Origin of the sequence: Actinoplanes sp. NBRC 101535 (assembly GCF_030269225.1) — a bacterium.
Taxonomy (GTDB): domain Bacteria; phylum Actinomycetota; class Actinomycetes; order Mycobacteriales; family Micromonosporaceae; genus Actinoplanes; species Actinoplanes rectilineatus.
Genome location: NZ_BSSY01000013.1, coordinates 112,872 through 169,902, shown reverse-complemented (window position 1 = coordinate 169,902; position 57,031 = coordinate 112,872). Strand labels below are relative to the sequence as shown.

Sequence of the window (57,031 nt, the reverse complement as noted above, 5' to 3'; positions counted from 1 at the left end):
TGCGCCGCGATCCTCGCCATACCGGAGATCTACGCCCTGCTCGGCTGGCAGGGCCAGCGCTCGCTCAACACCGGCCCGGTCAGTTTCACACTGACCGACCTGGGCATCCGTATCACCGCGGCCGGCAGCGACACCCACCTCGGCTGGACCGCCCTCACCTCGATCACCGCGCGCCGCAGCGTGTGGGTGCTGCGGCACGGTCCCGTCCGCAACCTGCTCCCCCGGGCCGCTTTCACCCCGGACGAGCAGGCCGCCATCGATACTTTCCTGGCCGCCCGGGCCTGACCCGCTCGACGACGCAGCGGTGCGCCGCTGAGCGTGCGCGCACCACACTCCGTCCTCGTCCCGTTCGACGACGATGATCGGCACGGTCAGCTCGCGTACCTTGCGGCCAGGTAGATCACGGCGAAGACCAGGAAGATGACGTTGAAGATCTGGAGGGGACGGTAGCCGGTCGAGACCTGCTCGCCGCGCGGGCCGAGTTTCCCCTTCGCGAAGGTGATCGTCGGCGCCATGTACTCCAGTTGCAGGCCCTCGTCAGGGAGCACCACGTCACGGGTGACCCGGCCGGCCCTACGCGGCAGCACGTACGGCACGAAGACCTCGACGCGGTGCGTTCCCGGGCCCAGGTTGACGTTGCGCGGTCCCCAGCCGCTCACCGGGTGTTCCACGCCGTCGACGAGCAGGCGCGGCGCGGTCATCTTGAACGCCCAGGCGCCCGGTGCGTGCCGGAAGTCGATCAGGAGTGCGGGCATGGTCAGCGCCTCCAGGTCCGGGTGGTCGTCGTGGTCACGTTGCCTGCTTTGTCGTACGCCCGCAGTTGGACCTTGATCGTCTTGCCGTATTTGGCGGTGTTCAGCGTGAACTTGTACGCCGCCTTGGTGTCGGTCGCGACGACCTTGCCGTTGACCAGCAGCTGGACCTTGGCGATGCCGTTCTTGTCACTGGCCGACGCGGTGATCGCGACCTTGCCCTTGATTTTCGCCTTGTTCTTGGGGGCCTTGGCGAACGCCAGCTTCGCCTTCGTGTTGTCCACGATCACGGTCCGGGTGACCATGGTCGAGTTGATCAGGCCGTCCCAGGTGTACCAGGTCAGCTCGTTGCGGCCCTCCTGCAGCGTGTCCGTCGTCAGGGTGCACGTCGTGCAGACGAGGCGGGTGTTACCCGGCACCAGGGTGGCGGTGGTCATCGCAGTCGGGTCGGACACCCGGACCGTGCTGGTGACCTTGCGGCCGCGGATCAGAGCGTTGTTCGCCGGCGACACCCAGGTGACGACGGGACCGCTGACGTCGACGCGGACCTTCGCGGTGAGCGTCGACCGGTTGCCGAGGCGGTCCCAGGCCCGGATCTCCACGGTGGCGGTCCGGTTCTTCCTGCCCCAGCCCGGGTGGTAGTAGGTGTACGCGGTCGAGCGCAGCACCCCGTCCACCCACCATTCGATGCGCCCCGACCCGTCGGTGTCCTGCAGGGCGGCGGTGAGCTCGATCCCCTCGGCGGTGACGACGGAGGGGATGCTCGTGGTGATCCGCGGGCCGACGTTGTCGAACGTGTAGAACCGGCTCGTGGCGGTGAGGTTACCGGCCCGGTCCTTGACGCGCAGGTTCACCGTGGCGCCCGGCCGGGTGATGACGCTGGTGTCCCAGGCGAGGGTCCAGGGTGCGGCGACCGCTGTGGCGACCACCTGCCCGTCGACGCTGAGCTGAAGCTCGGCGGTGTCGCTGGAGACGTCGACCGGGGTGAGCTCGACGGGGCCGTGCAGGACGCTGTCCTGGGCCGGGAGTGTCGCCGCCGGCCTCTCGGTGTCGACGTTCACCAGGGTGGTGGCCTGCCCCTTATTCCCCGCGGCGTCGACGGCTTGGACGGTCACCTCCACCGCATGGTCGTTGTAGGAGTCCGGCGGGGTGAAGCTGATGCCGGCCCGGCCGGCATTTCCGGTGTATGAGCGCCACAGCGTCCCGTCGAGCAGGACGTTGACCTTCTCGACGGCCACATCGTCGTGATAGATCGGGTAGATCCTGCGGGCCTGCCCGACCCACTGGCCCTCGGTCAAGCCGGTGGAGGTGACGACCGGAGCCGAGGTGTCGTCGGCGAGGGCGGGTGTGCCCGCGGTGAGGATCAGAGAGGTGGAGAGCGCCGTGACCACGGCGCTGCGAAGCATGCGCAAGAGGTACTCCCCGTGAATGGCCCCTGCGGGCCCCGCAAACGATACGCCACCGGATCGACGCTGTCGATCGCCGGTCACCGATGGCCGCCCGGAGGTCCGGGCGGCCATCATGGGCTACTTCTTCTTCGTCCAGGTCCGGGTGGTCGTCTTCCGCAGGTTGCCGGCCTTGTCGTACGCCCGCAGCTGCACCTTGATCGTCTTGCCGTACTTGGCGGTGTTCAGAGTGAACTTGTACGCCGCCTTGGTGTCGGTCGCGACCGCCTTGCCGTTGACCAGCAGCTGCACCTTCGCAACGCCGTTCTTGTCGCTCGCCGAGGCGGTGATCGCCACCTTGCCCTTGACCTTCGCCTTGTTCTTCGGCGCCTTGCTGAACGCCACCTTGGGGGCGGTCCGGTCCACGGTCACCGTGCGCCGGGCGACGGTGGTGTTGCCGACCTCGTCCCAGACCGTCCAGACCACCTGCCGCTTGCCTTCCGGGCCGGCCGCGGTGCGGGACGTGAACTCGGTGCCCGGCTCGACCCGGCTGCCGCCCTTCATGCCGGCGCCGACCTCGCCGCTGACGTCGTCCACGGCGATGATCGTGCTGGTCAGGTTGCCGCCGGGGATGATCGCGCCGTTGCGCGGCGTGACCCATTCGACCTCGGGCGCCTGAGTGTCCAGCTCCATCTCGCCGGTGTACGTGGTCAGGTTGCCGACGCTGTCCCAGGCGTTGAAGAGCACGTCGACGGTCCGGCTGGCCCCGGTGAAGGTGTACCGGAAGGATGCGGCCGTCGACCGCAGCTTGCCGTCGATCCACCACTCGACCCGGTCGACGGCGGACTCGTCGGTCACCCATGCGGAGAAGTCGTAGGCCCCGCCGGGGATCAGCGGTTCCAGCTCGATCGAGACGTACGGCCCGGACGTGTCCTCGTCAGCGGCGAAGGCGGGCGAGCCGGCACCGAAGAGCAATGCGGTGGCGAGGGTCGCGGTGGCAACGGTACGCAGAATGTCCAATGTGGCTCCCCGTGAATGTGGCTGCCGGGGAACGATACGACACCGGATCGACGCTGTCGACGGCCGATGTCAATGCGGGACGGCCGGCCCGGGGCGGAACAACTCGGAGAGCAGATCGCCGTGTCCCCCGACCCGCTCCAGGACCTCGCCCGCGCCGAACTGGCGGGCCTCGGCGTCGCCGGTGGCCATCGCGGCCACCTCGTCCCAGGTCATCGGGGTCGACGCGGTGGGTGTCGCGCCCGCGCGCAGCGAGTACGGCGTGACCGTCGTCTTCGCCGCCGCGTTCTGACTCCAGTCGATGAAGATCTTTCCGGGGCGCAGCCGGCGGGCCATGTTCGCGGTGATCGAGCCGGGGACCATCCGGGACAGTTCCTCGGCGACCCGGCGGGCGTATCCGGACACCACCACCGAGTCCTGGGTGCCGGAGATCGGGCAGCACAGTTGCATGCCCTTGCGGCCGGAGGTCTTCGGGAAGGCGGCTATCCCGTCCACGTCCAGGCGGTCGCGCATCAGGACCGCCACCGCGCAGCATTCCCGCAGGCCGGCCGGTTCACCCGGGTCGAGGTCGACGACCATCAGGTCCGGGTCGGCGCCGAGACGCCACTGCGGAGTGTGCAGTTCGATCGCCGCCAGGTTGGCCAGCCAGACCAGGGTGGGCAGGTCGTCGACGACCACGAAGTCGATCGTCTCGCGTCGCCGGGTGGAGCCGGGCACCGGCAGGGTCGCCAGGTGCACCCATCCAGGCGTACCCCCCGGCCTGTTCTTCTCGAAGAAGTGTGCGCCCTCGACACCGTGCGGGAAGCGGATCCGGGTGGCGGGCCGGCCGCGCAGGTGCGGCAGCATGACCGGGGCGACCCGCGTGTAGTAGTCGATCACCTCGCCCTTGGTGAATCCGGTCGCCGGGAACATGATCTTGTCGAGGTTGGAGAGCTCGACGTCGTGGTCCTCGATCGTCACCAGCATGCGGTCACGGGGTGCCATCGCCACACTCCCGGGCCGGTTTGTCGTCGCGGAGCCGCAGGAAGCGGGGGAACCGCAGGCGGTGGTCGGGGGTCTCGTTGCCGTAGCGGATCTCGGCGACCAGTTCCGGGCGGACCCAGTGCACCCCGCGGGAGTCGTCGCGGGGCACCGCGCCCGGCACGAACGGCGACTCGCCCGCGGCGAGCGGTGCCAGCCGGGCCAGCAGGTCGCGTTCCGCGGCCGCGCCGATGCCGCCGCCGACCCGTCCCCGGAAGGCCAGGCCGGCCGGGGTGGGCACGCCGACCAGCAGGCCGCCGAGTTTGCGCGCGCCGGGTCGCCAGCCGCCGATCACGTAGTCGCCGGTGTGCTCGAACTTCACCTTGATCCAGTCGGCGGACCGGCGTCCGGGCAGGTAGACCGAGTCGGACCGCTTGGCCATCACGCCTTCGAGCTGGTTCTCCCGGGCGGCGGTCGCGGTGGCCACGCCGTCGCCGAACGACGGCGGCACCATCCAGTTCGGGCCGGCCATGCCGAGTTCCTCGAGGCGCTCGCGCCGGGCCAGGTAGGGCAGGCCGGTGTAGTCGATGCCGTCGAGATACAGCAGGTCGAAGGCCAGGTAGGTGGCCGGCACGGCGGCTGCCAGCCGGCTCGCCCGGGTGCGGTCCCGGACGTGCATCCGCTCGGCCAGCAGGGGGAACGAGGGGCGCCCGTTCTCATCGAAGACCACCATCTCGCCGTCGAGCAGGGTGCCCTCCGGCAGGTGCAGGCCGATGATCTCCGGGTAGGCGGCGGTGACCGTGGCGCCGGAGCGGGCGAACAGGTCGGGCGGTCCGCCGTCGAACAGCGCGAGGACGCGGACCCCGTCCCACTTGAACTCGTAGCTCCAGTCGGACCCGCCCGGCAGCGGGCCCGCGGTGGCGAGCATCGGGGAGAGGGGTGGTCCCGTCACCCGATCACCATAAGCAGATCCATTCACCTTACGCAGCTGTCTCAGTGATGCCATCCTGATCAGGGGTCCGGACACCGTGAGGAGTCGATCATGCGCGCAATCTGGAAGGGTGCCGTATCCTTCGGTCTCGTATCGATCGCCGTCAAGTTGTATTCAGCGACGGAGGAAAAGGACATCCGCTTCCACCAGGTGCATCGCACCGACGGCGGCCGGATCAAATACCAGCGGACCTGCTCGGTGGACGGGGCCGTGGTCAGTTATGACGATATCGCCAAGGGATATGACATCGGCGGTGGAGAAATGGTGATTTTAACGGACGACGACTTCGCCGACCTGCCGTTGAGCACCTCCCGCGCCATCGACGTTCTGGAATTCGTTCCGGCCGAACAGATCGACCCGATCCTGTTCGCCAAGTCCTACTACCTCGAGCCCGAGGGCCAGGCCGCCAAGCCCTACGTCCTGCTCCGCGACGCGCTGCGCGACGCCGACCGGGTGGCCATCGTCAAGATCGCGATCCGGCAGCGAGAGCAGCTCGCCAGCCTGCGGGTCCGCGACGACGTGCTGGTCCTCAACACGATGATGTGGCCCGACGAGGTGCGCGCCCCGGAGTTCGGCTTCCTCGACGACGACATCGAGACCCGCCCGGCCGAACTCGCGATGGCCAGCTCACTGATCGACTCGATGGCCGGCACCTTCAAGCCCGAGGACTTCACCGACGACTACCGGGCCGCGCTCCAGGAGGTCATCGACGCCAAGGTCGAGGGCCGCGAGGTGGTCCAACCGGAGGAGACCGAGGAGGCCGCGCCCGCGGCGATCGACCTCATGGCGGCGCTCAAGGCCTCCGTCGAACGCGCACGCCAGGCGCGTGGCGAAGACCCCCCATCGGGTACGCGTGACGCGCCCCCACCCGCGAAAAAGGCATCCGCGGCCGCGCCTTCGGCGGCACGGAAGAAGGCCGCTCCCGCCGCCGAGGCCACGACGAACACCACGACCGCCGCCAAGAGCACCACGGCCGCGGCGAAGAAGACGACCGCCAAGAAGACAGCCGCCAAGAAGACGACTGCCAAGAAGACCACACCCGCCGCGAAGGCCGCCAAGAAGTCGGCGTGACTAGGCTCGCCCCGTACGGAATCGTTTCTTGGAAGCGGGTGGCAGGGTGGCACTGACGTGGGCGGAGTCTTACCTCGGGCGGGTGCGGGCGAGCGTCGGCGACACCGACACGATCTTCTTCGTCGGGGCCCGGACGGTGGTCCTCGACGAGCAGGGTCGCCTGCTGCTGATCCAGCGGTCGGACAATCACCGCTGGGCGATCCCGGCCGGGGCGATGGAGCTCGGGGAGAGTCTCGAGCAGTGCGCGGTCCGCGAGCTCTGGGAGGAGACCGGTCTGCGGGCCACGTCCCTGACGCCGTACGTGTTCCACACCGCGCACACCTACACCAACGAGTACGGCCACACGTACCAGCAGATCCTGATGACCTTCGTGGTGCACAGCTGGGAGGGTGAGCTGGTCCGGGTGACCGACGAGAGTGTCGACGCCGGCTTCTTCGCGCCTGACGCCCTGCCCTCGGGGCACTCGCTGATCATCGAGGAGGCACTGGCCGACCTGGCGGCGTTCCGGGAGCACGGGCAGTTGATCCTGAAGTAAGAAGCTCAGGCAGGATGTCACCACGTGACATCTGGCAAGCGCCGTCTCGGCCTGGATCTGACTCCGCTCCGCACCTCCCGGGACTTCCGGCTCGTCTTCACCGGCGGCGTGGTGACGGCGTTCGGCTCGTTCATCAGCTACGTCACCATCCCCTTCCAGGTGGCGCAGCTGACCGACGACCCGCTGATGGTGGGCCTGATCGGGGTCTGCGAGCTGGCGCCGCTGCTGATCATGGCGTTCGTCGGTGGGGCGCTGGCCGACTACATCGACCGCCGGCTGCTGGTCCGCGGTTCGGAGGCCGCTCTCGCCGCCATCGCCGGGCTGCTGTTGTTCAACTCGCTGTCGGACACCCCCCATCTGTGGCTCCTCTACGTCGCCGCGTTCCTGACCGCCGCGGTCGCCGGTCTGCAACGGCCGGCGCTGGAGGCGATGGTCCCGCGGCTGGTGAAGCCGGAGGAGTTGCCGGCCACCATGGCCCTCCAGTCGTTGGGCATGCAGTTCGCCCAGCTCCTGGGCATGCCGCTGGCCGGTGTCCTGGTGGCCAGCTTCGACCTGGCCTGGGTGTACGCGTTCGACCTGTGCACGTACGCCGTCTCGCTGATCTGCCTGACCCTGGTGAAGGCGGTCCCGCCGCCGCCGGCCGCCGATCGCCCGTCGTTGAGCAGTGTGGTCACCGGCCTGAGGTACGCGCGGTCCCGTCCCGAGTTGCTCGGCACCTACCTGGTCGACATCAACGCGATGTTCTTCGGCATGCCGTCCGCGCTCTACCCGTTCCTGGCCACCAAGCTCGGCGGTCCGCAGGTGCTCGGCCTGTTGTACGCCGCGCCCGCGGTCGGTTCGCTGCTGGCCACGTTCGGTTCCGGCTGGACGTCCCGGGTGCACCGGCACGGCCTGATGGTGCTGATCGCGTCGGCGTTCTGGGGTGTCGGGATCATCGGTGTCGGCCTCTCCGGCACTCTCTGGCTGACCCTGCTCTGCCTGGCGTTCGCGGGCGCCGCCGACATGATCTCCGGCATCTTCCGCATGATCATTTGGAATCAGACCATTCCCGATCATCTGCGCGGGCGGCTGGCCGGCATCGAGATGCTCTCGTACACGACGGGGCCGCTGCTGGGGCAGTTGCGGTCCGGCGCGATGGCCCGGACGAGCCTGGGCATCGGCGGCTCGATCTGGGTGGGCGGCGTGCTCTGCGTGGCCGGTGCGGTGGCGCTGGCTGCGGCGCTGCCCAGTCTGGTCCGATACGACGGCAAGGACGGCATGGCCTTGAAGAAGGCCGCCGACGAGAAGTGGGCCGCCGACGCCGCCCAGCGATCCTGACCTTCGCAGAAGCGAAAAAGACGACCGCCCGGGTCGATCGGCAACCCGGGCGGTCGTGTCTTTTCAAGCTCAGTACGTCTGGCGCGGCATCGAGCCGCTTCGGAAAGTCTTCACGCGATCACTCGTCGCTCGCCAGTCCCGGGGCAGAGTATCAGCCCCGCGGACGAAGAGCATGGCCGATCGGTCAACCGAAATGGACCGAATCGCCGCTGGCTCACTCAGGCCGTTTGCTGACCTGCGACGGAATCGATCAGCGCCGCGCAGAACGCCGGCACATCGTCAGGTTTCCGACTCGTGATCAACGTGCCGTCGACGAAGACCTCCTCGTCGACCCAGGTCGCTCCCGCGTTCACCAGGTCGGTCCGCAGACTCGGCCAGCTGGTGAGCGTCCGGCCGTCGACCACGCCCGCCTCGACGAGCGTCCAGGGCGCGTGACAGATCGCGGCCACCGGCTTGCCGGCGCCGACGAAGGCCCGTACGAACCGGACCGCGTCCGCGTCCATCCGCAGGAAGTCCGGGTTCGCGACGCCGCCCGGCAGCACCAGCGCGTCGTAGTCCGCCGGATCCGCCTCCCGCACCGACCGTTCCACCCGGTACGCGTTCCCGGGGTCCATGTGGTTCATCGCCTGGATCTCGCCGTCCTTGATCGAGACGAGTTCCGCGGTGCCGCCCGCCTTCTCCACGGCCTTACGCGGCTCGATGTACTCGACCTCTTCCACCCCGTCGGTCGCCAGGAAAGCCACACGCTTCCCCTTGATCGATACGGTCATCGCCCGTGCCCCCTCCGGATCGCCGCGGCTTGCGCCGTCAGTACGTCCGGTTCCCGGTGGCGGCCCGCGCAAACGCCGGGGCGCGACCGACTGCCAGCCGCCCGATGAACCAGGCACCGAAACCGGCCATGGTCAGCGCGAGCAGTTCGACCATGAGCAGGCCCCCGCCGACCACCCGCTCGGGCGTGTGCACCCGCAGCATCGCGATCACCGCGAAGATCACCAATACGCCCATGCTCAGCAATCCACGAAGAACGCCGAGCCGGCGCTGTTCGGGCATTCGCATGAACATCACGTCGACGGCTCCGGCGAGTATCGCCATCACCCCGATGAAGAGGCCCGCGATCACATTCCAGTAGGCCAGTGCGCCAAGGATGCTAGGACCCCCCATCAAGTCGGCTATATCGAACATTGCGGCCATCGCGAAGAGGCCCAAGGGGAACATCACCAGAATCGGTTGCACCGCCTGACCCGCGATGTTCAATCGGCTCTCCATCCAGCTGCCGCCCTTCCCACCTGCTGCTATGCAGGTTCCCTCCGACATCGACGGTTGTGGCCTACCCGGCCCCGGAGACACTGAAACTCCGCGGCCCCGTCCGATGGCCGACCACAGAGCCCCTGAGCAGCTTGTACGCAATTTGCAACATGGCATTCTGAGTGGTGGCGGACTGCGGGATGGCGTGCTCTACTACCAGTAGAGCAACAAAAGGGCGGAGTTGGAGGGAGAGTCAAACAACGGCACCCGGCGGCAAACGGGTGCCGTTGTCATCTCTGCGGCCATTGTCATCTCGACAGCTCTGCAATCTTGTTGCACAGCGAGGCGGAGATGCGTCTCCCGCGCCAATGATGGCCCGCTTCTCTCCTCCTCGCAAGGCACAGCGAAGAGGAGTTCGCCATGCGCACACGAACCTACTATCGCGGGCCCGATGCCACCGTCGTCGATGATCAATTCATCTGGCGCACGAGTTCGACGTCGATCACTTTCCTCGTTCCCGATCTCCGTCATGTCGGTCTGGTCCAGGCGCCACCGCGGGTCCGCCCGTTCGCGCCGGCTCTCGTCGTCCTCACCGTCTTCGCCGCCATCGCCGGCTGGACCCTGATCCCCGACCCCACGATGTACGTGGCCGGCTTCCTCGCCGTGACCGCGCCGGTGGTGGTCGCCGTCTGGCGCGAGCCACGCCACTGGGAGCTCCACGCGCAGTACCGCAACACGGCGGTGGTGCTGTATTCCTCCGCCGACGCGCGGGTCTTCAATCAGGTGAGCCGGGCTCTGCGCCGCGCGATGGAGGACACCGGACGCTCTCCGTGGGGCTATGGACTCGCAGCAGCTTGACCTGCGACTTTGCCGACTCTCTCGGGTGACATCCGAATTCGATCAAAACCCCGCACGGCACGCTTCGTTCTGATAGGACAGTACTAGCATTTTCCGCGACCTCGCTGACTGCCAAGTGGCATGCAGCGAGGTGGCAGCGGGAGAGCTGGACGGTACGGAACGTCGCCACCCACTTCGACGATGAAGGACTCATGGCTGAGGGTGACTCGCCTACGATCGCGCGCCGACGCGTGCGCCTCGCGCTGCGTGAAGCGCGGGAGCAGGCATCGCTGACTCAGAACCAGGTCGCCGAGGAGATGGAGTGGTCGCTCAGCAAGGTGATCAGGATCGAGAACGGCGACGTCAGCATCTCGCCGAACGATCTCAAGCCGCTGCTGACGTACCTCGGGATCAAGGACCGGGCGGTGGTGACCGCCCTGATCGCGGACGCCCGGATCGCCCGCACCCGCCAGCGTCAGGCGTGGTACCAGACGCCCGAATCACGGGAGACCCTCTCCGACCCGCTCCGCAAACTGATCGAGTACGAGCACGAGGCCCGCGAGATCCGGTCCTACTCGATCTACTACGTTCCCGGGCCGCTGCAGACGCCCGGCTACGCCACCGCACTGATGCAGCGCTACGAGGACGAGCTCAGCGTCGAGACCCGGCAGCGACGGGTCGAGGCCCGCGCACGCCGGCGCGAGGCGCTGCTGACCCGGACCGATCGGGCGCAGATCATGCTGCTGCTCGACGAATCGGTGCTCCGCCGCACGATCGGCGGCCCGGAGATCTTCGCCGAGCAGCTGCACGACCTGAAGAAGAATGTCGAGGACGGACTCATCAAGGTCCGGATGGTGCCGTTCTCGATCGACGCTCCGGTGACCAACAATGCCAGCTTCGACCTGCTCGTCATGAGCGAGGGCGAGGTGCTTTACCGGGAAACCGGGCTGGGTGACGAAATGATCGAAGACCGCGAGACGACCGCGAAACACCGCGCTCGCTACGACAAGGTCTGGCACGAGGTCTCGGATGAAAAAGACACGATCGAATTCATCCGGCGACAGATAGCAATACTCGAGGGATCCCCTCGAGAAAACACATAACCCAAGGCCGCGAGCCCTGTCACGGGCGACACGGCAAGAACCGTGGAAGGTCCACCATGGAAGAGATGAACGTGCCCGCGTGGCGCAAGAGCAGCCGCTGCGGTACGTCGACCTGTGTAGAGGTCGCCCGGGTCGACGACCGTTACCTGGTCCGCGACAGCAAGAACCCCGAGGTCGCGGCACTCTCCTTCACCCGGGATGAGTGGGAGGCGTTCGTCGAGGGCGTGACGGCGGGCGAGTTCCGCTTCTGAGTCGTCGACCACCCGCTCCGCGCTTTCGGCCGTATGCGCGGAGCGGGTTGGTACACAACACTCACAATTAAATACATTTACCACCGAACAGACGTCGCATACCTCACATATGAGGTTATAAGCGGCGTCCTTTCTTTTTCATTCATGCCCACGATCAGTCCGGTCATTTACCGTGGATTCGAACCGTCACGGAGGTGCATTCACACATGATCGGATCGACGGAGAGAGTCCGCTGGCGCCGGAGCAGACACTGTGCCAATGGCACATGCGTGGAAGTTGCACGAATCGGGGATCAATTCCTGATCCGGGATTCCAAGAACGTCGGCGGCGCACCACTGGCGTTCAGCCGGGCCGAGTGGGAGGCGTTCGTCGCGGGGGTCAAGGCCGGGGATTTCGGTTTCGAATGACACCGCTTATCCCAGAGCGTGTGGGTGTCGCGGGCCGAGCGCGGCATACTGCAGAGGTGGACGGGTACACACACGCCACCGACACCGGTTGCTTCGGCTCACTGCACGAGGCAGCCGAAACCCTGCTGGACGACCTGACCTCCCGTTACCTGGTGGAACGGCGGGAGACGAAAGAGGCGCTCGGGCTCGATGACGCGCTCGTGCGAACGGTCCGGCTCATTCCTCGTACACCCACGGCAGCGCCGGTGGCGATCCACTTCACCGACCCCGGCCTGGTCCTGCGACTCGGGCGGTGGTGGGAGGAACCCCTTCCTGCCTGCGCCTGCGACGACTGTGACGAGCAGCCCGCCCGGCTGGTGGAGCGGCTGCACGCGCACAGCGCCGCGGTGGTCGAGGGTGGTCTCTGGGAACGCGTCCGCCGCGGCGTCGGCGGCTCCTGGTTCGAGACGAAACTGATCGGCGCCGGGGTGAAGTCGAGCCGGGAAGGCCTCCTTCCCGCCGCCGACGCCCGCGATGCCCGCCGCGGCGGGTTCGCCTCCCCGATGCAGTGGGCGCCCTGGCAGGTCCGCTCCTGAACTCCACCACCGGCCGGCACGTCAGCACCGCCGGCCACCCCGTCGTGATCGGGCCCCTCAGCCGGCGGCCGGCCGCAACCCCGCCTGCGTCCGGCCGCCGAGCAGGCCCACCACCCGGCCGGCGACCCGGTGACCCGTCACCCGGGCCATGGTCAGGTCACCACGGCAGAACCCGGTGAACGCCCGCCAGCCCGGCGGGCTCGCGAACGCCGCGTGCACCAGCCCCGGATACCGGTGGAAGAGCCCCAGCAGGCGACGGCCGGCCGCCATCTCCGGAGCCAGGCCGTCCGCGACCAGACGGTCGTACTCGCTGAGGTCACCACCGCCGGCCGCGACCGTTCCGGCCCACGTCCCGGAGCGCAGGGCGAAACTGATGCCCTCCCTGGTCCACGGCTCGAGCAGACCGGCCGCGTCGCCGGCCACCAGAACCCGGCCCCGGCGCACCGGCGAATCCGGTCGGCGGCAACGGGTCAGGTGCCCCGAGTCCCGCAGCACCGGACGGTCGTCGAGACCCAGCCGGGCGAGGAACTCCCGCAGGTAACGCTTGGTCTGGTCACCACGGCCACGCTCCATGATCACGCCGACGGTGAGCTGGTCGTCCTTGGGGAACACCCAGCCGTACGAGCCGGGAACCGGCCCCCAGTCCAGCAACAGGCGGCCACGCCAGCGGGACCGGTCACCCGGGGACGCCGCAAGCTCCACCTCCAGCCCGAGATCCTGCTGCTCGAAGGCGACACCGACGTGCCGGGCGGTCACCCCGGCCGAACCGTCCGCGCCGATCACCACGGAGGCCGTCACCGCCTCACCGGTGGCCAGGCTGACGGTAGGCGTACCCCCATCCTGCGAAACGGCCCGGACCACCGCGTTCTGCCGGACGGTCGCACCCACCTCGACCACCGACCGCATCCAGGCGTGATCGAAGTCGTCCCGCCGGACCATGGTCACCACCGGATCGCCCGGTGAGCGGCGGGTGAACGCCCGGCGCCCGTCGTGGGTGAAGGTGACCGCGGTGATCACGTCCCGGGCCGGCACGGCGAGAGTCGCGGCACTCATCCGCAGCGAGACGCCGAGCAGCCCGCCGCCGCAGGTCTTGTAACGCGGATGCTCGGCGCGCTCCAGCACGATCACCCGGGCGCCCGCCGACGCCGCAGCGTGCGCCGCCGACAGGCCGGCGGGCCCGGCACCGACCACCGCCACATCCCATTCCGGCGCGTGCCGCATGTCTGAAGTTTAGTTAGGTTGAACGCGAATCGTATCCATCTCCACGGGGCTGACGCATTGAACAGCGCGACGGCGACCGCTCTGCGGGTACCCACCCGAGCGGTCTATCTGACCTTCATCTTCCTCGGCGTCGCGATGGCGAGCTTCGCCGCGCGCATCCCGCAGATCCGTGACGCCCTCGGCCTCACCCCCTCCCAGCTGGGGCTGGTACTGCTGGCCAGCGCCGCCGGCTCGGTCACCTCGCTGCCGCTGGCCGGGCCGATCGTGGGCCGGTTCGGATCCCGCCGCACGGTCATGGTGACCGCCGTGGTGCTCGGCCTCGGTCTGGGCGGCGTCGCGCTCGGCTACCGGTCCGGCGTCGTCCCGGTGGTCGTCTCCCTCTATGTGTACGGGTTCGCGACCGGTGCCTGGGACGTCGCGATGAACGTCCAGGGCACCATCGTGGAGAGGCGCATCGGCCGGGCGATCATGCCGAGGTTCCACGCCGGGTACAGCATCGGCACCGTGGCCGGTGCGCTGATCGGGGCGGGCGCCGTCGCCGCCGGGATCTCCATCGGGGTGCACGTGAGCGTCTGCGTGGCGGTCGCGGTGATCGCCGTGCTGGTCGCGGTCCGTGACTACCTGCCGGACGACTCCCCGTCGTCGTCGTCGGCCGGATCGTCACCGATGGCCGCCTGGACGGAACCCCGCACCCTGCTCATCGGGGTGTTCGTGCTGGCGTTCGCGTTCACCGAGGGCGCGGGCATCGACTGGATCAGCGTGGCGCTGATCGACGACTACGATGCGCCGGCCGCGGTGGGCACCCTCGCGTTCGCGACGTTCCTGGCGGCGATGACCGTCGGCCGCTGGTGGGGTCCGGCGCTGCTGGACCGCTACGGCCGGGTGCCGGTGCTGCGGGCACTCGCGGTGAGCGGTCTCGCCGGGCTGCTGCTCTTCGTGTTCGGCACGCACGTCGCGGTGGCGTACGCCGGGGTGCTGCTCTGGGGTCTGGGTGCCTCCCTCGGCTTCCCGGTCGGGATGAGCGCCGCGGCGGACGAGCCGTCCCGCGCCCCGGCCCGGGTGAGCGTGGTGGCCTCTATCGGATATCTGGCATTCCTCGGCGGGCCGCCCCTGATCGGCCTGCTCGGCGACCACGTGACCGTGCTGAAAGGCCTCCTCGCCGTGGCCGTCCTGCTGATCCTGTCCACGTCGATCAGCACGGTGATCCGCGAGCCTCGCTAGTCACCTTTCGCAGTCAGGGTCTGCCTCTGTGGTGATTTCGGGCGCTCTGCACGCCCCAATTCACCACACCCACAACAGCGTGGTGATTTGAGGCGTCCAGCGCGCCCGTAATCACCACACCACCAGGGGTGTGGTGACTTGGGGCGTCCAGCGCGCCCGAAATCACCACGCCCCCACGGGTGTGGTGACTTCGGGCGTCCAGCGCGCCCGAAATCACCACGCGGACGGGCTTCGCACCCTGACCACGAAACATGTCTAGTGTTCCGAGTCATGACTGTGGACGGTTGGCTGCAGGACACACGGACCTCTTACGACACGGTGGCGGACAGCTACGCCGACATGCTGCGGGGCCACCTCGAGGACTCGCCGTACGACCAGGCCCTACTGAACCTCTTCGCCGACCTCGTCCGGCGCTCCGGCGACGGCCCGGTGGCGGACGTCGGCTGCGGCACCGGGCGGATCACCGGATTCCTGGCCGGGCTGGGCCTGGACGTCTTCGGCATCGACCTCTCCCCCGGCATGCTCGCCGCGGCCCGGCGCGACCATCCCGGGCTGCGGTTCTCAGTCGGGTCGATGACCGATCTGGATCTGCCGGACGACGCGGTGGGCGGCCTGCTGGCCTGGTGGTCCCTGATCCACGTGCCCGACGACGCGGCCCGGGTGGCGCTCGGCGAGTTCCGGCGGGTGCTGCGGGCCGGCGCGCCGCTGATGGTCGGCTTCTTCGTCGGCGACCAGGTGCGCTTCAAGTCGGAGGGCTACGGCGGCCACCCGATGAACCTGCACGTCTTCCACCGACCACCGGAGCGGGTGGCCGGTTGGCTGGTGGAGGCCGGTTTCACCGTGGAGGCCCGGATGGACCTGCCCGGCAGCGACGGTGTCCTGCCCGGGGCGGTGCTGGTCGCCCGCTGAGGGGTCAGAGGGAGGACCAGCAGTAGAGGGATTCGCCGGCTTCGCGGGCCCGCGAAGCCAGCGCGGACAGCTCGGGGATCACCGTCGCCAGGAACGACGGGTCCCCATGGCCGTGGAACTCCTCGGCAGTGGCCCACTGGGTGGCCAGGGCCGGCACCCGGTCGGCGGGGATGCCGGCCAGGACGTCGCGGGCGTGGTCGCCGAGAACGGTCACCCAGGGGCCGTCGTACTCCGGGTCGGTCTCGGCGCTCATCGGCCAGATCAGCCGGTCGGCGACCAGGCTCATGGTCCACTCCTGGTCGAGCACGGCGGCGATCAACTGCCCGACGGCCACGCTGGGCTCGAGGGACTTCAGATCGAGACCGTCGAAGGTCCCCAGCGGCGACTCGCCCTCGGTGTCGTCCAGGAGGCGGCGCACCTCGTCGAGGGCGGGCGCCCGGAAATAGTCGTACAGCACACCCATGCCGACCTCCCCATGAAAAAACCCCAGGCCATGTGACCTGGGGTTTCTCGCTGAGCCGCCTGACGGAATCGAACCGTCGACCTACGCATTACGAGTGCGTCGCTCTAGCCGACTGAGCTAAGGCGGCAACGAGGACTCATCCTACGGCATAGACCCCGAAGCTCTCACGCGGGTACGGCAGCAGTCATACCTCGTGGCTACTGTGGCTCAGGTGAACCAGGATCAAACGAAGCCGATCGTTCCCCGGCAGTCACGGCCGGCGGAGCAGACCGTTCCGGATCGGCCGCGGAGCATGGATCCCCAGGAGCTGGGGTTCACGCCGAAGGAGCGGGTCGGCTGGCTGGCGCCGCTGCTGCTGCTCAGCACCGGCCTCCGCGCCCTCCTGGCGATCTTCTTCGGGGCGTACCTGGATAAACGGGAACTTCAGCACGCCTTGGACGGCGACTTCTTCGATCACTCCACCACGGCGGACGGCGATCTCTGGCTGGACTACGTGGCGGACCTGGGTGACGGGTTCGACGCCACCTATTCGATCGCCTATCTGCTGGCCCAGCCCGAGCTGGACGTCGACGGCGAGCGGCTGCCGCGTGGCCGGCTGCTGCTGATGGGTGGCGATCAGGTCTATCCGCTGGCGAACGGTGACGGCTACGAGAACCGGATGAAGGGGCCGTACCGGGCGGCCCTGCCCGAGGCACCGGCCGGGGTGCCGCGGCCCACGCTGTTCGCCCTGCCCGGAAACCACGACTGGTACGACGGTCTGACCGCGTTCCTGCGCCTGTTCGCCCGTCGCAAGGACGGTCACATCGGTGGATGGCGGACCGAACAGCGGCGCTCGTACTTCGCGGTGAAGCTGCCGGGGAACTGGTGGCTGTTCGCGGTCGACGAGCAGTTCGGCGCGTACATCGACGACCCGCAGCTGCTGTATTTCGAGAGGGCGGCGCGGGAGGTCGGCCCGGACGACCGGATCATGCTGATGACACCGTCGCCGACCTGGGTGAAGGCGGTCGACAAGCCGGAGGCGTACGACGCGGTCGACTACTTCATCCGGACCATTCTGGCGCCGACCCGGGCCGAGGTGCGGGTGCTGGTCTCCGGCGATCTGCACCACTACGCGCGGTACTCCGGGCCCGACCGGGAACTGATCACCTGCGGTGGCGGCGGGGCCTACCTGCTGGGCACCGAGACCCTGCCGGGGAAGCTGACCGTGCCGCCGAAGGAGACGCTCACCCGCAGCCGGAGCCGCAGCCGCGACTACCAGTTGCAGGCACGGTTCCCGGACGCCCGCACGTCACGGCGCTGGAGCTGGGGCGTGTTCCACCGGCTGCCGCGGCGCAACGCCGGGTTCGCCACCATGCTCGGCATCATCCAGACGCTGACGATGCTGGCGATGGCCGGCGCGACCGTCGTCATGGAGCAGGTGCAGACGCTCGGCGCGCAGGCCGACAGCCCGTCGATCAACATCCAGCGGCTCTTCAGCATCCCGCTGCTGATCATGGTCGGGGTGGTGATGGCCGGCACGGTGCTGTTCGCGAAGCCGCCGGGGGCCGCGTCGGCGAAACACGCCCGGCACTGGCTGCTGGGGATCGCCCACGGCCTGCTGCAGCTCGCCCTGGCGGGTGCCGGCGCCTGGGTGTGGCTGCAGCTGCCGTTCAAGGACTGGGAGTGGCCCGGCCCGCTGGTCGTGGCGGCCGTCGTCTACGGCCCGGTGATCGCGGTGCTGTCGACCCAGCTGCTGGCGCTCTACCTGCTGGTGGCGAGCCGGTTCGACGTCAACCACAACGAGCTGTTCGCCGGTCAGGGCATCGAGGACGGCAAGAGCTTCCTGCGGATGCACATCACCGCCGACGGCACGCTCACCATCCACCCGGTCGGCGTCGAACGGGTGTGCAAGAAGTGGTCGGCCGACCCGGACGGCGAGCCGCACACGCCGTGGCTGCGCCCGGAGACACCACTGACCGTTCACCGGATCGAGGATCCGATCACGGTTTCCTAGGCCTGCTCCTGGGCCGGGTCGGGGTAGCGGGCGTCGTGGGCCTGCCGCGGACCGCAGACCGAGGCACGGCTGCACGAGCAGCGGGAGCCGTCCGCGTCCAGGCGGACCACGACCGAGTCCTTCGGCACGCTGTGCGCGACGACGCGGCCGTCACCCTCGGGCGTCGTGACCCGGCTGCCGACGGCCGGCGCCGACGCCTGGAACGACTGGTACAGCGGGTGCTCGTACTTGAGGCAGCACATCAACCGCCCGCACGCGCCGGAGATGCGCAGCGGGTTGAGCGGCAGATCCTGGTCCTTGGCCATCCGGATGGTGACCGGCTCGAAGTCGGTGAGGAACGTGGCGCAGCACAGGTCGCGCCCGCAGGAGCCGATGCCGCCCTGCACCCGGGCCGAGTCCCGGGCCGAGAGCTGGCGCAGCTCGACCCGGCAGTGCAGGGTCGCCCCCAGGTCACGCACCAGGGACCGGAAGTCGACCCGGTGCGGCGCGGTGAAGTAGATCGTCGTCCGTGAACCACCGCCGCCGGTCTGGTCCAGCACGTGGTCGACGGCGACGACCTTCATCGGCAGCTCGTGGGCCTTGATCAGTTTCTTGGCGGCGACCTTCGCCTCGGCTTTACGTTTGCGCAGCACCTCGTCGCGGCGCACATCCTTGTCGTCCGCCAGACCGGCGACCTTGGGAAACCCGGAGGTCTCCTCGTCGACCCATTGCGGCGCCCAGACGCACTCCGCCACCTCCGGACCGTCGTCGGTCGGCACCAGCACGCGGTCGCCCACCGCCGGCGTGAACCCGTTCGGATCGAGGTAGTAGAGGCGGCCGTACCGGTTGAAGCTGACCGCGCACAGCATGCCCATGCGATCAACCCTACGACGGCCGACAAGCCGCACCAAATGCCGGTTTTGAACTACCCGCGCGGGTTGTCGCATTGATGTCGCGCAACCGGCCCTATCGACCCTCGTTGGCAGGTCCGAAGACGCACTTCCGTCGCCGTCGCAACCGGCGATCCCGTCGCCCTCTGCGGCACGTCCCGTCGCCATCGGCGGCAATCATGTCGCCGTCGGCGGCGATACATGTCGCCGTCGCAAGCGGCACTCCTGTCGAAGGGAACCGCCATGACACCCGCCAGGTCGGTGGCCGCCAGTCTCGTCGCGCTGGGTTTCGCGAGCACGCTCACCCCGCCGCTGCCCGCCGCCGCCGCGCCCCTGCCGTGCGGGCGGGCCCTGCATTACGCCGCACAGTCGGGCGCCGAGGTGCTCCGCATCAACAAACTCGATGCCGGTCGCGCCACAGCGTCTCCGGCCGGGACCCGGGCGTCTCCCGGCCCGGAAGAGAGCGGCGAGATCTTGAAAGATCCGAAAACCGATTCATCGTACGAGCCACCCATGACCCTGGTTCCGTCGGAAGGTCCCGACGTGCTCTCGGATGATGGCGCGGAGCGGCCCGATCCGGTGGCGGAGAGCGCGGGCCCGGACGACAGCGTCGAGCCCTCGGCCGGCCGGTCGAACCCCTCCCCCGAAGCCGGCGGCCCCGCCGACCGTTCGCCATCCGACAAGCGTTCCCCCGCCGGCGAGCGGACGCCGGCCGACAAGCGGACGCCGGCCGGCGGATCCGCCGGATCAGCCGAGCCGCTCGGGGACATCGGGCTGGGCGACGTCCGGAGCGTCATGATCGCCGACAATCCGGTCGCCTCGGCCGGCGCCGCCCGGGTCCTCAACGGCAAGGCCGACGGGCGTTCGGCGAACGGCGAGACCGTCACGCAACAGGCCCCGCCCAGCCACCGGAAGGCGACCGAACGCCGTACCGGTGAACGCCGCTTCGGCCCCCTCCGCGCCGGCGCCGGCACGATCGGCGCCCACGCCCGCTGGCGCGACGGCCTGGCCTGCGGCACGAGCACCGGCGAGGTGTCCAGCGCGCAGGCCGCGCTGAGCCGGGTGACCCTGGCCGGCGGCGGCAGCGCCTCTCTGGTCCGCGCCCCGGAGAAACTGGCCGCGATCAGCGGGACCGCCCTGCGCGCCTCCGGCGGTGACCTGTCCTCGGAGGCCACCGCGACGGTCACCGGCGGCCGGATCACCCTGGTCGACGGCGCGGTACGCCTCCGCCTCCTGAAACCGCCCGTCCTGCGCGTGACGATGTCCACCACCGCGGGGGCACGGGTCGCCTACCAGCCTGCCACGCTGGAGGTGACCACCCGGGAGGGTCGTCCGGCGCGTCTCACCACTGCCGGTGATCACGCAGACGTACCCCTGAGTAATGATCTTTCGCCCCTCACCGAGTCGGCCGCGCCCTCCGGCGGCGAGGGCGAGGTGTCGCCGGCTGCCCCGCTGCCGGTGCCGACCCTGGAGAGTCTCCCCCGCCTGGCCGGCCCGGAAAGCACCCCCAATCGATCCAGCACTCCCGATGGGTCCGGTGTGGAGGGAACCGTTCTGCGCATCGCGCTGGGTGACGTCCGCCAGGCGACCAAGGGCAAGGCGGCAGCGGCCAAGGCCACCGCGATCCACCTCTCGGTGGCACGCGGTACCGGACAGTCGTCCACTGTGGTGGCCGACCTGGGCCTCGGGGTCCTCGAAGCAGCCGCGGTGGCCCCCGAGACGAACGCCGCACCCGGCCTGACCGGCGCCCCCGCCACCGGCTCCGACGCCGGTTCCGACGCCGGTTCCGGATCCGGAACCGGAACCGGCGCGCCGGCCGCCGGACTCCCGGTCACCGGCCCCGGCACCGCTCCCCTGTTCCTGACCGGGGCGGGCCTGATCGTGGGCGGTGTCGTGGCCCTGCTGGCCGGCACCCGTCGCCGCCGCACCGAGCCCTGACCCCGTCCTCCACCAGGACCGGAAGCCGACTCCGGCGAACAGGAGCCTCCGGCCCGTGAGGCAGCCGGGTGGGGTGGCGGGGGCCACCCCACCCGGCATTTCGCTCGGTCCCGGCCGACCGCCGTCTCCCCGCCGATCCGATGCGGTCGGGACGGGTCGAACGGTGATGACAGACGCGGCCGGAGTTGAAAGGCTGTTCCGATGACGGAACGGCGTGGTGTGGTGGGGCAGCCCGGCAGCTCGGGCCGCCGGTTGTTGCTCCTTCCCGACGGCGTGACGGCGACCGTGCCGGACAGCGCCACCGACGACGAGATCACGGCCGAGTTCAGCCTGGATCGGCTCGTCCACACGCCCCGGCTCGACCTCAGCCCGTCCGGCGCGGTGTGCGTCGACGGTCCGGCCGCCGGTCTGCGGCTCGACTACGTCGTCAACGAGCTGGGCGATGTCGTCGCGGACTTCGACGGCCCGCCGTACTACGAGGTGATCGAGATCGGCGACGCGCAGCACCCCGCCCAGCTTCGCCACCTGCCCGGGACGGCCGTGACCGCCGACCGGATCAAGGGGTATTACCGGCTCCGGACTCTCGGGAGAGGACAGTGACCTGTGACGTGCGGCAGTGCGACCAGCCCGCCGCCCGCGGGGAGTCGTGGGTCGGGCACCTCACCCCGGAGCTGACGCCTCACACCAGATCCGGTGTCCGGAACGACAGATGGACCCAGCACCCGGAGCGGGCCCTCACACCAGGTTCGGCGTCTGCAGCGGCACCGTGTCGTCCAGGAGGCCCTCCGCCCGGTCGTAACTGTCGGCGACCGTCCGCAGCAACACCGCGCCGATCGCCGCCGCCGCCCGCGCCTCGTCCGCCGGCACGGATTCACCCGTCGCGGTGAGGGTCAGCGCCTCGGTGGAGACCAGCGCTCCGGCCAGGGCAGCGGCCACCGCGGCACGGGCCCGCACCATCCAGGCAATCAGTGCGTCGGCGAGGTCGGCCGTCGCCTCCATGCGCCGGCCGAGACTGTCCGGGCCGCCGTTGAGGTGCCCGGCCGTGGCCCGGCGGGCTTTCTCGTAGGCCTCCGCGGCCTCACCCGTCCACGCGCCCGCCTGCGGCAGCGTGTCGGCGAGGTCCGCGTAGGCCCGGGCGTCCGCGCGGAGTTCGGCCACCGAGTCCAGGATCGGGTCGGGGCTCAGCGCGCCCACCGCGCGGACCGCGTCCCCCGGCAGCAGGCGGACCCGGCGCAGCTGGGCCCACACGTCGTGGCCCTCCGGGGCGCCGATCGTGGACAGCACCCCGTCGACCCGGCCGAGGAGCGGGCCGGCCGCGTCCAGCAGGTGGTCCAGCCGGTCCATCACAGCCCTCGCTGGAACCGTCGGCGTACCGTCTCGTCGGTGTCCGCGTAGTGCCGGGCGCCGGAGCGGACGGATCGGGCCATCTCGCTCAGCCGTTCGGAGGCGTCGGCGGCCTCCCGGGCGCGGGCGGCGAGCACGGCGGTCCAGCCGGCGTAGAGGGCGCGGCCGATCCGTCCGGGACGGCCGGCGTCGTCGGCGGCGAAGGCGGCGGCACCGGGGCCGAGGTTGGGCACCTTGCGGTCCATGATGGCCAGTGTGTTCGCGGCATGATCGATCTGATCGGCGAGTCGATCCACCTCAGTGCCCCTCCAGGGAACGGAACGATCCGAAAACCTCACCGTGCAATTTCTCGCGTGCCCAGCGGGCCGCCTCGGAGGCGGCGGCGACCGCGGCACGGATCTCGCCCGCGAATCGCGCCGGGTCGCGGTCGCGCAGCTCACCGTGCAGTCTCACGTCCACAATGTCTCCCGCAGCGGTGACGACGACCTCGATCGAACGGTCCGGCGAGTGCACCGACACGGAGTGGGCGGCGACGGCGTGGTCGAACTCGGCGCGCAGACCCTCGATGCGCCGATAGCGGTCGATCGCCTCGTCGATCCAGGCCTCGTCGATCTCGCGGCCCATCCATGGCTCCTCACCACGTCACCACATCACCAGGCGTCATGCCGTCATCGCATTCCGGGGTTCAGACCGTACCGGTTCGGGTGACGGTCTCGCTACAGCCAGAAATCCCTTGTGGATAACTTCGGCAGTAATCACTCACTGTCAAATGAGCAACTACCATAAGTCACTTTGCGTAACGGGCCAACCGGGGCGAGGCATCACGCGGCCCGGGGCAATACCATCGTGACGTGGCTGGGCAAGGCGTCTTCGCAGAGCTGGTGGGTCAGGACGAGCCGGTCGGGATCCTGCGGCGGGCCGCCGCCGCGGCGGCCCGGGTGGTGGGCGGCGATCCGGGCGCCGGCGGGATGACGCATGCCTGGATCTTCACCGGGCCGCCGGGCTCCGGGCGTTCCGAGACGGCGCGGGCGTTCGCGGCCGCACTGGAGTGCGAGCGGGACGGCACCGGGTGCGGCGAGTGCCACGGATGCCACACGACCATGGGCAAGACCCACGCGGACGTCCGGTTCGTCGCACCCGAGGGCCTGTCGATCAGCGTGCACGAGATGCGGGCGCTGGTGCTGCGGGCGGCGACCGCGCCGTCCGGCGGGCGCTGGCAGGTGGTGGTGATCGAGGACGCCGACCGGCTCACCGAGGCGGCCGGCAACGCCCTGCTGAAGGCGATCGAGGAACCGCCGCCGCGGACGGTGTTCCTGCTCTGCACGCCGTCCACCCATCCGGATGACATCTCGGTCACCATCCGCTCCCGGTGCCGGGTCGTGGCGCTGCGCCAGGCGCCGGCCGAGGCGGTCGCCCGCGCGTTGACCGGCCGGGACGGGATCGAGCCGGAGACCGCCTCGTGGGCGGCCGCGGCGTCGCAGGGCAACGTGGCGCAGGCCCGCCTGTTGGCCGCCGACCCGACGGCCCGGACCCGGCGGGAGGCGGTGCTGTCGGTGCCGCGCCGGCTGACCGGGGTGGGTGCCTGCTTCGACGCCGCCGCCGCGCTGATCGAGGCGGCCGAGGCGGAGGCGGCGACCACCTTCGCCGAGAACGACGCCTCCGAGCGGGCCGCCCTGGAGCAGGCGCTCGGTGCGGGCGGCACCGGCCGGGGCGCCGCGGGTGCGATGCGCGGTGCCGCCGGGCAGATCAAGGAGCTGGAGAAACGGCAGAAGTCGCGGACCACCCGTGCCCAGCGGGACGCCCTCGACCGGGCGCTCGTCGACCTGGCCGGTTTCTATCGCGACACGCTGGTCACCACGATGGGTGCGCCGGTGGCGGTGGTGCATCAGGACGTGGCCGACCAGTCGGCGGCCGCGGCCCGCAAGTGGACACCGGAGAGCACCCTGCGCCGCCTCGAGGCGATCGTCGCCTGTCGGCAGGCGATCGAGCAGAACGTGAAGCCGCGGATCGCCGTCGAGGCGATGATGCTGTCGCTCTGGAAGGGCTGACCCGCCTTGACGCATTGATGGACGGCGATCTATGTTGCGACCGTGCCGACCCGTCGTGACATCCTGGCCCTGACCGCGGGCGCGACCGCCGCGGCCGCCTTCCCGACGACCGGGGCGAAACCCGCCGGATGGGTGGCCACCTGGGCCGCCGTGCCGACCACCGTCCCACCCGGCGAGCCGCTGGTGCTGACCGACCGCACCGTCCGGCAGGTGACGCACACCAGCATCGGCGGCGACCGGCTGCGGATCCGGCTGACCAACGAGTTCGGTGTCATGCCGCTGCGTGTCGGCGAGGTGCACGTGGCACTGCGGTCCGGAGGCGGAGCGAGCACCGACACGGTGCCCGGAACCGATCACCGGGTCACGTTCGGCGGCCGGTCCTCCGTCACCATCCCGGCCGGGGCGCCCCTGGTCAGCGATCCGGTCCCGCTCCCGACCGAGGCGCACGCCGACCTGGTGATCAGCGTCTACCTGCCGGAACGGACACCGGTCACCACCTTGGCCGCGTTCGCCTTCCGGGACAACATGATCGCGGCCGGCAACGTCACCGCGGACCGCCGGATCACCCCGGTGAGCACGATCGGCCAGTACCTCTTCCTGTCCGGCGTCAGCGTGCACGCCGCCGGGAGTGCGATCGTGACCCTCGGCGACTCGATCACCAACGGGGCGGACACCGAGGTCAACGCCGACCATCGCTGGCCGGACCTGCTCAGCGCCCGGCTCGGGGGCCGGTTCGGCATCGCCAATGTCGGGGTGTCCGGCAACCGGCTGCTGCACGACCCGAACCCGCCGGCCGGGAGCGGCGCCGAGGCGTACGCCGCCTACTTCGGGCAGAGCGCGCTGCGCCGCTTCGACCGGGACGTGCTGGCCCAGCCCGGGGCGGAGCATCTCGTGGTGCTGCTCGGAGTGAACGATCTCGGTCATCCGGGGACGTCGGCCCCGCCGGACGAGGTGGTCTCCGCCGACGATCTGATCGGTGGGCACCAGCAGCTCGTCGAGCGGGCGCACCAGGCCGGGATCCGGGCGTACGGCGCGACCGTCCTGCCGTTCAAGGACGACACACTCGGCTTCCACTCCCCGGAGAATGAGCGGAAACGGTCCACGCTCAACCGGTGGATCCGCAGCTCCGGAACCTACGACGGGGTGATCGACTTCGACGCGGCGGTCCGTGACCCGTCCGATCCGCTCCGGTTGCGGGCGGCGTACGACAGCGGCGACCACCTGCACCCGAACGACGCCGGGATGGCGGCGATGGCAGCCGCCGTCCCGCTACGACTGTTTCGCTAGACACGTTTCACGAGGCCGGCACCGGTGCCAGCAACTCGGACAGCCGCTCGGTGACGGCGGTGGAGATCTCCTCGACCGGGCGGGCGGCGTCCAGCACGAGGTACCGCTTCGGGTCGGCGGCGGCCAGGTCGAGGAACGCGTATCGCACCCGCTCGTGGAAGGTGCGGGCCTCGCTCTCCAGCCGGTCGGCCTCCTCGCCGCGGGCGTCGACCCGGCCCAGTCCCACCCCCGGGTCGACGTCGAGCAGCACGACCAGGTCGGGTTTGAGGCCGCCGGTGGCCCACGAGGAGAGCCAGGAGATCTCCTGAACCGGCAGGGTCCGGCCGGCCCCCTGGTACGCCAACGACGAGTCCACATACCGGTCGCTGATCACGACCGCGCCGTCGGACAGGGCCGGGCGCACGACGGTGGCGACGTGGTGGGCGCGGTCGGCGGCGTACAGCAACGCCTCGGCCCGCGGGGACGGCGACTCCGCCTTGTCCAGGACCAGCTCGCGGATGCGTACCCCCAGATCGGTGGCCCCGGGCTCGCGGGTGACCACCACGTTGTGCCCGGATTCGCGAAGCGTCGCGGCGAGCCGGGTCACCTGGGTCGATTTGCCGGCCCCCTCGCCGCCCTCGAAGACCACGAAGACCCCGGAGCGGACGAACGACTCGGCCGGTGCGAGCGGGCGGCCGCGCAGCGATCCCCACAGGTCGGCCAGCACGGGTACGCCCCGCTTGTCGTCCATCTGGCGGAAGGAGCTGATCCCGACCCAGATGCCGATCGCGCCGGCGACCAGCAGCAGGACGCGGGTGGAGGAGACGTCGAAGCCGACCGGCCCGAGCTGCACCCGGCGTGAGCTGCCCAGGCCGACCAGGAAGCCGGCCAGGGTGATGGCCAGCATCAGGACCATCCGGACGCCGATCTGCACCACGGCGAAGGTGCGGCCGCGCAGCGCGTCGTCGATCTCGCCGTAGAGCAGGGTGGTGCCGCCGAGGAACGCCATGCCCGCGCCCGCGCCGACCAGCAGCGCGCCGACCAGGGCCATCGACAGGTGGAAGGCGAGTCCCATGAACATCACCGCGCCGCTGGCCAGCACGATGCTCATGCCGAACCAGCGTCGCCGGGAGAGTTCCTTGACGATCATCGGGCCGAGGCCGATGCCGAGGGCCAGGCCCATGAAGATGGTGCCGAAGAGCAGGTAGAAGGCGGCTTCACCGGCGCCGAGCGAGACCGCGTAGGTGCGGGCCGCGCCGATCACCACGCCGCCGGCCGCGAACGCGCCGAAGATGCCCAGCACCAGGCCGCGGACCAGCGGGGTGCTGCCGATGTACTTCCAGCCCTCCATGAACTGGGAGGACATCGACTGTTCGGCGGCCTTCTCCCGGTCGGCGCTGCGGCCGCTGATCTCCTTGATGCCGAAGAACACCACGATGGCGGTGGCCAGCCGGGAGAGCGCGTTGATGTAGAGGGCGATCTGCACCGGCTGTGCCCAGTCCGGCAGGGACGCACCGGACTGCTGGATGCCGGCGGTCAGGGCGGAGAGCAGCAGGGCGGCCAGGATCGGCGTGATCCCGTACGTGGTGACCAGGGTGAGCTGGTTGGAGACCTCGATCTGCGATTTCGGGATGAGGTTGGGGACCGCGGCCTCCTTGGCCGGGATCCAGATCAGCGTGATCGCCTCGCCGATGAAGGTGGCGATGGTCGCCCAGGCCACGGTCAGGCCGGGGCTGCCGCCGAGGAGCGGGACCAGCGGGATCGAGCCGTAGATGACGAACCGCAGCAGGTCGACGATGACCATCGTGTAGCGGCGGTCGAACCGGTCGGCGAAGACGCCGGCGATCGGCCCGAGCAGCAGCGCGGGCAGCAGGCGCACGACGATCGTGCCGCCGAATGCGGCGCCCTGGGCGGCCGGGTTGTCGAACTGGGCCGAGGCGAACAGGCCGGTGGCGAGGATGCCGATCCAGTCGCCGAAGGACGCGGCGGCGAGCACCAGCCAGAGTCGGCGGAAGCCGCGTCGGCGCAGCACGGAGCGCAGCGCCGCCGCACCGGAGAGGTCGACGGGCCCGGGTTCCTGGCGCGTTTCCGTGTTGATGGCCCTTACCTCCCGTGGTCACTGCTCGGAGCACTGTAACCGGCCGCACCGTCCGGCACGGCCCGACCACGTTCGAGTGGCACAGAGATGAATGTCTTTCGCATAATCCGGAGAAACGTTACGGTGCGCGTGTGCTCACTGACCGCACCGCTCTGCGCCGGCGACTCGGTACGGCCACCGACCACCTCGAGACCCCCGTCGCCGTGGTCGACCTGGCCGCCTTCGACGACAACGCCGACCGGCTGGCGGAACGCGCCGCCGGCAAACCGATCCGGGTGGCCAGCAAATCCGTCCGCTGCCGCGCCCTGCTGGAACGCGTCCTGGCCCGCCCCGGCTGGCACGGCGTGATGGCGTACACGCTGCCGGAGGCGATCTGGCTGGTCCGCACCGGCGTCACCGACGACGTGCTGGTCGCCTACCCGACAGCCGACCGGGCCGCCCTGCGCGAACTGGCCGGCGACCCGGACCTGGCCGCCGCCATCTCGATCATGGTGGACCACCCCGGGCACCTCGACCTGGTGGACCGGATCGTGCCACCGCACGACCGTGCCACCATCCGCCTCTGCATGGACCTCGACGCCTCCTGGCGACCCGCCGGGCTGCACATCGGCGTCCGGCGCTCGCCCGTCCACTCGGCAGCGCAGGCCGGCACGCTGGCCCGCGAACTGGCCGGCCGCGACGGATTCGCCCTGGTCGGCCTGATGTCCTACGAGGCCCACATCGCCGGAGTGGGCGACGATCCGCCCGGACGTGCCCTGCGGGCCCGCGCCATCCGCGTGATGCAGAGCCGCGCGATGCCCGAACTGCTCCAGCGGCGTGCCGCGGCGGTCCGCGCCGTCCGGGAACACGCCGACCTGGAGTACGTGAACGGCGGCGGCACCGGCAGCATCGCGGCGACCAGCGCCGACCCGTCCGTCACCGAGGTCACCGCCGGATCCGGCCTGTACGGGCCGGCGATCTTCGACGCGTACCGGAGCTGGCGTCCCACCCCGGCGGCCTTCTTCGCCCTGTCCGTGGTCCGCCGGCCCGGCCCGCGGATCGCCACGGTACTGGGCGGCGGCTGGATCGCCTCCGGACCCGCCGCCCCGGACCGGCACCCGGTGCCCTACCTTCCGGACGGGCTCCGCTACAAACCCGACGAAGGCCCCGGCGAGGTGCAGACCCCCCTGGTCGGCGCGGTCGCCGACCAGCTCGTCCCCGGCGACCGGGTGTGGTTCCGCCACGCCAAGGCCGGCGAGCTGTGCGAGCACGTCAACGAGGTCCAACTCGTCGACGGCGAGACAGCGACGCCGGCCCCCACGTACCGAGGAGAAGGCCGTGCGTTCCTGGGGTGACCGCTCAGGCGTTCACATGCCGGTGCAGGTATTCCCTTATGAGCGCCTTGGCCTCGGTCAGCACCGCCTCGTCGCCACTGGAGTCGCGCCGGAACGCCAGCTTGATCAGCGCGTCCGCCGCCTCGACCGAGATCTGCAGCGCGAACCGCAGCCGGGTCCGGTCCATCAACTGGAACTGCTCGATCAGCAGCTCCGCCAGACGCTCGGCGATGACCGCGTTGTTGTCCCGGTCGGAGTCGAGCAGGTGCAGGTCCACCACGTCACCGAAGTGCAGCGTCCGGAAACCCGGCACGCTGCGGTGCATGTGGATGTAACCGTCGATCGCCGCGTCCACCGCGTCCCACCAATGGGCGAACGTCTCGTTCGCGAACCGGTCGGAGAGGCTCTGCAGGTACGCATCCATGTTGCGCAGCGCGAGGGCCTGCACGATGGCCCTCTTGTCGGGGAAGAACTGATAGACCGAGCCGATGGCGACCTCGGCCCGCTCAGCCAGCAAAGTAGTGGTCAGGCCCTCATAACCGACCTCGTCCACCAGCTCGGCGCAGGCGTCGAGCATGCGTTGAACCCGGGCAACGCTTCTGCCCTGCACCGGCACCCGCCTCAGCGGTCCGGTGCTGACGGTTGGTGTCGACACGCGTCGCCACTCCCTCTCAGCAGTGATAAATCGAACGTTACTCGGATCAACGAGCGAGGCGCATCGACGGGACGCCGTGGGCGTCTGTCCGCTCGGACGGAGGACAAAGGCCAGAATGACTAACCCTGTCTACGCCCGCCACTGGACCAACTGGGGAACCAACCAGGAATCGGTCGCCGACGTACTCACTCCCGCCTCCGCCGACGAGATCGCCGCCACGGTCACCGAGACCGCGGCGGCCGGCCGGCGGGTCAAGGTGGTCGGCAGCGGGCACTCCTTCACCGACATCGCGGTCGCCGACGACCAGCGCATGGTGCTGCACCGGATGAACCGGTTCGTGTCGATCGACGGCCCGCTGGTGACCGTCCAGGCCGGGATGACGCTGCGAACACTCAACACCGTGCTGCACGGACACGGCCTGGCGATGCCGAACCTGGGCGACATCGACGCGCAGACCGTCGCCGGGGCGATCGCCACCGGCACCCACGGCACCGGCCTCGGCCACGGCACGATCGCCTCCTGCGTCGAGGCCGTCACCCTGGTCACCGGCCTCGGCAAGATCGAACGGTTCACGGCCGACGCCCCCGAACTGAAGGCGATCGGCGTCGGCCTCGGGGCGCTCGGCATCATCACCGAGGTCACCCTGCGGTGTGTGCCGGCGTTCACCCTGCACGCCGACGAACGGCCGATGCTGCTCACCGAGATGCTGGCCGGGCTCGACGAGTGGATCCCGGGCAACGACCACATCGAGTTCTTCTGGTACCCGTACACCGACCGCGGGCAGCTCAAACGCAACAACCGGGTGGACGTCGACAACCGGCCGCTCTCGAGGTTCCGCGGCTGGCTGGACGACGAGTTCCTGTCCAACACCGTCTGGCAGGGCGTCTGCAAGGTGGGCCAGCGGATGCCCCGCACGGTTCCGGCGCTCAACGGCATCGCGGCCCGGGCGCTGAGCGCGCGGGCGTACACCGGGCCGTCGGCCGGGGTCTTCTGCACGTCCCGCCGGGTGCGTTTCACCGAGATGGAGTACGAGATCCCGCGCGCCGCCCTGCCCGAGGTGCTCGGCGCGTTCCCGGCCCTGTTCGACCGCCTGCCGTTCCGGGTGCAGTTCCCGGTCGAGGTGCGGTTCACCGGCCCGGACGACCTGTGGATGTCGCACGGGTACGACCGCGAGTCCGCCTACATCGCCGTGCACCAGTACCTCGGCACCGAGTACGAGCCGTACTTCCGGGCCGTCGAGGAACTGTGTGCGGCGCAGGGCGGACGTCCGCACTGGGGCAAGCTGCACTACCGCGACGCCGCGTCGCTGCGCCCGGTGTATCCGAGGTTCGACGATTTCCTGGCGATCCGGGACAGGTTCGACCCGTCCCGGATCTTCGCCAACGCCTACCTGAACCGCGTGCTCGGCGAATAGCCCGTCACTCGGTCGCCGCGGCGGCCTTGCGGGGGGCCGCCCGCTTGGCCGGGGCGGCCTTCTTGGCGGCCGTCGTCTTCTTCGCCGCGGTCGTCGTCTTGGCCGCCGTGGTCTTCTTCGCCGCCGTGGTCCGCTTGGCTGCCGTCTTCTTGGCCGGGGCCGCACCGTCCGCCGCGGCCTTGGGCGCCGCCTTCTTGGCCACGCGCTTCTTCGGCGCCGGGCCCTTGGCCCGCTTGTCGGCGATCATCTCGGAGGCCTGCTCGAGCGTCAGGTCCTCCGGGGTCATCCCGCTGCGCAGGGTCGCGTTGTACTCCCCGTCGGTCACATACGACCCGAACCGGCCGTCCTTGATGACCAGCGGCCTCTCGGTGACCGGGTCGTTGCCGAGCTCCCGCAGCGGCGGCTTGGCAGCGCGCGCCTGCCGGGTCTTCGGCGCGGCCAGCAGGGCCAGCGCCTCCTCGAGCGTCACCGTGAAGAGCTGCTCCTCACCGGCCAGCGACCGGAAGTCGGAACCCCGCTTCACGTACGGCCCGAAGCGACCGTTGTTCGCCACGATCTCGTTGCCGTCGGCGTCCTTGCCGATCGTCCGCGGCAGCAGGAGCAGGCGCAGCGCCTCCTCCAGGGTCACGTCGTCCGGCTTCTGGTTCTTGAGCAGCGACGCCTTGCGCTCACCACTCTGCACATACGGCCCGAAACGGCCGGACTTGAGCTGCACCGGCTCGCCGGTCGCCGGGTCGTCGCCCAGGCTGCGCTCGCCGCCACCGCCGAGGAACAGCTCGTCGACCTTCTCCGGGGTCAGCTCGTCCGGCGCGACACCCTCCGGGATGGAGGCACGGTCGCCGGGCGTGTCCTCGTCGGCGTCCGGCACCTCACGCTGCAGGTACGGCCCGTACTTGCCGACCCGGACCACGATCCGGCGGCCCTGCTCGTCGGCGAAGAGCGGGATCGAGTTGACCGAGCGGGCGTCGATCTCGCTGAGGTTCTCGGTGACCATCTTCTTCAGGCCGCCGGCCCGGGTGATGGCGTCGTCCGCGCCCGGCGTCCGGCTGCCGAAGTAGAAGGAGGTCAGGAAGTCCAGCTGGGTGTGGTCGCCGGCGGCGATGTCGTCGAGCTGGCCCTCCATCGACGCGGTGAAGTTGTAGTCGACGAGCCGGGGGTAGTGCCCCTCCAGCAGGCCGATCACCGCGAACGCCAGGAACGAGGGGATCAGCGCCTGACCGCGCTTCTCCACATAGCCCCGGTCCTGGATGGTCTGCATGATCGAGGAGTAGGTGGAGGGCCGGCCGATGCCCAGCTCCTCCAGCGCCTTGACCAGCGAGGCCTCGGTGTAGCGGGCCGGCGGCGAGGTGTGGTGCTCGTTGGCGGCCAGGTCGTCCGCGGTCAGCGGCTGGTCCTTGACCAGGTTGGGCAGCCGGCGCTCGGCGTCCTCGGCCTCGGCGTTCTCGTCGTCCGAGGACTCCACGTAGGCGCGCAGGAAGCCGGGGTCGGTGATGGTCTTGCCGGAGGCGCCGAAGTCGGCCTCCTCGCCCGCGGTGGAGACGGCCCGGATCCGGACACTGATCGAGTTGCCGACCGCGTCGGTCATCTGCGACGCCACGGTCCGGCGCCAGATCAGCTCGTAGAGCTTGAACTCGTCGCCGCGCAGCTCGTTGGCGACCTCACCCGGGGTCCGGAAGTTGTCACCGGCAGGCCGGATCGCCTCGTGGGCCTCCTGCGCGTTCTTCGCCTTGGTGGTGTAGCGGCGCGGCTGCGGCGGAACGCTGCCCGGGCCGTACAGCTCGGCGATCTGACGGCGGGCGGCGGCCAGCGCGGTCTCGGAGAGGTTCACCGAGTCCGTACGCATGTAGGTGATGAAGCCCTTCTCGTACAGACTCTGGGCCACGCTCATCGTCTGCTTCGAGGAGAACCGCATCTTGCGCGCTGCTTCCTGCTGCAGCGTCGAGGTGATGAACGGCGGGTACGGCCGGCGGCGGTAGGGCTTCTCCTCGACCCGGGTGACCGTGAACGACTGGTTCTCCAGCCGGGCGGCCAGGCCCCGGGCACCGTCGCCGTCCAGCTGCACCGCGCCGGAACCCGGCTTGAGCTGCCCGGTCGTCGGCTCGAAGTCCTTACCGGTGGCGATCCGGTCACCGTTCAACGCGATCAGGGTCGCCGCGAAGGCGCGGGCGCCCTCGGGCTGTCCCTGCACGGACAGGTGGGCCAGGATGTCCCAGTACTCAGCGGTGCGGAACGCCATCCGCTGACGCTCACGCTCGACCACGATCCGGGTGGCGACGGACTGGACCCGGCCCGCGGAGAGCCGGGGCATCACCTTCTTCCACAGGACCGGGCTGACCTCGTAGCCGTACAGCCGGTCGAGGATGCGGCGGGCCTCCTGGGCGTCCACCAGGGAACGGTCGATCTCACGCGGGTTCGCCACCGCGGCCTGGATCGCCGGCTTGGTGATCTCGTGGAAGACCATCCGCTTGACCGGGACCTTGGGCCGGATCGTCTCGACGAGGTGCCAGGCGATGGCCTCGCCCTCACGGTCCTCATCGGTGGCGAGCAGGATCTCGTCGACCTCGCGGGCCAGTTTCTTCAGCCGGGCGACCTGCTGCTTGCGCTGCTCGGAGACCACGTAGAGGGCGTGGAAGCCGTTGTCGACGTCCACACCGAGACGCGCCCACGGCTCACCCTTGTATTTCTCGGGGACCTCGTCGGCGTTTCTCGGCAGGTCACGGACATGGCCGATGGAGGCCTCGACCAGATAGTCGGGGCCCAGGTAACCGGCGATCGTCTTGGCCTTCGACGGAGATTCGACGATGACCAGACGCGTCGTCCTGGTGTCACTCGGCACGGCACTCCCACTTTTTTCGAGATCCACAGGCGCTTCTCCGACTCGCCCGGCTGAGCACGGACGTTCAACGTAACGCGCCGGACGTGCCCACATTCCCGGGTAACCCCGCAGTCGGATGGTAACGGCCCGGCCACCGCTTGCGTCCAACCGCGCCACCGTACACCGGGAAGACAGTGTCGTGTCGGACACAATCCCGGAAGATCACGCAGGTGCGCTGCCCGGCCAGAACTCCTCGGGCGCCGTCGAGGGCCGGTCTCCGACCAGCTCAGCGAGCCGTCGCACCCGTCGCCGGCCGTTGATCAGATACCAGCGACCGTCGTCCGACACCCGCCCGGCGAGACCGGCCCGGACCAGCGCGGCGTCCACCGGCCGCGGATCCTGTTCCGGGTCCAGGCCCAGAGACCAGCCGCCGGCCCGGGGACCACCCGCGGCCGCCGCCCAGAGCCGCAGACGCGGGCCACTGAGGAAGAGCTGGGCGGCCGCCGCGGGCCAGGCCCGGGCAAGACCGTTCAACCTCCTGGAGTACGCCGTACGCACGTCGAACAGCGGGCGCGGCGGCTCCTCGGGAACCGTTCCGGCGCCCGTGCCACCGGGTTCCCCCTCGCCCTCCTGGTTGATCGACTCGCCGATCACCTCTGCCCCGACGGGGGGCCCGTCGTCGCGTACCCCGGAAACCGGAGCCCAGGTGGCGGTGAGGCCGCGCATGACCAGTTCGGCGACCACCGCGTGCACCCGCCAGGCGGCATCGACGCGGACCGTGACCCGCGCGGTCCCGCCCATCCGGTCCAGACGGCCGGGACCGGCCAGCAGACCGGCCAGATCAGCGGGCGACGGCTCGGAACTGTCCGCACCGAACATCGGCAGTTGGTGCCCGCCCGGCTCCCGGGGAGCGCTGCGCCGCGCCGGCTCGGCCGACGGCGGCTCCACCGCGGGTGGCAGCACCTCCCGCGGTATCAGCGGCCAGCCGGTCTCGCTCATGACAGTGCAACGATCACTGACACTCGGGCAGCTCGTCGAAGGCCTCCCGGAGCTCCACCGACTCCAGGCCGGTGATGTCCAGGCTGCTCTTCTCGTAGTCCGCGGTGAGCTGGTCGACGACCTTGCCGACCTGGTCGTAGAAGGTCGCGGTCGGGCGCGTCGCGAGCGACTCGATGCCGGTCCTGGCGTGGTCGTAGGCGTCCCGGATGCCGGCCAGCGAGCCGAGGAAACCCTCCGCGATGGCCGGTCCGTCGTCCACATCCGGGACACCGGCACGCTGCACGTCGGACCGTGCCTTCTCGCTCGCGGTCGCGGCGCCCCCGAAGAGCCGGGACAGGTTCTCCTTCGCCTGACTGGGCGAGGTCTCCGCGGTCATCTGCTGCTGGGTTCGGCTTGACAGGCTGTCGATCTCGCTCCGCCACGGACTCAGCGCGGTGCAGACCAACGCGGCCCACGCCTGGGGTCCGTGCTGGCCGGAACAAGCCGCCAGCGGCATCACGAGCACGAGGGCGAGTGCCAGGGAGATCGGTCGGACCGCGCGCATGGGAGCAGCGTACGACGATGGTCGTGAACTCCACACGCCTCGATCGAGTCATACCGGAAGGGCACCCGGTATTTCGCCGGGTGCCCTTCGTCACGCCGGGCGTTTTAACCGACGTTGTCCTTCACCCGGGAGGCCTTCGTCTCACGGGCGTCCTGCGCCGCCTTGGCGGTGTCCGCGGCACCGGCCGCGGTGGCCGCCGACGGGTCCTCGCCCAGGGCGACCGGCTTGCGCTTGCTCCAGATCACCGCGGCGGAGACGATCGCCACCGCCAGGACGGCGACGCCGATCCGCAGGCCGGTGTTCGCGTCCGGGCCGTAACTCCAGGCGACCACCGCCGGGGCGATCAGCAGCGAGACCAGGTTCATCACCTTGAGCAGCGGGTTGATGGCCGGGCCGGCGGTGTCCTTGAACGGGTCGCCGACCGTGTCGCCGATCACCGTGGCGGCGTGCGCCTCGGAACCCTTGCCGCCGTACGCCCCGTCCTCCACCAGCTTCTTGGCGTTGTCCCAGGCGCCACCGGAGTTGGCCAGGAACACCGCCATCAGCGTGCCGGCGCCGATCGCACCGGCCAGGTAGGCCGCGAGCGCGCCCGGGCCGAGACCGAAACCGACAGCGATCGGGGCGGTGATCGCCAGCAGACCGGGGGTGAGCAGCTCACGCTGCGCGTCCCGGGTGCAGATGTCGACCACGCGGCCGTACTCCGGACGCTGGGTGCCGTCCATGATCCCCGGGAACTCGCGGAACTGACGCCGGACCTCCATCACCACCGCGCCCGCCGAACGGGACACCGCGTTGATCGCCAGACCGGAGAAGAGGAACACCACCGCCGCGCCGATCAGCAGGCCGACCAGGCTGCGCGGGTTGGAGATGTTGAGCTGGGCGAGGATCTCGCCGCCCACGTCCGGGACGTCGGCGTCGGCGAGCGCGCTGGCCAGGCTGTTGGTGTACGACCCGAACAGCGCCGTCGCCGCCAGCACGGCCGTCGCGATCGCGATGCCCTTGGTGATCGCCTTGGTGGTGTTGCCGACCGCATCCAATTCGGTCAGGATCTGCGCGCCGCGCTCGTCCACGTCGCCGGACATCTCCGCGATGCCCTGCGCGTTGTCCGAGATCGGTCCGAACGTGTCCATCGCCACGATCACGCCGACCGTGGTGAGCAGGCCGGTGCCGGCCAGCGCCACCGCGAACAGCGACAGGGTCAGTGACGTGCCGCCGAGCAGGAACGCGCCGTAGACGCCGGCGCCGATCAGCAGCGCCGAGTAGACCGCGGACTCGAGGCCGACGCTGATGCCGGCCAGCACCACGGTGGCCGCGCCGGTCTGCGACGACTTGCCGATGTCCTGCACCGGACGCTTCTCGGTCTCGGTGAAGTAGCCGGTCAGCGCCTGGATCGCGGCGGCCAGCACGATGCCGATCACCACGGCGCCGACCGCGACCCAGCGCGGGTCCTGGCCGCTGTCGATGACCTGCTGCTCGATCCGGTCGTCGTTGAATCCGTTGAACGTGGACGGCAGGTACAGGAAGCTGACCACCGCCACGATGATCGCGGAGAGCGCGGCCGAGATGTAGAACGCCCGGTTGATCGCGGTCAGGCCGTTGCGGTCGGTGGACCGCAGCCGGGTGATGAAGACGCCGACGATCGCGATCAGCACACCGACCGTCGAGATGATCAGCGGGAAGACCAGGCCGTCCTGGCCGAACGCGGCGTGCCCCAGGATCAGGGCGGCGACCAGGGTGACCGCGTACGACTCGAACAGGTCGGCGGCCATGCCGGCACAGTCGCCGACGTTGTCGCCCACGTTGTCGGCGATGGTCGCGGCGTTGCGCGGGTCGTCCTCCGGGATGCCCTGCTCGACCTTGCCGACCAGGTCGGCGCCGACGTCCGCGGCCTTGGTGAAGATGCCGCCGCCGACCCGCATGAACATGGCCAGCAGGGCGGCGCCGAAGCCGAAGCCCTCCAGGACGGTCGGCGCGTCGCTGCTGAAGATCAGCACGACCAGCGCGCCACCGAACAGGCCGAGGCCGACGGTGAGGAAACCGACGACGCCACCGGTGCGGAACGCGATGCCCATCGCCTTCTCGCGGCCGCCGTCCGTGCCGGCCGCCGCGGCGACCCGCACGTTGGCCCGGGTGGCCAGCGCCATGCCCGCGCCGCCGATGAACGAACTGAAGATCGCGCCGACGATGAAGAACAGCGAGCGCCCGATCCGTACCCAGACCTCGTTCTCGGTCGCGTGCACGGGAAGCAGGAACAGCAGCACCACCGCGATGACCACGAAGACGGCCAACGTTTTGAACTGCCGGAACAGGTAGGCCGAGGCGCCCTCCTGCACGGCGCCCGCGATCTCCTGCATCTTCTGCGTGCCGCGCTCGGTGCGCAGCACGGATTGGACGAACATCGCGGCGAAGCCGAGAGCGACCAGGGCGAAGACGATCGCGATGATCACGAATGAGATGTTGTCCCCGCTCAGGGACGCTCCACCGCCTTCAGCGGCCAGGGTTGTCGCGTTTCCGGGCATCCATGCCTCCTGTACACCGATGGCGCCCGGACGGTGGACGAGACCCCGGGCGCGTTCCCCGAGGAGCGGGGAACCAGCAGTAGCTGATGACTCGCGTACTGTAGCGGCCCCACGTGGTGATCGTCACACGTGCCACCAGCCGTGTCGCGGTGATGTTTGCCGTTGTGTTAGAGACCGGCGGCAGACGGGCATAGCCCACAGTTGATCGCCCGACGAGTCCATCCTGTTCGTCGGGCGTGGTGGTGACAGGGTGAATCCCCGGCGGATCACCGCATCGGGGATCGGGAGATCAGCGGCGGCCGACCGGCCAGACCATCCGGACCTCGGTGCCCGGGCCGTCCTCCACCGGGCGCACCTGCAGGTCGTCGACGAACCCGGCGAGCAGGGCGAAACCCACGCCGGTGGTGAGCGCGTCGTCGGTCAGCGACTCGTCGGCCAGTTCGTCCGGCGGCAGCTTGGTCAGACCCACGCTCGCCTCGATCGGGGCGTGGTCGATGACCCGGACGGTGTACGAGTCCGAGTCGGACATCTCCACCGTGACCAGCTCGGACAGGTGGTACTGCCGGTGCAGGGTGACCGCACGCGTGCACGCCTCGCCGATCGCGAGCCGGACCTCGTCGAGCAGCTCCTCGGCGACCCCGGCCCGGCGGGCCACGGCGACGCCGACCAGCCGGGCGGTGCGCACATGCACCGGTGCCGGCGAGAAGGAGAGCCGAACCGTGGCCATCACGAAGCGGGACCGCTGCCGTCGCGTTCGGTGGCAGCCTCGACCGTCGGGAAGATCGGGAAGACCTGGTCCAGCGCGGTGATCCGGAAGATCTTCAACAACGGCTCCTTGGCGCACACCAGACCGAAGGTGCCGTGCGCGGTCCGCAGCCGCTTCAGGGCGCCGACCAGCACGCCGAGCCCGGTCGAGTCGAGGAACTCGACCCGCTCCAGATCGACGACCACATCGCGGGCACCGGCATCGACCAGCTCGATCAACCGCTCACGCAACCGGGGAGCGGTGTAAACATCCACCTCGCCACCGACCTCGAGCACAGTGTGCTCCGCGACGGTCCGCGTCGCCAGCGACAGCTCCATCGGTCCTCCTCCCTGATCTCCCCCGCGAAATCTAACCACCGACCGCGACCGCGCGACGCATGGCACCCACCGTCCTACCCGTTTGAGGTTCAGGGCATACCGGTGTCACAGTGCAAGGCGTGACCTCCACCGCCTTCGGTCCTGCTGAGCTGCTGCATCGGCTGCAGGCCCGCGGAACCGCTGCGGCGGTGTCGCCCATCACGCATGTCGAACGGATCCCCGCCCGGGCCGGGCGGACGGCGTCGTGGCCGACATGGACCGAACCCACCGTCCGCGACGCATTCGTCACACAGGGCATCGCCGAACCATGGCAGCATCAGGCGGCCGCCGCCTCCCTCGCCTGGGAGGGCACACACGTCGTGCTGGCCACCGGCACCGCGTCGGGCAAATCCCTCGGATACCAGTTGCCCGCTCTCAGCGCGCTCGCCAGGGACCCTAAGGCGACGGTGCTGTATCTGTCACCTACCAAAGCTCTGGCAGCCGACCAGTTGCGCGGCATCGCCCGCCTCGGGCTCGACGACGTGCGGCCCGCCACCTACGACGGGGACACCCCGCGGGAGGAACGCGACTGGATCCGCCAGCATTCGCGGTTCCTGCTCACCAACCCGGACATGCTGCACCACGCGCTGCTGCCGGGCCACGCGCGCTGGGGTGTCTTCCTGCGGCGGCTCAGCTACGTGGTGATCGACGAGTGCCACACCTACCGGGGCGTGTTCGGCTCGCACGTGGCGCACGTCCTGCGCCGGTTGCGCCGGGTCGCCAGCCGGTACGGCAGTTCGCCCACCTTCGTGCTGGCCTCGGCCACCTCGGGCGACCCGGCCGGCACCGCCGCCCGGCTGACCGGCCTGCCCGTCCGGGCAGTGACAGAGGACACATCGCCGCGCGGGCCGGTGACGTTCGCCCTGTGGGAGCCGCCGCTGCTGCCACCCGCGTCGTCCACCGACCCGGACACCGACTTCGAGGTCGAACTCCCGCCGATCCGGCGGTCCGCGCTACGCGAGACGTCCGACCTGCTCGCCGACGCGGTGGTGGCCGGCACCCGCACCCTGGCGTTCATCCGGTCCCGGCGCGGCGCCGAGGTGGTCGCCACGCTGACCCGCCGCGCCCTGGACGAGGCGGTGCCCGGACTCGGCGACCGGGTGGCGGCCTACCGGGCCGGCTACCTGCGGGAGGACCGGCGCAAGATCGAACGGTCCCTGCTCTCCGGGGAACTGCTCGGGCTGGCGTCGACGAACGCCCTCGAACTCGGCGTCGACCTGGTCGGCCTGGACGCGGTACTGATCTGCGGCTACCCGGGGACCCGGGCGTCACTGTGGCAGCAGGCGGGCCGGGCCGGGCGGGCCGGCGACGAGGCGCTTGCGGTCCTGATCGCCCGGGACGACCCGCTGGACACGTACCTCGTGCACCATCCGGAGGCGGTCTTCGGCCACCCGGTCGAGGCGACCGTGCTGGATCCGCAGAACCCGTACGTGCTCGGCCCGCAACTGTGCTGCGCCGCGTCGGAGGCACCCCTGACCCCGGCCGATCTGGAACTCTTCGGCGGCGAGACGGCCGTCGCCGCGGCACACGGACTGGTCGAGCAGGGGGTGCTGCGACGCCGGCCGTCCGGGTTCTACTGGACGCACCGCGGCCGTCCCGACGTGGACCTGCGCGGCACCGGCGGCAGCCCGGTGGCCGTGGTGGAGCAGGCGACCGGTCGCCTGCTCGGCACGGTCGACCCCGGCTCGTCGCACATGATGTTGCACTCCGGGGCGGTCTACCTGCACCAGGGCGTCTCGTACGTGGTGGACGACCTCGACCTGGAGGACGGCATCGCGCTGGTCCACCCGGAGGAGCCGGACTGGACCACGCACGCCCGCGACGTCACCAACGTGTCGGTGGTGGACGTCCGCTCGTACGTGGACGCCGGCCCGGTCGGCCTGTTCCTCGGCGAGGTCGACGTGACCGGCCAGGTCGTGTCCTATCAGCGCCGCCGGATCGGCTCCGGCGAGATCATCGACACCCGTCCGCTGGATCTGCCGGTCCGCGAGCTGCGCACGGTCGCGGTGTGGTTCACCGTGTCGCCGGACGCCCTGGTCGCGGCGGGTGTCGAACCGGCCGACCTCCCGGGCGCCCTGCACGCCGCCGAGCACGCCGGGATCGGTCTGCTGCCGCTGATGGCGACCTGCGACCGGTGGGACATCGGCGGGCTGTCCACGGCGAACCACCCGGACACCGAGGCGCCGACCGTGTTCGTCTACGACGGGCATCCGGGTGGTGCCGGGTTCGCCGAGCGCGCCTACGGGGTGGCCGCGGAATGGCTGCGGGCCACCCGGGAGGCGATCTCGTCGTGTGGGTGCGAGACGGGATGCCCGTCGTGCGTGCAGTCGCCGAAGTGCGGCAACGGGAACAACCCGCTGGACAAGGCGGGCGCGGTCCGGGTGCTCGACGTGGTGCTCGCCGCCCTCGCGGACCAGCCCGCGATCCCGTCCCAGAAGTAGCCGCCGCCGTCACGTCCGGATCGGAGCGCTGACCGGCCCGGCACGGGCCGCCGCGGTGGCGAGCCAGCGGCCGGCCACCGGCACCTCGGCCCGCACCACGATCTCCAGTCCGCCGACCGTGCACGAGGTCATCCGCGCGCCGTTCGCCCGGACGTAACGGCCGGCGACCGCGCAGGCCACGGCCTCGCCCTCGACGGCGTGCACGGCACCGGCCAGGGCACCCAGATCGGCGGCGTTACGGGCCTGGTGCCGGGCGGTCCGCGCGGATCCGACGGTCGCGCCCGCCACCCCGAGCAGCAGCACGGTGAGCCCGACGGCCAGCACCAGGACCGACGCGGCCCCGCGGTCGGCGGTCACAGTCCCGCTCACGCCACCACCTCGTCCGGTTCCCGGGCGGCGACCGCGCTGCCGCGTACCGTGACGGTGGGGAGTTCGGCGCCCACCAGCCGGACCCGGGCGGTCACCTCGACCGTCACCGTGTCCCGGCCGACGTCGGTCCGGACGTCCGCACCCGGCGGCGCGAACCGGGCCGCGATCGACGACGGCTCACCCCGGGCGACGGCCAGCGCCACTTCCCGGGCCGCGTCGAGACACTGCATCCGGGTGCTCATCGCGGACATCGCCGTCATGCCGGCCAGCATCAGCAGCAGGAGCGCCGGCAGCCCGGCCGCGAGCTCGACGGTGAACGCACCCCGGTCCCGGCCGGGCCGCCGGCGCCCGATCACTTCAGCGCCCGCAGGACGATCGCGGTGATGGCCGCCGTCACGTCGCCACCGGTCACCACCCGGAACAGGACGGTGGCCAGGGCGCCGGCGGCCACGGTGCCGAGCGCGTACTCGACGGTGCTCATCCCCGTGTCGGACGCCTCGGTCCGCAGCCGCCGGTAGTTGGCGATGAGTGTGTACACATGAACCTCCTCCATGGTCGGTGCGCGCGTGGATGCCGCACCGGAGTTCGAGCGGGTCCCGGCGTCAGAAGACGCCGGCGAGCACCGAGATCAGGACCGGGACCAGGCCGGCGAGCATGAAGGCCGGCAGGAAACACAGTCCGAGCGGCAACACGATCAGCACACCGGCCCGCTGCGCCGCGGCCTCCGTCGCGGCGGCCCGGTCGGCGCGCAGGTCACCGGCCAGACGTTCCAGCGCACCGGCCAGTGCACCGCCGCTGCTGCTGGACCGGACCGCCGCCGTGATCAGCCGGTCCGTACCCGGCACACCGGTCAGGTGCGCCCAGGCCTCGTCCGGTTCGGCGCCGAGCCGCAGCGACCGCGCGGTCCGGTGCAGGCGATCACCGAGCGGCCCGTCCAGCGCCTCGGCCACCGCGTCCGTCGCCCGGTCCACCGGGGTGCCGGAGCGCAGGGCCGCGGCCAGCAGATCGGCGCCGAGCGGGAGATCGGCGAGCGCCTGCCGGCGTTCCTGCCGGCCCGGGGCGGTCTCCCGGCCCCGGAGCAGACGTTCCGCCCCGACACCAGCCAGGACTCCCAGGGGTACGCCCCACAGGCTCCCCACCACACCCGCGATCGAGAGCCCGATCAGCACCGACAGCAGCACCCGGGTCCGGCGCCCGGTCCCGGCCGTCGACGCCGGCTCCGGGCGGATCAGCCGGAGCCGCCGGACCGCGCCGCCGCCCACCCGATGTCCCGCCCACGGCACGGCCAGCACGAACGCGGCCACCACCAGCAGCGCCGCGCTCACGTGGGCACCTCGAGCTCGCGCCGCTCCCCGGACGCCGGCGGCCGTTCGGATCCCGGCAGCGCCGCCTCGGATCGCATCGCCGGGCAGCCGCCCACCACAGCCGTCACGCCGAGCAGCGCCGCCACGCAGCACTCCCGCATCGGAACCCGCACCGGGCCGCCCTCCCGCAACAGGGCGGCCGCGTCGCAACCGGCGCTCACCGGCCCGCCCCCTGCGCGATCCACTCCGACCAGCCGAGGCCGCAGCACTGCAGCAGCACGGCCAGCACCGTGCAGCCCGCCCCGAGCGGCGTCCGCAGCAGAACGTGCACCGGATCCGCCCCGATCAGATATCCCAGTCCGATCCCGCCCACCGGCAGCACCGCGAGCATCGCCGCGGTCGCCTGCGTCCCGGCCGCCTGAGCAGCGGCGCTCGCCGCCGCCCGGTCCTCGGCCCGGGCATCCGCCTCGATCCGTTCCAGCAGATCCGCGGCGGGCGCGCCGGTCTGATCGGCGAGCCTCCACACCGCCGTGGTCAGCCGGTTCAGCCGGGCGTCCCGGTGGATCCCGCCCCCGTCCGCGACCACGGACGGGGGTATGCCGGCTCGCAGATCGGCCACCAGGGCACACAATGCGTCGAGCGATCCGGCCCGCTGCGCCGCCCGGCGACGGTGCTCGGCCCGGCGCGCCCACGCCCGGCCGGCCAGCGCCGCATAGGTGGCCGCGACCAGCGCGCCGACCGGCCCGCCCGCCAGCAGTGCCGGTCCCGCCGCGACACCGGCCGTCCCCAGCGCCGCACGCCAGGGCGGTCCGGCGACGATCCAGCCGGCTCGTATCCGCGGCACGTCGAACCGGATCGCCGGTCGCCGGCCGGCCAGGCGTTCCCTCGCCCGGCGCGACGGGACGGCCAGCACCACCACGACGAGCAGCAACGCCGCCACCACCACCAGCCAGGTCATGCCGGCCGCCCGGCACCCGGCGGCGGTTTCAGGACAGCCGGCACCGCGACACCCCGGGACAGCAGCAACCGGGCCAGCGCGGACGCCGCCGGGCCGGCCCCGTACTCCCGCTGCCAGGCCGGCACGACCGCCATCAGCCGTTCCTCGCCCGACGGCCGGAACACGCCGATCGACTCCAGCACCCGGCCGTGCCCGGTCCGGCGGACGTGCAGCACCACCTGCAGCGCGGCCAGCACCTGGGCGTGCAACGCGGCCCGGGGCAGCCCGCCGAGCAGCCCGAGCGCCTCCAGCCGGGCCGGGACGTCCTCGGGCGTGTTGGCGTGCAGGGTGCCCGCACCGCCCTCGTGACCGGTGTTCAGGGCGCCCAGCAGGTCGGAGATCTCCCCGCCGCGGCACTCCCCGATCACCAGCCGGTCCGGTCGCATCCGCAGCGCCTGCCGGACCAGGCCGGTCAGCCCGATCGCGCCCGCACCCTCCACATTGGCTGTCCGTGCCTGCAACGTCACCACGTGCGGGTGCACCGGCCGCAGTTCGGCCGCGTCCTCCACCAGCACGATCCGCTCGGTCGACGGGACCAGGCCGAGCAGTGTCGACAGCAGTGTCGTCTTGCCGCTGCCGGTCCCGCCCACCACCAGGTACGCCAGACGCGCCGCCACCACCGCGGCCAGCACCGGGCCGGCGGTCGGCGGCACCGCGCCGTTCTCGACCAGGTCACCGAGGCTGAACGGGCGCTGCCGGAACGTCCGCAGCGACAGGTAGGGCCCGTGGGTCGCCACCGGTGGCAGCACCGCGTGCAGGCGGGTGCCGTCCGGCAGGCGCGCGTCGGCGAAGGGCTGGCCGTCGTCGAGACGCCGGCCGCACGCGGCGACGAGGCGCTGGGCGAGGCGGCGTACGTCGTCGGGGCCGCCCAGGCGTACCGCCGCCCGTTGCAGTCCCGCACCCCGGTCCACCCAGACCTGCACCCCGTTGACCAGCACGTCGGTGACGGACGGATCGCACAGCAGCGGCGCCAGCGGACCGGCGCCGATGAGTTCGTCGCGGACCTGGTCGGCGAGCCGCAGCACGGCCGTGTCGCCGAGCACCCCGGTTTGCCGCCGGACCGCGCTGACCACCGCGGCCGGGGTGGCCGCCGAGCCGTCCTCCGCGAACTGCCGGCGCACCCGGTGCACGATCGGCGGGGTGCTCACGCGGGCACCTCCGCGCCGGTCCGCATCAGATCCTCGATCAGATGACGGCACAGTTCGGCGAGCGGTCCGCGTCCTCCGGCCGCCGGTGGGGCGCCGCTCTCGATCCCCACGCAGAGCGCCGGGTCGGGGCGCAACGTCCCGGCCAGGGGCAGCCCGAGTGACTGGGCGATCTCGCGCGGCCGCAGCTTCCCCGGGGCCGGGCCACGGACCACGACGGCCACGTTCGCGCAGTGCAGTGCGAGGGCCGACGCGGTCCGGGCCGCGGCCGCCGCGGCCCGCAGCTCCGCCGGGACGACCAGCAGCGCGCGGTCGGCCGTCTGCAGGGCGAGCACCGCCGCGTCGTCGAGCCGCCGGGGCAGGTCGGCGACGATCACGTCGCGTCCGCGGCGGGCGGCGTCGAGGCTGGCCGCCATCGCCTCGACCGGCACCCCCGGCAGTTCGCCCCGGTCGAACGAGAGGAGCACCAGGTCGCCCTGCCGGGGCAGGGCGCCGAGCAGGTCGGGCGGGTCGATCCGGCCGTCCGAGCCGACCAGGGCCGGCCAGCGCAGCCCGGCGGTCTTCTCCCAGCCGAGGAGCAGGTCGAGGCCGCCGCCGAGCGGGTCGCCGTCGACCAGGAGGGTCCGGTGGCCGGCGCGTACCGCGGTGGTGGCCAGGCCGGCGGCGAGGATGCTGGCGCCGGCTCCGCCACGGCCGCCGACGACCGCGCAGGTTCGGGAGACGGTGGCGGTGTCGGGCCGTTTCGCGAACTGGTCGACCACCCACGGCTCGGCGGTCGGCAGCACCGCCACGCGTTCCGCGCCGATCAACGCGGCGAGCTCCCACGAGGACTCGTTCATCATGTGCTCGTGACCGATCATGATCACTCCCTCGCGGCGTGGCAGCCGGGTGCGCAGGCAGGCCGCGGCCTGGTCGGCGCCGATCACCACCAGGGTCGCCTTCGCGAAGTGGCCGAGCGCCGCCAGCGGATCCGGGGCGACGTCGACCTCGGTGCCGCCCGCCGCGGCGAGCCGGAGCAGGTCGTCGAGCAGGTCGGGGTCGGCGGTCAGGACGAGGGCGCGGCGCGGGGTGGGCATCACTGGCCTCCAGCGAGGACGGGCGGTTTCGCCAGTCACCCTCGCCGGACCCGGCACCGGCCGGCAATCGTCGTCGCCTCCGCCTGTGGACAACGCCGTCACCTGTGGAAAACCGCCGGACATCGCGGGAATCTGTTAACGGCCGGTCTCCGGCCGACGCGTATGAGACATGTCGCGTTGGGTATGTTGGTCCGGACACGGACCGATGGAGTTGGCATGGATTACTCGATCCAGACCTCGCTTGCCGACAACGGCGCGGTCACCGTCACCGTGCTCGGGGAGATCGATTACTCGAACACCGACGAGGTGGCGCTGGGCATTCAGGACGCGGTCGACGAATGGTCGCCGTCGCGCGTCCAGGTCGACCTGCGCGACGCGTCCTTCATCGATTCGACGGGTCTCGGTGCCCTGCTCGAGGGCTATCGCGCGGCGACCGACAAGGGAATCCCGTTCGTGGTGCTCAATCCGAGCGAAACGTTCCGGCGGGTGCTTGCCGTGACCGGCCTGTCCGATTTCTTCGGCCTGATCGACGCCGATGCACCGGCGCGCGAGGCGGAGCCGTCGCAGCAGGCCACCGGTTCCTGAGAGGGAACGACCCCCGTCGGGGGAGACGGGGGCCGTCCTGGGATTCGGCTCCGGGGGGGGTCGAGCCGAATCAACCCGGTCATCGCGGGGGGCGCGATCACCGAGCGCTCATCACCGATGAAACGGTGGATCGGGTCACGAGAGGCGGCGACATTCCCGCCGCAAACACAAGTTTGCCTCAGAGCCCGCCTCGTCGTCGAGTACCGAATGTAGCCTGCGACGTCGTTCTTCGCCCGTCTGACCGCTTTCACAGCGCGTCATCATCGGCCACGCCGGACAGCCGGGACGACCGTTCTGCGCCACTTGCGGCTACACTTTCGGCCCGTGGGCCTCAGCGCCGCCTTTTTCGACCTAGACAAGACCGTCATCGCCAAGTCCAGTGCTCTGGCCTTCGGACGGCCGTTCTACCGTGATGGCCTGATCAGCCGCCGGGACGTGGTCAAGTCCGCTTATGCCCAATTGATGTTCCGGCTGGGCGGTGGCACCGACGAGCAGGCGATGGCACGCACGCGCGACTATCTCGCGGCCCTCTGCAAGGGCTGGCGTGTCGAGCAGGTGCAGCAGATCGTCGCCGAGACCCTCAACGACCTGATCAACCCTTATGTGTACGCGGAAGCCGCCGCACTGATCGCCGAGCACCAGGCGGCCGGCCGCGATGTCGTGCTCGTCTCGGCGTCGGGGGACGAGATGGTCCGTCCGATCGGCGCGCTGCTCGGCATCACCGACGTGATCGCCACCCGGATGTCGATCGTCGACGGCCGTTACAGCGGCGCGGTCGAGTTCTACGCGGCCGGTCCGGCGAAGGTGGTCGGGGTGCGCGAGCTGGCCGAGTCCCGCGACTACGACCTCAGTACATGCTTCGCCTACTCGGATTCCAGCAGTGACCTGCCGTTGCTGGAGGCGGTCGGCCATCCCAGCGCGGTGAACCCGGACCGGACGCTGCGCCGGGTCGCGCAGGAGCGGTCCTGGCCGGTTCTCGAGTTCCGGCATCCGGTGCCGCTCGGCCGCCGTCTGCGGGATCGGCCCGCGGTTCCGGTCGCCGCGGCGCTCGGCGTGGGTGTGGGTGTCGCGATCGGCTTCGCGCTGTACGGGCGGCACCGGCGGTCCCGCCCTCGTCCGGCCGCCCTGCTGTAACGCTTCGACCAGTACGAATGGCATTGGTCTGAGTAATAGGGGTACGCCAGATTTGCCCCGCTGGGACCTGGCGATCACGGGCGAACGGGCGTAGAAAGGAGACACGGAAGCTCGACGCGAATCGGGCTCCGTGCACGGCCACCGGGAACCCACGCGCGATCAGCCACGGCAGGCACGTCGCGGCGGGACCTCTGCCGAGAGGCACGGGACTGTCGACGACGACTCAGGTGCACGCCTGATAACCCGGTCCGGACGCGCACAGCCGGCGCCCCTGCGGGGACGCCGGCTCTTAACTCTCTCGGTGCTACCGGTGCCGCGCGGCCAGATGACGGTTGCGGATCTCGTGGTACACCGCCCGGAACACCGTGGGCCGGGAGTGGAAATCGATCCCCTGCGCCCACAGCTCGGTGTTCACCGTCCCGCCGCCGACCCGTTCGAGCAGCACCGTCAGGCCACTCTGGATCGTCCACGGGCCGACCCGGTGGGTGGCCTCGTGCAGGTGGACGCCGGCCACCTCGGGCCATCGCATGGTCCGGGAGCGCACCAGCCCGCGGATGAGGACGCCGTGCGAGCTGAGGTAGACCCCGTGCTCGACGATCCGCCAGGCGCCGACCACCCAGACCGCGGCGAGCATCCCGGCGACCGCCCGGACCGCATGGCCGGCCAGGTCGAACTGCCGGATGGTGGCCCAGGTCAGCAGGCCGAGCGCGGCCGCCTCCCAGATGATGACGATCCACCGCCCGGTGCCGGGCGCGTACGGACGAATCCAGTCTCCACCCACCCGGAAAGTATGCTCCGTCTCAGGTCGCGGCCAATACTCCATCGCTGATGACCACTGCCTCACCGGCGGCCGCGGTCACCGCCGAGGCGTAGTGCCGCAGCCACGAACGGACCCCGTCGGGTGTCCCGGTGGCGTACGCGCCGGACGCTCCCACGTACTCCGGCTCGCGCTCGAGGTGGCCCACCTCGGCCGCGATCAGACCGCGCGGATCGAGTCCCCGGTTGATCAGGGTGAGACGGGCCGCGGCCCGGGCCACCACGCCGGACGGCCCCGCGAACGGCCGCAGCGTCAGCAGTTCGGCGTGCACGACGGCGGCGAGCAGCAGCGGCGGGGTGGTGTCGTTGCCGGCGACGATGCGGGTCAGGGCGTCCACCCGGTCCGCGCCGGAGATCAGCCGGCCCAGGTCGTGGTCGTGCACCACCCCGCGGGCGGCGAGGACGTGCAGTTTCGCGAGGACCTGCCGGGGCGCGCGGGGCCAGAGGTCGACCAGCCCGCCGAGCGCCTCGGCGACGCGCAGCGATCCCTGCACGACCGGGTCGGTGACCGTGCCGGAGCGCACCTCGTCGAGGTCGTAACGGCTGCCCTCCAGGGCGGCGCTGGCGACCGCGGCGCGCAGGCTCGCTTCGGCCGCGACCTGGCCGCCGTTGCGGCGCAGCGCGCGGTGCCGCATCGCCGCGTCCACCGATTCCCGGGCGCCGGTGAGGGCGGGCGCGACGTCGGCCAGGGCGAGCAGGGGAGCTAGGGGATCCACGTGCACACCGTATCCGGTAAAGCGCAGGAAACACGGGGTGCACAAATGAGATCGCAACTGGCAAGATTCGCGCAGTAGTGAGCAGTTTGCCGCCGGTTGGCGCGCGAACGGGGCCATCGGGCGCGGCCTGATGCGCAACCCTTCGCCGAATCGCCCGGCGCAACTAGTGTGCAATCAAGAGAGACCCCGGTCACAGGCATTCCCGGTTCACGGCAAGGAGCCGCCCTCATGAGCGAGACCCTGGCGAATCTGTCCTCGGAGACGCGGCAGTTCCCGCCGCCCGCGAACATCGCGGCGGACGCCAACGTCACGGCCGAGGCATACGACGAGGCCACATCCGACCGGCTCGGCTACTGGGCGCGCCAGGCCGAGCGCCTCAGCTGGTCGAAGCCCTGGGACCAGGTCCTCGACTGGTCCCACCCCCCGTTCGCCAAGTGGTTCGTCGGCGGCGAGCTCAACGTCGCGTACAACTGCGTCGACCGGCACGTCGAGGCGGGACACGGCGACAAGGTGGCGATCCACTGGGAGGGCGAGCCCGGGGACACCCGCGCGGTCACGTACACCGAATTGTTGAAGCTGGTCTCGCAGGCCGCCAACACCCTGACCGACCTCGGTGTCGTCGCGGGCGACCGGGTCGCGATCTACCTGCCGATGATCCCGGAGGCGGCGGTGGCGATGCTCGCCTGCGCCCGTATCGGCGCCACGCACAGCGTGGTGTTCGGCGGTTTCTCGGTGGAGGCACTGTCCACCCGGATCCAGGACGCCGACGCCAAGGTGGTGATCACCGCGGACGGTGGTTACCGGCGCGGCAAGCCGTCAGCGCTCAAGCCGACCGTGGACGAGGCGGTGGCCCGCTGCGCCAGCATCGAGCACGTGCTGGTGGTCCGCCGCACCGGCCAGGAGGTCGCGTGGACCGGGAAGGACAAGTGGTGGCACGAGACCGTCGAGCAGGCGAGCCCGGAGCACAAGGCGCAGCCGTTCGACGCCGAGCACCCGCTGTTCATCCTCTACACCTCGGGCACCACCGGTAAGCCCAAGGGCATCCTGCACACCACCGGCGGATACCTGACGCAGACCTCCTACACGCACCACGCGGTCTTCGACCTGAAGCCTGCGACCGACGTCTACTGGTGCACCGCCGACATCGGCTGGGTGACCGGCCATTCCTACATCGTCTACGGGCCGCTCTCCAACGGCGCCACCCAGGTGATGTACGAGGGAACGCCGGACACCCCGGATCGCGGGCGGTTCTGGCAGCTGGTCGACAAGTACAAGGTGTCCATCCTGTACACCGCCCCGACGCTGATCCGCACCATGATGAAGTGGGGCGACGACATCCCGGCCGGGTACGACCTGTCCTCACTGCGGATCCTGGGCAGCGTCGGCGAGCCGATCAACCCCGAGGCCTGGATGTGGTATCGGGAGAACATCGGCCGGGAACGCGCGCCGATCGTGGACACGTGGTGGCAGACCGAGACCGGTTCGATCATGATCTCGCCGCTGCCCGGGGTGACCGCCACCAAGCCCGGCTCGGCGATGACCCCGCTGCCCGGCATCAGCGCCGACGTGGTGGACGACCAGGCGCAGTCGGTGCCGGACGGCGGTGGCGGCTTCCTGGTGCTGCGCGACCCGTGGCCGTCGATGCTGCGCACCATCTGGGGTGACGACCAGCGCTTCCTGGACACCTACTGGTCGCGGTTCGGCGCCGGGGCCGGCCAGGGAGACGAGTGGATCTACTTTGCCGGGGACGGCGCGAAGAAGGACGAGGACGGCGCGCTCTGGCTGCTCGGCCGGGTCGACGACGTCATGCTGATCTCCGGGCACAACATCTCCACCACCGAGGTGGAGTCGGCGCTGGTGTCCCACCCGTCGGTGGCCGAGGCGGCGGTGGTCGGCGCGACCGACCCGACGACCGGTCAGGCGATCGTCGCGTTCACCATCCCGCGCGGCAACGTGGACACCGCGGGCGACGCGGGCGAGGCGCTGATCAAGGATCTGCGCAACCACGTGGCGAAGACGCTCGGACCGATCGCGAAGCCGCGGCAGATCATGCTGGTGCCGGAGCTGCCGAAGACCCGGTCCGGCAAGATCATGCGCCGGTTGCTGCGGGACGTCGCGGAGAACCGTTCACTCGGCGACGTGACGACGCTACAGGACTCGGCCGTGATGGACCTGATCTCCACCGGTATGAAATCCACCAAGTCCGAAGACTGACGTCGGTATATAAAGCCTGGCGACGCCCATGTGTCGCCGGGCTTTAGTCCTAAATGCCAGTTCTTGCATTATGCTTCGTCCATATCAGGTAACTGTTGTTCATCAATCTTGATCCACCCTCGCGCACATCAAGGCGTTTGCATACGTTCACCTTCAGTCCCGAACCACGGGGCCGTTTGACGCCGGACCGCTGCCACCCAGCGCCCGGCCGAAAAAACGGAGGTAAACGTAGTGCGCAAGGTGGTCGTGGGACTACTCGGCGCCGCGGTCGTGACCAGTGTCGGAGCCATGGTTCCGGCAGTGGCCCAGGCCGCGCCGCCGGTGGACCCTTCTCCGGCCGGGCAGGCCGCGGAACAAGCACCGGTCGATGACCTGCCGAACCCCCTCGAGGACAAGCGCCGCGCCCTGCGCGAGCAGGCCGTTGCCGAGGTCGTCAGCGGCAAGTCCAAGGTCGAGACGAGGAACGGCAGCAAGGTCGTCAACCTCGGCAAGACCTACGGCAAGGGCGGTTTCGGCCACCCCGGAAAGAACCAGTACGTCGAGCTCGAACGGCAGAGCACCGACCGGATCTTCGTGATCCTGACCGAGTTCGGCAACGAACGGCACCCGGACTTCCCGGACAAGGACACCAACCCGACCATTGCGGGACCGTCCACGTTCGAGGGCCCCGCGGTCAACGCGATCCCGGAGCCGGACCGGAAGGTCGACAACTCGACCATCTGGCAGAAGGACTACAACGCGGACTACTTCCGGAAGCTGTACTTCGGCACCGGCAAGGACACCGAGTCGGTCAAGACCTACTACGAGACGCAGTCCTCCGGGCGTTACAGCGTCGACGGCGAGGTCACCGACTGGGTCAAGGTCCAGTACAACGAGGCCCGCTACGGGCGCTCCAACGACGTCGCGACCGACGCCAACGGCGACGACCCGGCCGTCTGCGCGAGCAGCACCTGCCAGAACACCTGGGCGCTGGTCCGCGACGCCGCCAACCAGTGGGTCGCCGACCAGAAGGCGCGCGGCCTGACCGACGCCGAGATCGCGGCCGACATGAAGTCGTTCGACCAGTACGACCGGTACGACTTCGACGGTGACGGCGACTTCAACGAGCCGGACGGCTACATCGACCACTTCCAGATCGTGCACGCCGGTGGCGACCAGGCCGACGGCGACCCGAACCAGGGTGAGGACGCGATCTGGAGCCACCGGTGGTACGCGTACGCCACCGACAACGGCCGCACCGGCCCGACGGGCAACCTGCTCGGCGGCACCCAGATCGGCGGCACCGGCATCTGGATCGGTGACTACACCATCCAGCCGGAGAACGGCGGCCTGAGCGTCTTCGTCCACGAGTACGGCCACGACCTCGGCCTGCCCGACGACTACGACACCAGCGGCCTCGGCGACAACAACAGCGAACACTGGACGCTGATGGCGCAGAGCCGGCTCAGCGCGGCGAAGGACCAGGGCATCGGCACCCGGCCGGGCGACCTGGGCGCCTGGAACAAGCTGCAGCTCGGCTGGCTGAACTACGAATCCGTCAAGGCGGGCGCCAAGAAGGTCGTCAACCTCGGTCCGGAGGAGTACAACACCAAGAAGAAGCAGGCCCTGGTGGTGAACCTGCCGGACAAGCAGGTCACCCGCGACCTGGGCGCGCCGTACGCCGGCAGCAAGCAGTTCTACTCCGGCAACGCCGACGACCTGAACGTCTCACTGTCCACGTCGATCGACCTGACCGGCAAGTCCACCGCGGGCGTCACGCTCAAGGGCCGGTACGGCATCGAGATCGACTACGACTACCTGTACTTCGAGGCGTCCACCGACGGTGGCACGAGCTGGACCCGACTGGACGGCACGGCCGCCGGTCAGCCGTTCATCAAGGACGGCAGCGGCAGCCCGGCGATCAGCGGCTCCAGCGACGGTGCCTGGGTCGACATCGAGGTGCCGCTGGACGCGTACGCGGGTCAGGACATCGACTTCCGCCTGCACTACGTGACCGACGGTGGTGTCTCCGAGGGCGGCTTCTTCGGTGACGAGCTGACCGTGACCGCCGACGGTGTCGCCACGACCGACGGTGCCGAGGGCACCTCGACCTGGACCGCCGACGGGTTCTCGATCGTCGGCGCGACCGCGACCGACACCTACCCGCACTACTACATCGCGGGTTACCGGAGCTACACCTCGTACGACAAGTACCTGCAGACCGGCCCGTACAACTTCGGGTGGGTCGCCACCAAGCCGGACTGGGTGGAGCACTACAACTACCAGACGGGGCTGCTGATCTCGTACTGGGACACCTCGCAGGTCGACAACAACACGAACGAGCACCCGGGTTCGGGACGCAACCTCTACATCGACGCGCACCCGAAGCCGCTGATCAACCCGACCGGCGTTCCGTGGCGTTCTCGTGTCCAGGTCTACGACGCGCCGTTCAGCCTTTACCCGACCGACGGGATGACGCTGCACCTGAACGGGGCGAAGTCGGTCATCAAGCCGCAGCTCGGTGACCCGGTCTTCAACGACAAGGACAAGTACTTCTACGACGAGCTGCCGAACCACGGCGTCAAGCTGCCGGCGGTCGGCGTCAAGATCGCGGTGCTGAGCCAGCTCGGCACGGCGATGACGGTGGCGGTCTCCTGATCCACCGTCGCCGTCTCTGATCCATTGTTGATGGTGCGACGCCCGGGGCCCTACTCCCCGGGCGTCGTGCTGTCTCCGCCTCTGTTTCCTCATGACGGGAACCGATGAACGTCGCGATTCGTCCCACTCTCAAGGGATTTCGAGGGAAGGATTGGCTGATGCGCGAGCAAGTCACGGTTCGGATCGGTGTCGCCATGGCGGCCGGAGCGATCGTCGCGGGATGTGCCACGACCGGTCCCGGCTCGTCGGCCTCTCCAGCGCCGTCCGCCGTCGCCCCGTCATCGTCCGGCCTCTCCCCGGCGTCCCCTCCGTCCCCTTCGACGGTCCTGCCCTCGGAGCCGTCCCCGTCGACGATCCAGCCCTCCGGCGCCGGGACCGCGAAGCCGCCCCGGGAGCCCACCGACAACCTCCCCACGACCGGCTGGGTGGCCGGCATGGTCACCCAGGGGGGTAAAGGTCCGTGCTACGGCCTGATCGCCGACGACGGCACCCGGTACGCGCTCTACGCCACCGACGGCACCGAACTGGTCAAGGGCGACCGGGTCCGCGTTCAGCTCGCGACCACGATGATCCGGATCTACTGCGGTCCGGGCATCCTGATGGCGATGACGGACTCCGCAACGATCCAATGATCACGACCAGGTTCCTCTTCGCCACTGCGCGTCCTCACCCGAGACTGCTGCGCCTAGGCTGATCGCATGGACGAATCGGTCGTACTCACGGAAGGGCCGTGGAGTCACCGCTTCGTCGGCGCCAACGGCAGCCGGTTCCACGTCGCGGAGGTCGGCACCGGGCCGCTGGTGCTCTTCCTGCACGGCTTCCCGGAATTCTGGTGGGCCTGGCACGACATCATGGTCCGCGTTGCGGACGCGGGCTTCCGGGCGGCGGCCATCGATCTGCGCGGTTACGGTGCGAGCGACAAACCTCCTCGGGGGTACGACGGATACACGATGGCCGCTGATGTCACCGGACTGATCCGCGCTCTCGGCGAACGATCGGCGACCGTGGTCGGTGCCGGGGCCGGCGGCATGATCGGTTGGGCGGCCGCCTCGTTCCACCCCAAGCTGGTCAACCGGCTCGTGGTGCTCGGCGCCGCCCACCCGCTGCGCCTGCGCGCCGCCCTGTTCGCCGACCCGCGCGGCCAGTTCGCCGCCTCGTCGGCCATCCTCCGCTTCCAGGTGCCGCGCTTCGAACACGTGCTGACCCGCGACGACGCCGCCATGGTCGGCGAGCTGATGACACACTGGAGCAGCCCGCGCTGGGCGGCGACCGAGGAGTTCGCGGACTACTCGATGCGCTGCCGGCAGGCGATGCAGATCCCGCAGGCGTCGTTCTGCGCCTTGGAGGCGTACCGGTGGGTGGCCCGCAGCGCGCTCCGCCTGCAGGGATACCGGTTCGTCAAGCTGATGCAGAAACCACTGAGCACACCGACGCTGCAGTTGCACGGCGCGTTGGACACCGCGGTGCTGCCGCGGACCGCGCAGGGCTCCGGGCGTTACGTCACCGCGCCGTACGAGTGGCGGCTGATCCCGGACACCGGTCACTTCCTGCATCAGGAGGCACCCGATGTGGTGACCGGCGAGATCCTGCGGTGGCTCAAGACCCCCACTTAGGTCTCGACTACCTTAAGTGATCTTTAATTGATCTAGCCAACCGGCGACCACCGGCCTATTCTTCCCGACGGGTGCGATGGTAACGCTCCCATTCATCACTTACCGTAATCACTTCGGAAGAGATGACCCGACCACTCCCCCGCCCGGCCGGACGCCCGCGTCCGAACCGCCGGGCACCGGTCACCGGCCGGCGACGCGTCCCCACCTGCGCCGGCCGCGACACCGGAACGACCGTCGTCCCACCCGGCGTGACCCCTACCTCACCGGGAGGACGGCGCTCGTCGGCCGTCCCGCGCACGCCCGGCGACCAACCCCCTTTCTCTCTCCTCCTCGGTCGCCGGAAACATCGCAGAACGGTCGAAGGGCTCCCCGCCGGTGGCGGGGAGCCCTTCACACACTGCACGTCTTACTGCGTGTTCTCGCTGCGCGTCTTACTTCAGGCGTCTGCCGGGCACCTCGCCTCATGCGGCCGAGCCTCTCCGGCCGCATGGCCTTCAGCCGTACGTCAGACGCGGTGCTCGTACAGGTCGCGGACCTCGTGCGCCGGGGCCCATCCCTGGTAGACGCCGTAGTCGAACTCCTCAAGACCGAGACGCTGGGCGACCGGGGCACGGCCACCGGTGTACTCCAGACGCAGCCAGCTGTCCGCCTCGGCGAGCACCACGAACGGCTCCCCCCGCCAGGTGCACAGAGTCCGGATGTAGGCGACCTCGTCATACTCCTCAGGAGACAGCACCCGGACGTAACGCCCCGGCTTGACCTCCTGGAAGCCCTCCTCGGCCGTGGC

At 70.4% G+C, this 57,031-nt stretch carries 57 protein-coding genes and 1 tRNA gene (2 of these 58 only partly in view); 25 read left to right on the top strand and 33 right to left on the bottom strand.

The features are described 5' to 3' along the window. Positions 1-285, top strand: the 3' portion of a protein-coding gene (locus QSK32_RS31080) for a YcxB family protein (RefSeq protein ID WP_245673840.1). Its footprint begins 168 nt before the window's first position; only the last 285 of its 453 coding nucleotides appear in the window; the start codon falls outside the window, past its left edge; its stop codon occupies positions 283-285. 86 nt (positions 286-371) lie between these two features. On the opposite strand, the gene QSK32_RS31075 is transcribed toward QSK32_RS31080, so the two are convergent. The 5 genes from QSK32_RS31075 to ligD (QSK32_RS31055) form a co-directional block, all read right to left on the bottom strand. Continuing rightward, a complete protein-coding gene (locus QSK32_RS31075) occupies positions 372-755 on the bottom strand; it encodes a hypothetical protein (protein ID WP_285473888.1) in 384 nt (127 codons plus the stop codon). A gap of 2 nt (positions 756-757) precedes the next feature. Further along, the gene (locus QSK32_RS31070) at positions 758-2,158 is read right to left on the bottom strand and encodes an Ig-like domain-containing protein (protein ID WP_045740552.1); all 1,401 of its coding nucleotides are present in this window, start codon (positions 2,156-2,158) and stop codon (positions 758-760) included. A 120-nt stretch (positions 2,159-2,278) separates the two neighbouring features. Continuing rightward, positions 2,279-3,157: an Ig-like domain-containing protein gene (locus QSK32_RS31065; RefSeq protein ID WP_045740551.1), complete on the bottom strand. Its 879-nt coding sequence runs from the start codon at positions 3,155-3,157 to the stop codon at positions 2,279-2,281. 69 nt (positions 3,158-3,226) lie between these two features. Next, positions 3,227-4,138: a non-homologous end-joining DNA ligase gene (gene ligD / locus QSK32_RS31060; protein WP_285473887.1), complete on the bottom strand. Its 912-nt coding sequence runs from the start codon at positions 4,136-4,138 to the stop codon at positions 3,227-3,229. Then, positions 4,125-5,066 carry a non-homologous end-joining DNA ligase gene (gene ligD / locus QSK32_RS31055; protein ID WP_502872571.1) on the bottom strand — a complete coding sequence of 314 codons (942 nt, stop codon included), beginning with the start codon at positions 5,064-5,066 and terminating at the stop codon, positions 4,125-4,127. Before ligD (QSK32_RS31055) ends, ligD (QSK32_RS31060) begins: the two co-directional genes overlap by 14 nt. A gap of 90 nt (positions 5,067-5,156) precedes the next feature. Between ligD (QSK32_RS31055) and ku the strand changes: the two genes are divergently transcribed. Genes ku through QSK32_RS31040 form a run of 3 tightly spaced genes read left to right on the top strand, consistent with a single transcriptional unit; the run spans position 5,157 to position 8,028 of the window. Next, positions 5,157-6,176 carry a non-homologous end joining protein Ku gene (ku, locus tag QSK32_RS31050; protein WP_285473886.1) on the top strand — a complete coding sequence of 340 codons (1,020 nt, stop codon included), beginning with the start codon at positions 5,157-5,159 and terminating at the stop codon, positions 6,174-6,176. 46 nt (positions 6,177-6,222) lie between these two features. Then, complete coding sequence (locus QSK32_RS31045) at positions 6,223-6,711, top strand: NUDIX domain-containing protein (protein ID WP_045740548.1); 489 nt, start codon at positions 6,223-6,225, stop codon at positions 6,709-6,711. Between the two features lie 24 nt (positions 6,712-6,735). Further along, complete coding sequence (locus tag QSK32_RS31040; protein WP_045740547.1) at positions 6,736-8,028, top strand: MFS transporter; 1,293 nt, start codon at positions 6,736-6,738, stop codon at positions 8,026-8,028. A gap of 218 nt (positions 8,029-8,246) precedes the next feature. On the opposite strand, the gene QSK32_RS31035 is transcribed toward QSK32_RS31040, so the two are convergent. Further along, positions 8,247-8,798 (bottom strand): type 1 glutamine amidotransferase domain-containing protein, encoded by a 552-nt coding sequence (locus QSK32_RS31035; protein WP_285473885.1) that lies wholly within the window; start codon positions 8,796-8,798, stop codon positions 8,247-8,249. 37 nt (positions 8,799-8,835) lie between these two features. Beyond that, complete coding sequence (locus QSK32_RS31030; RefSeq protein ID WP_285473884.1) at positions 8,836-9,282, bottom strand: DUF2231 domain-containing protein; 447 nt, start codon at positions 9,280-9,282, stop codon at positions 8,836-8,838. Between the two features lie 411 nt (positions 9,283-9,693). On the opposite strand from QSK32_RS31030, the gene QSK32_RS31025 reads away from it, so the two are divergent. The 5 genes from QSK32_RS31025 to QSK32_RS31005 all read left to right on the top strand — a co-directional run bounded on the left by QSK32_RS31025 (position 9,694) and on the right by QSK32_RS31005 (position 12,446). Continuing rightward, positions 9,694-10,131: a DUF6232 family protein gene (locus QSK32_RS31025; RefSeq protein WP_045740544.1), complete on the top strand. Its 438-nt coding sequence runs from the start codon at positions 9,694-9,696 to the stop codon at positions 10,129-10,131. Between the two features lie 230 nt (positions 10,132-10,361). After that, positions 10,362-11,213, top strand: a complete 852-nt coding sequence (locus QSK32_RS31020) for a helix-turn-helix domain-containing protein (RefSeq protein WP_245673828.1) — start codon at positions 10,362-10,364, stop codon at positions 11,211-11,213. Positions 11,214-11,269: 56 nt separating this feature from the next. Continuing rightward, complete coding sequence (locus tag QSK32_RS31015; protein ID WP_045740542.1) at positions 11,270-11,464, top strand: DUF397 domain-containing protein; 195 nt, start codon at positions 11,270-11,272, stop codon at positions 11,462-11,464. A 206-nt stretch (positions 11,465-11,670) separates the two neighbouring features. Further along, positions 11,671-11,871 carry a DUF397 domain-containing protein gene (locus QSK32_RS31010; protein WP_045740541.1) on the top strand — a complete coding sequence of 67 codons (201 nt, stop codon included), beginning with the start codon at positions 11,671-11,673 and terminating at the stop codon, positions 11,869-11,871. A 56-nt stretch (positions 11,872-11,927) separates the two neighbouring features. Further along, entirely contained in the window at positions 11,928-12,446 is a 519-nt protein-coding gene (locus tag QSK32_RS31005; RefSeq protein ID WP_045740540.1) for a DUF6226 family protein, read from the top strand. A gap of 57 nt (positions 12,447-12,503) precedes the next feature. Here QSK32_RS31005 and QSK32_RS31000 read toward each other — a convergent pair whose 3' ends face one another. Next, positions 12,504-13,667 (bottom strand): geranylgeranyl reductase family protein, encoded by a 1,164-nt coding sequence (locus tag QSK32_RS31000; protein ID WP_045740539.1) that lies wholly within the window; start codon positions 13,665-13,667, stop codon positions 12,504-12,506. Between the two features lie 57 nt (positions 13,668-13,724). Between QSK32_RS31000 and QSK32_RS30995 the strand changes: the two genes are divergently transcribed. Beyond that, positions 13,725-14,888, top strand: coding sequence for an MFS transporter (locus QSK32_RS30995; RefSeq protein ID WP_045740538.1), 1,164 nt, complete (start codon positions 13,725-13,727; stop codon positions 14,886-14,888). A gap of 270 nt (positions 14,889-15,158) precedes the next feature. After that, entirely contained in the window at positions 15,159-15,797 is a 639-nt protein-coding gene (locus tag QSK32_RS30990) for a class I SAM-dependent DNA methyltransferase (RefSeq protein ID WP_045740537.1), read from the top strand. A gap of 4 nt (positions 15,798-15,801) precedes the next feature. Here QSK32_RS30990 and QSK32_RS30985 read toward each other — a convergent pair whose 3' ends face one another. After that, positions 15,802-16,260: a hypothetical protein gene (locus tag QSK32_RS30985; protein ID WP_285473883.1), complete on the bottom strand. Its 459-nt coding sequence runs from the start codon at positions 16,258-16,260 to the stop codon at positions 15,802-15,804. Between the two features lie 53 nt (positions 16,261-16,313). Continuing rightward, positions 16,314-16,387: transfer RNA gene (locus tag QSK32_RS30980), tRNA-Thr, on the bottom strand. Between the two features lie 165 nt (positions 16,388-16,552). Between QSK32_RS30980 and QSK32_RS30975 the strand changes: the two genes are divergently transcribed. Beyond that, a complete protein-coding gene (locus QSK32_RS30975; RefSeq protein WP_211275284.1) occupies positions 16,553-18,253 on the top strand; it encodes a metallophosphoesterase in 1,701 nt (566 codons plus the stop codon). Here the strand turns inward: QSK32_RS30975 and QSK32_RS30970 are convergent. After that, positions 18,250-19,107 carry a PSP1 domain-containing protein gene (locus QSK32_RS30970; RefSeq protein ID WP_045740535.1) on the bottom strand — a complete coding sequence of 286 codons (858 nt, stop codon included), beginning with the start codon at positions 19,105-19,107 and terminating at the stop codon, positions 18,250-18,252. The two genes, QSK32_RS30975 and QSK32_RS30970, sit on opposite strands and share 4 nt — an antisense overlap. Positions 19,108-19,365: 258 nt before the next feature. Here QSK32_RS30970 and QSK32_RS30965 point away from each other — a divergent pair, with 258 nt between their 5' ends. Both QSK32_RS30965 and QSK32_RS30960 read left to right on the top strand, forming a co-directional pair. After that, complete coding sequence (locus tag QSK32_RS30965; RefSeq protein ID WP_285473882.1) at positions 19,366-21,060, top strand: hypothetical protein; 1,695 nt, start codon at positions 19,366-19,368, stop codon at positions 21,058-21,060. Between the two features lie 201 nt (positions 21,061-21,261). Continuing rightward, positions 21,262-21,660 carry a hypothetical protein gene (locus tag QSK32_RS30960; RefSeq protein WP_045740533.1) on the top strand — a complete coding sequence of 133 codons (399 nt, stop codon included), beginning with the start codon at positions 21,262-21,264 and terminating at the stop codon, positions 21,658-21,660. A 135-nt stretch (positions 21,661-21,795) separates the two neighbouring features. Here the strand turns inward: QSK32_RS30960 and QSK32_RS30955 are convergent, their stop codons facing one another. Genes QSK32_RS30955 through QSK32_RS30945 form a run of 3 tightly spaced genes read right to left on the bottom strand, consistent with a single transcriptional unit; the run spans position 21,796 to position 23,028 of the window. Beyond that, the gene (locus tag QSK32_RS30955) at positions 21,796-22,404 is read right to left on the bottom strand and encodes a hypothetical protein (RefSeq protein WP_045740532.1); all 609 of its coding nucleotides are present in this window, start codon (positions 22,402-22,404) and stop codon (positions 21,796-21,798) included. Then, a complete protein-coding gene (locus QSK32_RS30950; protein ID WP_045740653.1) occupies positions 22,404-22,649 on the bottom strand; it encodes a hypothetical protein in 246 nt (81 codons plus the stop codon). The genes QSK32_RS30955 and QSK32_RS30950 overlap by 1 nt, the downstream gene beginning before the upstream one ends. Before the next feature lie 52 nt (positions 22,650-22,701). Further along, positions 22,702-23,028: a YbaB/EbfC family nucleoid-associated protein gene (locus QSK32_RS30945; protein WP_045740531.1), complete on the bottom strand. Its 327-nt coding sequence runs from the start codon at positions 23,026-23,028 to the stop codon at positions 22,702-22,704. Between the two features lie 227 nt (positions 23,029-23,255). Between QSK32_RS30945 and QSK32_RS30940 the strand changes: the two genes are divergently transcribed. Continuing rightward, entirely contained in the window at positions 23,256-24,452 is a 1,197-nt protein-coding gene (locus QSK32_RS30940; RefSeq protein WP_045740530.1) for a DNA polymerase III subunit delta', read from the top strand. Between the two features lie 42 nt (positions 24,453-24,494). After that, entirely contained in the window at positions 24,495-25,739 is a 1,245-nt protein-coding gene (locus tag QSK32_RS30935) for an SGNH/GDSL hydrolase family protein (protein ID WP_285473881.1), read from the top strand. A 7-nt stretch (positions 25,740-25,746) separates the two neighbouring features. Here the strand turns inward: QSK32_RS30935 and tmk are convergent, their stop codons facing one another. Next, complete coding sequence (tmk, locus tag QSK32_RS30930; RefSeq protein ID WP_045740529.1) at positions 25,747-27,750, bottom strand: dTMP kinase; 2,004 nt, start codon at positions 27,748-27,750, stop codon at positions 25,747-25,749. A gap of 197 nt (positions 27,751-27,947) precedes the next feature. Between tmk and QSK32_RS30925 the strand changes: the two genes are divergently transcribed. Then, positions 27,948-29,150, top strand: a complete 1,203-nt coding sequence (locus QSK32_RS30925; RefSeq protein ID WP_045740528.1) for an amino acid deaminase/aldolase — start codon at positions 27,948-27,950, stop codon at positions 29,148-29,150. 4 nt (positions 29,151-29,154) lie between these two features. Here QSK32_RS30925 and QSK32_RS30920 read toward each other — a convergent pair whose 3' ends face one another. Then, on the bottom strand, positions 29,155-29,784 hold the full coding sequence (locus tag QSK32_RS30920) for a TetR/AcrR family transcriptional regulator (protein WP_045740527.1): 630 nt from the start codon (positions 29,782-29,784) through the stop codon (positions 29,155-29,157). Between the two features lie 115 nt (positions 29,785-29,899). Here QSK32_RS30920 and QSK32_RS30915 point away from each other — a divergent pair, with 115 nt between their 5' ends. Beyond that, positions 29,900-31,198, top strand: coding sequence for a D-arabinono-1,4-lactone oxidase (locus tag QSK32_RS30915; protein WP_285473880.1), 1,299 nt, complete (start codon positions 29,900-29,902; stop codon positions 31,196-31,198). A gap of 4 nt (positions 31,199-31,202) precedes the next feature. Here QSK32_RS30915 and topA read toward each other — a convergent pair whose 3' ends face one another. The 6 genes from topA to QSK32_RS30885 form a co-directional block, all read right to left on the bottom strand. Continuing rightward, complete coding sequence (topA, locus tag QSK32_RS30910) at positions 31,203-34,034, bottom strand: type I DNA topoisomerase (protein WP_285473879.1); 2,832 nt, start codon at positions 34,032-34,034, stop codon at positions 31,203-31,205. Positions 34,035-34,235: 201 nt separating this feature from the next. Beyond that, complete coding sequence (locus QSK32_RS30905) at positions 34,236-35,012, bottom strand: hypothetical protein (protein WP_045740524.1); 777 nt, start codon at positions 35,010-35,012, stop codon at positions 34,236-34,238. Between the two features lie 13 nt (positions 35,013-35,025). After that, positions 35,026-35,556 (bottom strand): hypothetical protein, encoded by a 531-nt coding sequence (locus QSK32_RS30900; RefSeq protein WP_285473878.1) that lies wholly within the window; start codon positions 35,554-35,556, stop codon positions 35,026-35,028. 104 nt (positions 35,557-35,660) lie between these two features. After that, a complete protein-coding gene (locus tag QSK32_RS30895) occupies positions 35,661-38,075 on the bottom strand; it encodes a sodium-translocating pyrophosphatase (protein WP_045740522.1) in 2,415 nt (804 codons plus the stop codon). A gap of 289 nt (positions 38,076-38,364) precedes the next feature. After that, positions 38,365-38,805, bottom strand: coding sequence for an ATP-binding protein (locus QSK32_RS30890; protein ID WP_045740521.1), 441 nt, complete (start codon positions 38,803-38,805; stop codon positions 38,365-38,367). Next, positions 38,802-39,158 carry an STAS domain-containing protein gene (locus tag QSK32_RS30885; protein WP_045740520.1) on the bottom strand — a complete coding sequence of 119 codons (357 nt, stop codon included), beginning with the start codon at positions 39,156-39,158 and terminating at the stop codon, positions 38,802-38,804. Before QSK32_RS30885 ends, QSK32_RS30890 begins: the two co-directional genes overlap by 4 nt. Before the next feature lie 110 nt (positions 39,159-39,268). Between QSK32_RS30885 and QSK32_RS30880 the strand changes: the two genes are divergently transcribed. Next, entirely contained in the window at positions 39,269-41,638 is a 2,370-nt protein-coding gene (locus QSK32_RS30880) for a DEAD/DEAH box helicase (RefSeq protein ID WP_285473877.1), read from the top strand. Positions 41,639-41,647: 9 nt separating this feature from the next. Here the strand turns inward: QSK32_RS30880 and QSK32_RS30875 are convergent, their stop codons facing one another. From QSK32_RS30875 to ssd, 8 genes are all read right to left on the bottom strand, one after another. Then, positions 41,648-42,007, bottom strand: a complete 360-nt coding sequence (locus QSK32_RS30875) for an Rv3654c family TadE-like protein (protein ID WP_245673827.1) — start codon at positions 42,005-42,007, stop codon at positions 41,648-41,650. After that, positions 42,004-42,363, bottom strand: coding sequence for a TadE family type IV pilus minor pilin (locus QSK32_RS30870; protein WP_285473876.1), 360 nt, complete (start codon positions 42,361-42,363; stop codon positions 42,004-42,006). Before QSK32_RS30870 ends, QSK32_RS30875 begins: the two co-directional genes overlap by 4 nt. Then, on the bottom strand, positions 42,360-42,545 hold the full coding sequence (locus QSK32_RS30865; protein WP_211275283.1) for a DUF4244 domain-containing protein: 186 nt from the start codon (positions 42,543-42,545) through the stop codon (positions 42,360-42,362). The genes QSK32_RS30870 and QSK32_RS30865 overlap by 4 nt, the downstream gene beginning before the upstream one ends. A 64-nt stretch (positions 42,546-42,609) precedes the next feature. Then, the gene (locus QSK32_RS30860; protein WP_502872570.1) at positions 42,610-43,332 is read right to left on the bottom strand and encodes a type II secretion system F family protein; all 723 of its coding nucleotides are present in this window, start codon (positions 43,330-43,332) and stop codon (positions 42,610-42,612) included. Continuing rightward, positions 43,329-43,532: a hypothetical protein gene (locus QSK32_RS30855; protein ID WP_045740515.1), complete on the bottom strand. Its 204-nt coding sequence runs from the start codon at positions 43,530-43,532 to the stop codon at positions 43,329-43,331. Before QSK32_RS30855 ends, QSK32_RS30860 begins: the two co-directional genes overlap by 4 nt. Continuing rightward, a complete protein-coding gene (locus QSK32_RS30850) occupies positions 43,529-44,269 on the bottom strand; it encodes a hypothetical protein (protein WP_285473875.1) in 741 nt (246 codons plus the stop codon). The genes QSK32_RS30855 and QSK32_RS30850 overlap by 4 nt, the downstream gene beginning before the upstream one ends. Next, a complete protein-coding gene (locus tag QSK32_RS30845) occupies positions 44,266-45,456 on the bottom strand; it encodes a TadA family conjugal transfer-associated ATPase (RefSeq protein WP_045740514.1) in 1,191 nt (396 codons plus the stop codon). The genes QSK32_RS30850 and QSK32_RS30845 overlap by 4 nt, the downstream gene beginning before the upstream one ends. After that, on the bottom strand, positions 45,453-46,502 hold the full coding sequence (gene ssd / locus QSK32_RS30840; protein ID WP_502872573.1) for a septum site-determining protein Ssd: 1,050 nt from the start codon (positions 46,500-46,502) through the stop codon (positions 45,453-45,455). Before ssd ends, QSK32_RS30845 begins: the two co-directional genes overlap by 4 nt. Positions 46,503-46,745: 243 nt before the next feature. Here ssd and QSK32_RS30835 point away from each other — a divergent pair, with 243 nt between their 5' ends. After that, on the top strand, positions 46,746-47,114 hold the full coding sequence (locus tag QSK32_RS30835; RefSeq protein WP_045740513.1) for an STAS domain-containing protein: 369 nt from the start codon (positions 46,746-46,748) through the stop codon (positions 47,112-47,114). A gap of 324 nt (positions 47,115-47,438) precedes the next feature. Beyond that, positions 47,439-48,248: an HAD family hydrolase gene (locus QSK32_RS30830; RefSeq protein WP_045740512.1), complete on the top strand. Its 810-nt coding sequence runs from the start codon at positions 47,439-47,441 to the stop codon at positions 48,246-48,248. A 304-nt stretch (positions 48,249-48,552) separates the two neighbouring features. Here QSK32_RS30830 and QSK32_RS30825 read toward each other — a convergent pair whose 3' ends face one another. Both QSK32_RS30825 and QSK32_RS30820 read right to left on the bottom strand, forming a co-directional pair. After that, positions 48,553-49,029, bottom strand: coding sequence for a PH domain-containing protein (locus QSK32_RS30825; RefSeq protein WP_157410786.1), 477 nt, complete (start codon positions 49,027-49,029; stop codon positions 48,553-48,555). A 19-nt stretch (positions 49,030-49,048) separates the two neighbouring features. Next, on the bottom strand, positions 49,049-49,786 hold the full coding sequence (locus QSK32_RS30820; RefSeq protein ID WP_285473873.1) for a Fic family protein: 738 nt from the start codon (positions 49,784-49,786) through the stop codon (positions 49,049-49,051). Between the two features lie 222 nt (positions 49,787-50,008). Here QSK32_RS30820 and acs point away from each other — a divergent pair, with 222 nt between their 5' ends. The 4 genes from acs (at position 50,009) to QSK32_RS30800 (ending at position 56,244) form a co-directional block, all read left to right on the top strand. Further along, positions 50,009-51,994, top strand: coding sequence for an acetate--CoA ligase (gene acs / locus QSK32_RS30815; protein ID WP_045740509.1), 1,986 nt, complete (start codon positions 50,009-50,011; stop codon positions 51,992-51,994). Between the two features lie 246 nt (positions 51,995-52,240). Next, positions 52,241-54,631 carry an immune inhibitor A domain-containing protein gene (locus QSK32_RS30810; RefSeq protein ID WP_285473927.1) on the top strand — a complete coding sequence of 797 codons (2,391 nt, stop codon included), beginning with the start codon at positions 52,241-52,243 and terminating at the stop codon, positions 54,629-54,631. A gap of 158 nt (positions 54,632-54,789) precedes the next feature. Beyond that, positions 54,790-55,263: a hypothetical protein gene (locus QSK32_RS30805; protein WP_045740508.1), complete on the top strand. Its 474-nt coding sequence runs from the start codon at positions 54,790-54,792 to the stop codon at positions 55,261-55,263. A 66-nt stretch (positions 55,264-55,329) separates the two neighbouring features. After that, positions 55,330-56,244: an alpha/beta fold hydrolase gene (locus QSK32_RS30800; RefSeq protein WP_045740507.1), complete on the top strand. Its 915-nt coding sequence runs from the start codon at positions 55,330-55,332 to the stop codon at positions 56,242-56,244. A 505-nt stretch (positions 56,245-56,749) separates the two neighbouring features. On the opposite strand, the gene QSK32_RS30795 is transcribed toward QSK32_RS30800, so the two are convergent. Next, positions 56,750-57,031, bottom strand: partial view of a UCP033725 family protein gene (locus QSK32_RS30795; protein ID WP_045740506.1) — the 3' portion only. The gene runs 84 nt beyond the window's last position; only the last 282 of its 366 coding nucleotides appear in the window; the start codon falls outside the window, past its right edge; its stop codon occupies positions 56,750-56,752.

Coding starts and splice junctions, on each gene's coding strand:
- QSK32_RS30965 (WP_285473882.1), top strand. CDS start 19,366: ATGACACCCGCCAGGTCGGTGGCCGCCAGTCTCGTCGCGCTGGGTTTC.
- QSK32_RS30805 (WP_045740508.1), top strand. CDS start 54,790: ATGCGCGAGCAAGTCACGGTTCGGATCGGTGTCGCCATGGCGGCCGGA.
- QSK32_RS30850 (WP_285473875.1), bottom strand. CDS start 44,269: ATGACCTGGCTGGTGGTGGTGGCGGCGTTGCTGCTCGTCGTGGTGGTG.
- QSK32_RS31075 (WP_285473888.1), bottom strand. CDS start 755: ATGCCCGCACTCCTGATCGACTTCCGGCACGCACCGGGCGCCTGGGCG.
- QSK32_RS30835 (WP_045740513.1), top strand. CDS start 46,746: ATGGATTACTCGATCCAGACCTCGCTTGCCGACAACGGCGCGGTCACC.
- QSK32_RS30955 (WP_045740532.1), bottom strand. CDS start 22,404: ATGGACCGGCTGGACCACCTGCTGGACGCGGCCGGCCCGCTCCTCGGC.
- QSK32_RS30800 (WP_045740507.1), top strand. CDS start 55,330: ATGGACGAATCGGTCGTACTCACGGAAGGGCCGTGGAGTCACCGCTTC.
- QSK32_RS31070 (WP_045740552.1), bottom strand. CDS start 2,158: ATGCTTCGCAGCGCCGTGGTCACGGCGCTCTCCACCTCTCTGATCCTC.
- QSK32_RS31035 (WP_285473885.1), bottom strand. CDS start 8,798: ATGACCGTATCGATCAAGGGGAAGCGTGTGGCTTTCCTGGCGACCGAC.
- QSK32_RS30985 (WP_285473883.1), bottom strand. CDS start 16,260: ATGGGTGTGCTGTACGACTATTTCCGGGCGCCCGCCCTCGACGAGGTG.
- QSK32_RS31000 (WP_045740539.1), bottom strand. CDS start 13,667: ATGCGGCACGCGCCGGAATGGGATGTGGCGGTGGTCGGTGCCGGGCCC.
- QSK32_RS30990 (WP_045740537.1), top strand. CDS start 15,159: ATGACTGTGGACGGTTGGCTGCAGGACACACGGACCTCTTACGACACG.
- QSK32_RS30885 (WP_045740520.1), bottom strand. CDS start 39,158: ATGGAGCTGTCGCTGGCGACGCGGACCGTCGCGGAGCACACTGTGCTC.
- QSK32_RS31025 (WP_045740544.1), top strand. CDS start 9,694: ATGCGCACACGAACCTACTATCGCGGGCCCGATGCCACCGTCGTCGAT.
- acs (WP_045740509.1), top strand. CDS start 50,009: ATGAGCGAGACCCTGGCGAATCTGTCCTCGGAGACGCGGCAGTTCCCG.
- QSK32_RS30915 (WP_285473880.1), top strand. CDS start 29,900: ATGACTAACCCTGTCTACGCCCGCCACTGGACCAACTGGGGAACCAAC.
- QSK32_RS30945 (WP_045740531.1), bottom strand. CDS start 23,028: ATGGGCCGCGAGATCGACGAGGCCTGGATCGACGAGGCGATCGACCGC.
- QSK32_RS30950 (WP_045740653.1), bottom strand. CDS start 22,649: ATGGACCGCAAGGTGCCCAACCTCGGCCCCGGTGCCGCCGCCTTCGCC.
- ku (WP_285473886.1), top strand. CDS start 5,157: ATGCGCGCAATCTGGAAGGGTGCCGTATCCTTCGGTCTCGTATCGATC.
- QSK32_RS30970 (WP_045740535.1), bottom strand. CDS start 19,107: ATGGGCATGCTGTGCGCGGTCAGCTTCAACCGGTACGGCCGCCTCTAC.
- QSK32_RS30975 (WP_211275284.1), top strand. CDS start 16,553: ATGGATCCCCAGGAGCTGGGGTTCACGCCGAAGGAGCGGGTCGGCTGG.
- QSK32_RS30895 (WP_045740522.1), bottom strand. CDS start 38,075: ATGCCCGGAAACGCGACAACCCTGGCCGCTGAAGGCGGTGGAGCGTCC.
- QSK32_RS31010 (WP_045740541.1), top strand. CDS start 11,671: ATGATCGGATCGACGGAGAGAGTCCGCTGGCGCCGGAGCAGACACTGT.
- QSK32_RS30905 (WP_045740524.1), bottom strand. CDS start 35,012: ATGAGCGAGACCGGCTGGCCGCTGATACCGCGGGAGGTGCTGCCACCC.
- QSK32_RS30960 (WP_045740533.1), top strand. CDS start 21,262: ATGACGGAACGGCGTGGTGTGGTGGGGCAGCCCGGCAGCTCGGGCCGC.
- QSK32_RS30900 (WP_285473878.1), bottom strand. CDS start 35,556: ATGCGCGCGGTCCGACCGATCTCCCTGGCACTCGCCCTCGTGCTCGTG.
- QSK32_RS31015 (WP_045740542.1), top strand. CDS start 11,270: ATGGAAGAGATGAACGTGCCCGCGTGGCGCAAGAGCAGCCGCTGCGGT.
- ligD (WP_285473887.1), bottom strand. CDS start 4,138: ATGGCACCCCGTGACCGCATGCTGGTGACGATCGAGGACCACGACGTC.